The 47,580-nt window shown below is 59.0% G+C and carries 86 protein-coding genes (2 of these 86 cut by a window edge); 1 reads left to right on the top strand and 85 read right to left on the bottom strand.

Annotation, left to right across the window (positions count from 1 at the left end; translation table 11 throughout):
- The 12 genes from AC4FS3_RS19080 to AC4FS3_RS19025 all read right to left on the bottom strand — a co-directional run.
- A protein-coding gene (locus AC4FS3_RS19080) for a hypothetical protein (RefSeq protein ID WP_491021864.1) crosses the window boundary here: on the bottom strand, nucleotides 1–56 show its 5' portion. Its footprint begins 787 nt before the window's first position; the window shows 56 of its 843 coding nt (coding positions 1–56); its start codon is at nucleotides 54–56; its stop codon lies off the left edge, out of view.
- A 1,532-nt stretch (nucleotides 57–1,588) separates the two neighbouring features.
- On the bottom strand, nucleotides 1,589–1,891 hold the full coding sequence (locus AC4FS3_RS19075; protein WP_491021863.1) for a hypothetical protein: 303 nt from the start codon (nucleotides 1,889–1,891) through the stop codon (nucleotides 1,589–1,591).
- Nucleotides 1,892–2,189: 298 nt separating this feature from the next.
- Entirely contained in the window at nucleotides 2,190–2,567 is a 378-nt protein-coding gene (locus AC4FS3_RS19070; protein ID WP_491021862.1) for a hypothetical protein, read from the bottom strand.
- A gap of 1 nt (nucleotide 2,568) precedes the next feature.
- On the bottom strand, nucleotides 2,569–2,817 hold the full coding sequence (locus AC4FS3_RS19065) for a hypothetical protein (RefSeq protein WP_491021861.1): 249 nt from the start codon (nucleotides 2,815–2,817) through the stop codon (nucleotides 2,569–2,571).
- A gap of 4 nt (nucleotides 2,818–2,821) precedes the next feature.
- Nucleotides 2,822–3,193 (bottom strand): phosphoglycerate kinase, encoded by a 372-nt coding sequence (locus AC4FS3_RS19060; RefSeq protein ID WP_491021860.1) that lies wholly within the window; start codon nucleotides 3,191–3,193, stop codon nucleotides 2,822–2,824.
- Nucleotide 3,194: 1 nt separating this feature from the next.
- On the bottom strand, nucleotides 3,195–3,386 hold the full coding sequence (locus AC4FS3_RS19055) for a hypothetical protein (RefSeq protein ID WP_491021859.1): 192 nt from the start codon (nucleotides 3,384–3,386) through the stop codon (nucleotides 3,195–3,197).
- Nucleotides 3,387–3,388: 2 nt separating this feature from the next.
- Entirely contained in the window at nucleotides 3,389–3,571 is a 183-nt protein-coding gene (locus tag AC4FS3_RS19050; RefSeq protein ID WP_491021858.1) for a hypothetical protein, read from the bottom strand.
- A 152-nt stretch (nucleotides 3,572–3,723) separates the two neighbouring features.
- Nucleotides 3,724–3,909 carry a hypothetical protein gene (locus tag AC4FS3_RS19045; RefSeq protein WP_491021857.1) on the bottom strand — a complete coding sequence of 62 codons (186 nt, stop codon included), beginning with the start codon at nucleotides 3,907–3,909 and terminating at the stop codon, nucleotides 3,724–3,726.
- Entirely contained in the window at nucleotides 3,906–4,274 is a 369-nt protein-coding gene (locus tag AC4FS3_RS19040) for a hypothetical protein (protein WP_491021856.1), read from the bottom strand. Before AC4FS3_RS19040 ends, AC4FS3_RS19045 begins: the two co-directional genes overlap by 4 nt.
- A gap of 58 nt (nucleotides 4,275–4,332) precedes the next feature.
- On the bottom strand, nucleotides 4,333–4,635 hold the full coding sequence (locus AC4FS3_RS19035) for a hypothetical protein (RefSeq protein ID WP_491021855.1): 303 nt from the start codon (nucleotides 4,633–4,635) through the stop codon (nucleotides 4,333–4,335).
- Nucleotides 4,636–4,871: 236 nt separating this feature from the next.
- Complete coding sequence (locus AC4FS3_RS19030) at nucleotides 4,872–5,864, bottom strand: hypothetical protein (protein WP_491021854.1); 993 nt, start codon at nucleotides 5,862–5,864, stop codon at nucleotides 4,872–4,874.
- Nucleotides 5,865–6,054: 190 nt separating this feature from the next.
- On the bottom strand, nucleotides 6,055–6,411 hold the full coding sequence (locus AC4FS3_RS19025; RefSeq protein ID WP_491021853.1) for a hypothetical protein: 357 nt from the start codon (nucleotides 6,409–6,411) through the stop codon (nucleotides 6,055–6,057).
- 269 nt (nucleotides 6,412–6,680) lie between these two features.
- On the opposite strand from AC4FS3_RS19025, the gene AC4FS3_RS19020 reads away from it, so the two are divergent.
- Complete coding sequence (locus tag AC4FS3_RS19020) at nucleotides 6,681–7,391, top strand: hypothetical protein (protein WP_491021852.1); 711 nt, start codon at nucleotides 6,681–6,683, stop codon at nucleotides 7,389–7,391.
- A gap of 37 nt (nucleotides 7,392–7,428) precedes the next feature.
- Here the strand turns inward: AC4FS3_RS19020 and AC4FS3_RS19015 are convergent, their stop codons facing one another.
- The 73 genes from AC4FS3_RS19015 to dnaE form a co-directional block, all read right to left on the bottom strand.
- Entirely contained in the window at nucleotides 7,429–8,343 is a 915-nt protein-coding gene (locus AC4FS3_RS19015) for an SPFH domain-containing protein (protein WP_491021851.1), read from the bottom strand.
- Nucleotides 8,336–8,458, bottom strand: a complete 123-nt coding sequence (locus AC4FS3_RS19010) for a hypothetical protein (RefSeq protein WP_491021850.1) — start codon at nucleotides 8,456–8,458, stop codon at nucleotides 8,336–8,338. The genes AC4FS3_RS19015 and AC4FS3_RS19010 overlap by 8 nt, the downstream gene beginning before the upstream one ends.
- Nucleotides 8,459–8,517: 59 nt before the next feature.
- Entirely contained in the window at nucleotides 8,518–8,994 is a 477-nt protein-coding gene (locus AC4FS3_RS19005; protein WP_491021849.1) for an NUDIX domain-containing protein, read from the bottom strand.
- Nucleotides 8,987–9,190, bottom strand: a complete 204-nt coding sequence (locus AC4FS3_RS19000) for a hypothetical protein (protein WP_491021848.1) — start codon at nucleotides 9,188–9,190, stop codon at nucleotides 8,987–8,989. The genes AC4FS3_RS19005 and AC4FS3_RS19000 overlap by 8 nt, the downstream gene beginning before the upstream one ends.
- 1 nt (nucleotide 9,191) lies before the next feature.
- Entirely contained in the window at nucleotides 9,192–9,575 is a 384-nt protein-coding gene (locus AC4FS3_RS18995) for a DUF3768 domain-containing protein (protein WP_491021847.1), read from the bottom strand.
- Nucleotides 9,576–9,641: 66 nt separating this feature from the next.
- Nucleotides 9,642–10,031 (bottom strand): hypothetical protein, encoded by a 390-nt coding sequence (locus AC4FS3_RS18990; RefSeq protein WP_491021846.1) that lies wholly within the window; start codon nucleotides 10,029–10,031, stop codon nucleotides 9,642–9,644.
- Nucleotides 10,031–10,459: a hypothetical protein gene (locus tag AC4FS3_RS18985; RefSeq protein WP_491021845.1), complete on the bottom strand. Its 429-nt coding sequence runs from the start codon at nucleotides 10,457–10,459 to the stop codon at nucleotides 10,031–10,033. Before AC4FS3_RS18985 ends, AC4FS3_RS18990 begins: the two co-directional genes overlap by 1 nt.
- A complete protein-coding gene (locus AC4FS3_RS18980) occupies nucleotides 10,459–11,070 on the bottom strand; it encodes a hypothetical protein (protein WP_491021844.1) in 612 nt (203 codons plus the stop codon). The genes AC4FS3_RS18985 and AC4FS3_RS18980 overlap by 1 nt, the downstream gene beginning before the upstream one ends.
- Nucleotides 11,067–11,531, bottom strand: coding sequence for a cell wall hydrolase (locus AC4FS3_RS18975; RefSeq protein ID WP_491021843.1), 465 nt, complete (start codon nucleotides 11,529–11,531; stop codon nucleotides 11,067–11,069). Before AC4FS3_RS18975 ends, AC4FS3_RS18980 begins: the two co-directional genes overlap by 4 nt.
- A gap of 63 nt (nucleotides 11,532–11,594) precedes the next feature.
- Nucleotides 11,595–11,957, bottom strand: a complete 363-nt coding sequence (locus AC4FS3_RS18970; protein ID WP_491021842.1) for a hypothetical protein — start codon at nucleotides 11,955–11,957, stop codon at nucleotides 11,595–11,597.
- Nucleotides 11,957–12,271: a hypothetical protein gene (locus AC4FS3_RS18965; protein WP_491021841.1), complete on the bottom strand. Its 315-nt coding sequence runs from the start codon at nucleotides 12,269–12,271 to the stop codon at nucleotides 11,957–11,959. The genes AC4FS3_RS18970 and AC4FS3_RS18965 overlap by 1 nt, the downstream gene beginning before the upstream one ends.
- 1 nt (nucleotide 12,272) lies before the next feature.
- Nucleotides 12,273–12,710, bottom strand: a complete 438-nt coding sequence (locus AC4FS3_RS18960; protein WP_491021840.1) for a hypothetical protein — start codon at nucleotides 12,708–12,710, stop codon at nucleotides 12,273–12,275.
- Between the two features lie 12 nt (nucleotides 12,711–12,722).
- A complete protein-coding gene (locus AC4FS3_RS18955; protein WP_491021839.1) occupies nucleotides 12,723–12,950 on the bottom strand; it encodes a hypothetical protein in 228 nt (75 codons plus the stop codon).
- Nucleotides 12,951–13,015: 65 nt separating this feature from the next.
- On the bottom strand, nucleotides 13,016–13,279 hold the full coding sequence (locus AC4FS3_RS18950; RefSeq protein ID WP_491021838.1) for a hypothetical protein: 264 nt from the start codon (nucleotides 13,277–13,279) through the stop codon (nucleotides 13,016–13,018).
- Between the two features lie 16 nt (nucleotides 13,280–13,295).
- Nucleotides 13,296–13,583, bottom strand: a complete 288-nt coding sequence (locus tag AC4FS3_RS18945; protein WP_491021837.1) for a hypothetical protein — start codon at nucleotides 13,581–13,583, stop codon at nucleotides 13,296–13,298.
- Nucleotides 13,584–13,657: 74 nt separating this feature from the next.
- Entirely contained in the window at nucleotides 13,658–14,170 is a 513-nt protein-coding gene (locus AC4FS3_RS18940; protein ID WP_491021836.1) for a phosphatase domain-containing protein, read from the bottom strand.
- Nucleotides 14,171–14,280: 110 nt separating this feature from the next.
- Entirely contained in the window at nucleotides 14,281–14,544 is a 264-nt protein-coding gene (locus AC4FS3_RS18935; protein ID WP_491021835.1) for a hypothetical protein, read from the bottom strand.
- Nucleotides 14,544–14,780, bottom strand: a complete 237-nt coding sequence (locus tag AC4FS3_RS18930) for a hypothetical protein (RefSeq protein ID WP_491021834.1) — start codon at nucleotides 14,778–14,780, stop codon at nucleotides 14,544–14,546. Before AC4FS3_RS18930 ends, AC4FS3_RS18935 begins: the two co-directional genes overlap by 1 nt.
- A gap of 63 nt (nucleotides 14,781–14,843) precedes the next feature.
- Nucleotides 14,844–15,629, bottom strand: coding sequence for a hypothetical protein (locus AC4FS3_RS18925; protein ID WP_491021833.1), 786 nt, complete (start codon nucleotides 15,627–15,629; stop codon nucleotides 14,844–14,846).
- Between the two features lie 91 nt (nucleotides 15,630–15,720).
- On the bottom strand, nucleotides 15,721–16,284 hold the full coding sequence (locus AC4FS3_RS18920; RefSeq protein WP_491021832.1) for a 3'-5' exonuclease: 564 nt from the start codon (nucleotides 16,282–16,284) through the stop codon (nucleotides 15,721–15,723).
- Nucleotides 16,259–16,444 (bottom strand): hypothetical protein, encoded by a 186-nt coding sequence (locus tag AC4FS3_RS18915; RefSeq protein ID WP_491021831.1) that lies wholly within the window; start codon nucleotides 16,442–16,444, stop codon nucleotides 16,259–16,261. The genes AC4FS3_RS18920 and AC4FS3_RS18915 overlap by 26 nt, the downstream gene beginning before the upstream one ends.
- Nucleotides 16,441–16,755, bottom strand: coding sequence for a hypothetical protein (locus tag AC4FS3_RS18910; protein WP_491021830.1), 315 nt, complete (start codon nucleotides 16,753–16,755; stop codon nucleotides 16,441–16,443). The genes AC4FS3_RS18915 and AC4FS3_RS18910 overlap by 4 nt, the downstream gene beginning before the upstream one ends.
- Nucleotides 16,752–17,099, bottom strand: coding sequence for a hypothetical protein (locus AC4FS3_RS18905; RefSeq protein WP_491021829.1), 348 nt, complete (start codon nucleotides 17,097–17,099; stop codon nucleotides 16,752–16,754). Before AC4FS3_RS18905 ends, AC4FS3_RS18910 begins: the two co-directional genes overlap by 4 nt.
- Before the next feature lie 5 nt (nucleotides 17,100–17,104).
- On the bottom strand, nucleotides 17,105–17,380 hold the full coding sequence (locus tag AC4FS3_RS18900; RefSeq protein ID WP_491021828.1) for a hypothetical protein: 276 nt from the start codon (nucleotides 17,378–17,380) through the stop codon (nucleotides 17,105–17,107).
- An 81-nt stretch (nucleotides 17,381–17,461) separates the two neighbouring features.
- Nucleotides 17,462–17,893: a hypothetical protein gene (locus AC4FS3_RS18895; RefSeq protein WP_491021827.1), complete on the bottom strand. Its 432-nt coding sequence runs from the start codon at nucleotides 17,891–17,893 to the stop codon at nucleotides 17,462–17,464.
- Between the two features lie 61 nt (nucleotides 17,894–17,954).
- The gene (locus AC4FS3_RS18890) at nucleotides 17,955–18,506 is read right to left on the bottom strand and encodes a hypothetical protein (RefSeq protein WP_491021826.1); all 552 of its coding nucleotides are present in this window, start codon (nucleotides 18,504–18,506) and stop codon (nucleotides 17,955–17,957) included.
- A gap of 65 nt (nucleotides 18,507–18,571) precedes the next feature.
- Nucleotides 18,572–19,072, bottom strand: coding sequence for a DUF1643 domain-containing protein (locus AC4FS3_RS18885; RefSeq protein ID WP_491021825.1), 501 nt, complete (start codon nucleotides 19,070–19,072; stop codon nucleotides 18,572–18,574).
- A 16-nt stretch (nucleotides 19,073–19,088) separates the two neighbouring features.
- Complete coding sequence (locus AC4FS3_RS18880; protein ID WP_491021824.1) at nucleotides 19,089–19,349, bottom strand: hypothetical protein; 261 nt, start codon at nucleotides 19,347–19,349, stop codon at nucleotides 19,089–19,091.
- A complete protein-coding gene (locus AC4FS3_RS18875) occupies nucleotides 19,342–19,596 on the bottom strand; it encodes a hypothetical protein (RefSeq protein ID WP_491021823.1) in 255 nt (84 codons plus the stop codon). The genes AC4FS3_RS18880 and AC4FS3_RS18875 overlap by 8 nt, the downstream gene beginning before the upstream one ends.
- A gap of 9 nt (nucleotides 19,597–19,605) precedes the next feature.
- On the bottom strand, nucleotides 19,606–20,286 hold the full coding sequence (locus tag AC4FS3_RS18870; RefSeq protein WP_491021822.1) for a hypothetical protein: 681 nt from the start codon (nucleotides 20,284–20,286) through the stop codon (nucleotides 19,606–19,608).
- Nucleotides 20,283–20,669 carry a hypothetical protein gene (locus tag AC4FS3_RS18865; protein WP_491021821.1) on the bottom strand — a complete coding sequence of 129 codons (387 nt, stop codon included), beginning with the start codon at nucleotides 20,667–20,669 and terminating at the stop codon, nucleotides 20,283–20,285. The genes AC4FS3_RS18870 and AC4FS3_RS18865 overlap by 4 nt, the downstream gene beginning before the upstream one ends.
- 1 nt (nucleotide 20,670) lies before the next feature.
- Nucleotides 20,671–21,090, bottom strand: coding sequence for a hypothetical protein (locus tag AC4FS3_RS18860; RefSeq protein WP_491021820.1), 420 nt, complete (start codon nucleotides 21,088–21,090; stop codon nucleotides 20,671–20,673).
- Entirely contained in the window at nucleotides 21,090–21,233 is a 144-nt protein-coding gene (locus AC4FS3_RS18855) for a hypothetical protein (protein ID WP_491021819.1), read from the bottom strand. The genes AC4FS3_RS18860 and AC4FS3_RS18855 overlap by 1 nt, the downstream gene beginning before the upstream one ends.
- Before the next feature lie 77 nt (nucleotides 21,234–21,310).
- Nucleotides 21,311–21,484: a hypothetical protein gene (locus tag AC4FS3_RS18850; protein ID WP_491021818.1), complete on the bottom strand. Its 174-nt coding sequence runs from the start codon at nucleotides 21,482–21,484 to the stop codon at nucleotides 21,311–21,313.
- 19 nt (nucleotides 21,485–21,503) lie between these two features.
- Nucleotides 21,504–22,040, bottom strand: coding sequence for an HNH endonuclease (locus tag AC4FS3_RS18845; RefSeq protein ID WP_491021817.1), 537 nt, complete (start codon nucleotides 22,038–22,040; stop codon nucleotides 21,504–21,506).
- Between the two features lie 206 nt (nucleotides 22,041–22,246).
- On the bottom strand, nucleotides 22,247–22,480 hold the full coding sequence (locus AC4FS3_RS18840) for a hypothetical protein (protein WP_491021816.1): 234 nt from the start codon (nucleotides 22,478–22,480) through the stop codon (nucleotides 22,247–22,249).
- On the bottom strand, nucleotides 22,477–22,644 hold the full coding sequence (locus AC4FS3_RS18835) for a hypothetical protein (protein ID WP_491021815.1): 168 nt from the start codon (nucleotides 22,642–22,644) through the stop codon (nucleotides 22,477–22,479). The genes AC4FS3_RS18840 and AC4FS3_RS18835 overlap by 4 nt, the downstream gene beginning before the upstream one ends.
- Complete coding sequence (locus tag AC4FS3_RS18830) at nucleotides 22,641–22,949, bottom strand: hypothetical protein (protein WP_491021814.1); 309 nt, start codon at nucleotides 22,947–22,949, stop codon at nucleotides 22,641–22,643. The genes AC4FS3_RS18835 and AC4FS3_RS18830 overlap by 4 nt, the downstream gene beginning before the upstream one ends.
- Complete coding sequence (locus tag AC4FS3_RS18825) at nucleotides 22,942–23,145, bottom strand: hypothetical protein (protein WP_491021813.1); 204 nt, start codon at nucleotides 23,143–23,145, stop codon at nucleotides 22,942–22,944. Before AC4FS3_RS18825 ends, AC4FS3_RS18830 begins: the two co-directional genes overlap by 8 nt.
- Complete coding sequence (locus tag AC4FS3_RS18820) at nucleotides 23,142–23,714, bottom strand: hypothetical protein (RefSeq protein ID WP_491021812.1); 573 nt, start codon at nucleotides 23,712–23,714, stop codon at nucleotides 23,142–23,144. Before AC4FS3_RS18820 ends, AC4FS3_RS18825 begins: the two co-directional genes overlap by 4 nt.
- A gap of 47 nt (nucleotides 23,715–23,761) precedes the next feature.
- Entirely contained in the window at nucleotides 23,762–24,370 is a 609-nt protein-coding gene (locus tag AC4FS3_RS18815) for a hypothetical protein (RefSeq protein ID WP_491021811.1), read from the bottom strand.
- 203 nt (nucleotides 24,371–24,573) lie between these two features.
- Complete coding sequence (locus tag AC4FS3_RS18810) at nucleotides 24,574–25,506, bottom strand: RNA ligase family protein (RefSeq protein ID WP_491021810.1); 933 nt, start codon at nucleotides 25,504–25,506, stop codon at nucleotides 24,574–24,576.
- Between the two features lie 20 nt (nucleotides 25,507–25,526).
- Nucleotides 25,527–25,757, bottom strand: coding sequence for a hypothetical protein (locus AC4FS3_RS18805; protein WP_491021809.1), 231 nt, complete (start codon nucleotides 25,755–25,757; stop codon nucleotides 25,527–25,529).
- On the bottom strand, nucleotides 25,750–26,124 hold the full coding sequence (locus AC4FS3_RS18800; protein WP_491021808.1) for a hypothetical protein: 375 nt from the start codon (nucleotides 26,122–26,124) through the stop codon (nucleotides 25,750–25,752). Before AC4FS3_RS18800 ends, AC4FS3_RS18805 begins: the two co-directional genes overlap by 8 nt.
- Nucleotides 26,125–26,356: 232 nt before the next feature.
- Nucleotides 26,357–26,974 carry an HD domain-containing protein gene (locus AC4FS3_RS18795; RefSeq protein ID WP_491021807.1) on the bottom strand — a complete coding sequence of 206 codons (618 nt, stop codon included), beginning with the start codon at nucleotides 26,972–26,974 and terminating at the stop codon, nucleotides 26,357–26,359.
- Between the two features lie 58 nt (nucleotides 26,975–27,032).
- Nucleotides 27,033–27,401, bottom strand: coding sequence for a hypothetical protein (locus AC4FS3_RS18790; RefSeq protein ID WP_491021806.1), 369 nt, complete (start codon nucleotides 27,399–27,401; stop codon nucleotides 27,033–27,035).
- Nucleotides 27,402–27,474: 73 nt separating this feature from the next.
- The gene (locus AC4FS3_RS18785) at nucleotides 27,475–28,095 is read right to left on the bottom strand and encodes an AAA family ATPase (RefSeq protein WP_491021805.1); all 621 of its coding nucleotides are present in this window, start codon (nucleotides 28,093–28,095) and stop codon (nucleotides 27,475–27,477) included.
- Complete coding sequence (locus tag AC4FS3_RS18780) at nucleotides 28,092–28,244, bottom strand: hypothetical protein (RefSeq protein ID WP_491021804.1); 153 nt, start codon at nucleotides 28,242–28,244, stop codon at nucleotides 28,092–28,094. The genes AC4FS3_RS18785 and AC4FS3_RS18780 overlap by 4 nt, the downstream gene beginning before the upstream one ends.
- Entirely contained in the window at nucleotides 28,244–28,687 is a 444-nt protein-coding gene (gene dut, locus AC4FS3_RS18775; RefSeq protein WP_491021803.1) for a dUTP diphosphatase, read from the bottom strand. The genes AC4FS3_RS18780 and dut overlap by 1 nt, the downstream gene beginning before the upstream one ends.
- On the bottom strand, nucleotides 28,684–28,881 hold the full coding sequence (locus AC4FS3_RS18770; RefSeq protein ID WP_491021802.1) for a hypothetical protein: 198 nt from the start codon (nucleotides 28,879–28,881) through the stop codon (nucleotides 28,684–28,686). The genes dut and AC4FS3_RS18770 overlap by 4 nt, the downstream gene beginning before the upstream one ends.
- Nucleotides 28,874–29,860, bottom strand: coding sequence for a hypothetical protein (locus AC4FS3_RS18765; protein WP_491021801.1), 987 nt, complete (start codon nucleotides 29,858–29,860; stop codon nucleotides 28,874–28,876). The genes AC4FS3_RS18770 and AC4FS3_RS18765 overlap by 8 nt, the downstream gene beginning before the upstream one ends.
- Nucleotides 29,857–30,261, bottom strand: coding sequence for a hypothetical protein (locus AC4FS3_RS18760; RefSeq protein WP_491021800.1), 405 nt, complete (start codon nucleotides 30,259–30,261; stop codon nucleotides 29,857–29,859). The genes AC4FS3_RS18765 and AC4FS3_RS18760 overlap by 4 nt, the downstream gene beginning before the upstream one ends.
- A 68-nt stretch (nucleotides 30,262–30,329) precedes the next feature.
- The gene (locus tag AC4FS3_RS18755) at nucleotides 30,330–30,557 is read right to left on the bottom strand and encodes a glutaredoxin domain-containing protein (protein ID WP_491021799.1); all 228 of its coding nucleotides are present in this window, start codon (nucleotides 30,555–30,557) and stop codon (nucleotides 30,330–30,332) included.
- The gene (locus AC4FS3_RS18750) at nucleotides 30,558–32,306 is read right to left on the bottom strand and encodes a ribonucleotide reductase barrel domain-containing protein (protein ID WP_491021798.1); all 1,749 of its coding nucleotides are present in this window, start codon (nucleotides 32,304–32,306) and stop codon (nucleotides 30,558–30,560) included.
- A gap of 25 nt (nucleotides 32,307–32,331) precedes the next feature.
- Nucleotides 32,332–33,303 carry a ribonucleotide-diphosphate reductase subunit beta gene (locus tag AC4FS3_RS18745; protein WP_491021797.1) on the bottom strand — a complete coding sequence of 324 codons (972 nt, stop codon included), beginning with the start codon at nucleotides 33,301–33,303 and terminating at the stop codon, nucleotides 32,332–32,334.
- A gap of 94 nt (nucleotides 33,304–33,397) precedes the next feature.
- Nucleotides 33,398–33,970 carry a RuvC family protein gene (locus tag AC4FS3_RS18740; RefSeq protein ID WP_491021796.1) on the bottom strand — a complete coding sequence of 191 codons (573 nt, stop codon included), beginning with the start codon at nucleotides 33,968–33,970 and terminating at the stop codon, nucleotides 33,398–33,400.
- Nucleotides 33,970–34,440 (bottom strand): hypothetical protein, encoded by a 471-nt coding sequence (locus AC4FS3_RS18735; RefSeq protein ID WP_491021795.1) that lies wholly within the window; start codon nucleotides 34,438–34,440, stop codon nucleotides 33,970–33,972. Before AC4FS3_RS18735 ends, AC4FS3_RS18740 begins: the two co-directional genes overlap by 1 nt.
- A 44-nt stretch (nucleotides 34,441–34,484) precedes the next feature.
- Entirely contained in the window at nucleotides 34,485–36,422 is a 1,938-nt protein-coding gene (locus AC4FS3_RS18730) for an AAA family ATPase (RefSeq protein ID WP_491021794.1), read from the bottom strand.
- Nucleotides 36,423–36,430: 8 nt separating this feature from the next.
- Nucleotides 36,431–36,973: a ClpXP protease specificity-enhancing factor SspB gene (locus AC4FS3_RS18725; protein WP_491021793.1), complete on the bottom strand. Its 543-nt coding sequence runs from the start codon at nucleotides 36,971–36,973 to the stop codon at nucleotides 36,431–36,433.
- Nucleotides 36,974–36,984: 11 nt separating this feature from the next.
- Nucleotides 36,985–37,362 (bottom strand): hypothetical protein, encoded by a 378-nt coding sequence (locus AC4FS3_RS18720; protein WP_491021792.1) that lies wholly within the window; start codon nucleotides 37,360–37,362, stop codon nucleotides 36,985–36,987.
- Between the two features lie 70 nt (nucleotides 37,363–37,432).
- The gene (locus tag AC4FS3_RS18715; RefSeq protein ID WP_491021791.1) at nucleotides 37,433–37,660 is read right to left on the bottom strand and encodes a hypothetical protein; all 228 of its coding nucleotides are present in this window, start codon (nucleotides 37,658–37,660) and stop codon (nucleotides 37,433–37,435) included.
- 7 nt (nucleotides 37,661–37,667) lie between these two features.
- On the bottom strand, nucleotides 37,668–38,753 hold the full coding sequence (locus AC4FS3_RS18710; protein ID WP_491021790.1) for a hypothetical protein: 1,086 nt from the start codon (nucleotides 38,751–38,753) through the stop codon (nucleotides 37,668–37,670).
- Between the two features lie 63 nt (nucleotides 38,754–38,816).
- On the bottom strand, nucleotides 38,817–39,815 hold the full coding sequence (locus tag AC4FS3_RS18705) for a hypothetical protein (RefSeq protein WP_491021789.1): 999 nt from the start codon (nucleotides 39,813–39,815) through the stop codon (nucleotides 38,817–38,819).
- Between the two features lie 75 nt (nucleotides 39,816–39,890).
- Nucleotides 39,891–40,874, bottom strand: coding sequence for a hypothetical protein (locus AC4FS3_RS18700; protein ID WP_491021788.1), 984 nt, complete (start codon nucleotides 40,872–40,874; stop codon nucleotides 39,891–39,893).
- 32 nt (nucleotides 40,875–40,906) lie between these two features.
- Complete coding sequence (locus AC4FS3_RS18695) at nucleotides 40,907–41,227, bottom strand: hypothetical protein (protein ID WP_491021787.1); 321 nt, start codon at nucleotides 41,225–41,227, stop codon at nucleotides 40,907–40,909.
- Nucleotides 41,228–41,261: 34 nt separating this feature from the next.
- The gene (locus AC4FS3_RS18690; RefSeq protein WP_491021786.1) at nucleotides 41,262–41,774 is read right to left on the bottom strand and encodes an ASCH domain-containing protein; all 513 of its coding nucleotides are present in this window, start codon (nucleotides 41,772–41,774) and stop codon (nucleotides 41,262–41,264) included.
- 61 nt (nucleotides 41,775–41,835) lie between these two features.
- On the bottom strand, nucleotides 41,836–42,939 hold the full coding sequence (locus tag AC4FS3_RS18685) for a RecA family protein (protein ID WP_491021785.1): 1,104 nt from the start codon (nucleotides 42,937–42,939) through the stop codon (nucleotides 41,836–41,838).
- Nucleotides 42,940–42,971: 32 nt separating this feature from the next.
- Entirely contained in the window at nucleotides 42,972–43,925 is a 954-nt protein-coding gene (locus tag AC4FS3_RS18680; protein WP_491021784.1) for a 5'-3' exonuclease H3TH domain-containing protein, read from the bottom strand.
- A gap of 75 nt (nucleotides 43,926–44,000) precedes the next feature.
- Nucleotides 44,001–45,038: a hypothetical protein gene (locus tag AC4FS3_RS18675; protein WP_491021783.1), complete on the bottom strand. Its 1,038-nt coding sequence runs from the start codon at nucleotides 45,036–45,038 to the stop codon at nucleotides 44,001–44,003.
- Between the two features lie 125 nt (nucleotides 45,039–45,163).
- Nucleotides 45,164–45,424: a hypothetical protein gene (locus tag AC4FS3_RS18670; protein ID WP_491021782.1), complete on the bottom strand. Its 261-nt coding sequence runs from the start codon at nucleotides 45,422–45,424 to the stop codon at nucleotides 45,164–45,166.
- A gap of 88 nt (nucleotides 45,425–45,512) precedes the next feature.
- Nucleotides 45,513–46,082 carry a hypothetical protein gene (locus AC4FS3_RS18665; protein ID WP_491021781.1) on the bottom strand — a complete coding sequence of 190 codons (570 nt, stop codon included), beginning with the start codon at nucleotides 46,080–46,082 and terminating at the stop codon, nucleotides 45,513–45,515.
- Nucleotides 46,079–46,483, bottom strand: coding sequence for a hypothetical protein (locus tag AC4FS3_RS18660; protein WP_491021780.1), 405 nt, complete (start codon nucleotides 46,481–46,483; stop codon nucleotides 46,079–46,081). The genes AC4FS3_RS18665 and AC4FS3_RS18660 overlap by 4 nt, the downstream gene beginning before the upstream one ends.
- Nucleotides 46,480–47,580 carry the end of a DNA polymerase III subunit alpha gene (gene dnaE, locus AC4FS3_RS18655; protein ID WP_491021779.1) on the bottom strand. It continues 2,268 nt past the right edge of the window, so only the last 1,101 of its 3,369 coding nucleotides appear in the window; its start codon lies beyond the right edge, outside the window — the gene reads right to left on this strand; the stop codon is at nucleotides 46,480–46,482. Before dnaE ends, AC4FS3_RS18660 begins: the two co-directional genes overlap by 4 nt.

The raw sequence follows: 47,580 nt of genomic DNA, 5'->3' as shown, positions 1-47,580 counted from the left end.
CGACCGATTTCGCCTTCGTTGGTTTCGTAGCCGTCGGGGATCAGTTGATTGGTCATGATGGTTCCTTTCTCTGTGTTGCGAACCGTTTCGTCACCGAGGCGCTTCTTGCTGTCTCTCGGTATGATCAGATTAGCTAAACAGCTATCACCTGTCGGCTGGCACGTTGCTGGATCGCACCGGAGGCATCACGGATCTCGATGGCTGCTTCCGCAGGCGCCTCCCACCTCCAGCCCACCATAAGGATCACCGCCGACGGATCTCCAGCGGATCGCCATTCCCAAGCTCTTCCCCTGAAGAAGTGCTTCCGTTCCCCGCTGCCCCGATCGGCTTGCACCTGAAATGAAAAAGGGGTGAGACTGCTCTCACCCCAAGGTGGCTGGAACCACCGAGCTTTCCAACAAGAGGACGCCTGGCCCGAAACGTCAGGGGAGAAAGCACCCACAAACAACCAGGACGCCAGCACTCGGCTGCATGGGTCGAGGATAGGGCAGGGGTGCCGGAGGTTCAAGGCTGGCGAGCGGGTGATGGACATGGACTGGCGCGCAGCCAACCATCCACCTACCCAGACCCATCGACACCCCAAGCGTCACTCTAGGGCAAGCTCACCTGTAGCTCATACCCGCTCACTGGCTCTCTATAGGCACCACACGCTCTCTGTGCTCTCCTACTGGCACCATACGCTCTCTACCGGCTCTGTGTCCTCTAAGCGCTCTCATACCCTCTACAGGGCTCTCTGTGCTTCCGTCTGCCTGTCTATGTGTTCTGTCCTCTGTTCGGTGTCTTCCGGTTCTCTGTGTCTCTACCGGGGTTCTGCTCTCTGCTGTTCCTCGCTCGAGGTCGTCCTCTGGTGTTTGGTCGTCTTTTTGGATCTGCGCTTTGGTGCTGTGTTTCCCTTGGTCGGTGTCTTGGGTCATCCGCTTCGTGGGAGACGTGCTACAGCGCTTCCTTGATGTTTTGCGTGGGTCTGTGTGGTTTTGCTTGAGGATGCGCTGTAGCGGGCTTCTAGGTCGCTCTACGGTGATCGTGGGCTCTGATCTGTGGTTCTCTTTGGGTTTGCTTGCCTGACCGGAAGCCTGAGCCTGACCGGAAGCCTGAGCCTGGTTGAGAGTCTGTGCCTGAGCGAAACTCAGGTTCTGACCGGAGATCTGTTTGGTGCTTCATCCTGATCCGTGTCTCGTAGTATAGTTTCATATCCATTTAGCTACTTGGCTATGTATTATATTATACCAGACACGGATCAGGACGGGTGCTGTTTGGTGATCGTCTCCGGGTGGGGCAGGGTGCTTCTTCGTGGTCAGAATTTCGATCCGGTTCGAGCTGATTTCGTTTCGTCCTGCGGTCCGTCTCTCAGAGGAGGTTCTGCGAAAAGCTGTTTTTGGGGTCGGAAATGTAAACTCAGCGTTAAGCTGGCGCTCGAAAAGCCAACGAAAACAGGACATTTCGCTTTACATGGCTTGACGTTTGTGGGTCGTTTTCGGGGCTGAACGTAAAGCTGGGATGCGCCGCGCTTGACGATCTGGGTATCGTCTGGGGTGGTCTGGTTTACGTTTTGGGGTCGCAGCTTTACGTTTTCGAGGCCCGTGTAAAGCTAGAAGGTGGGTTTCTCGACCACGATCCAGCCCTGTTCCTCCAGCTCTGGGGCACGAGGCTCACCCGAGAATTGACCATCTATGTCGCCATAGTGGGATGTGATCGCACCATCCGGCGCCACCTCGATGGTCACGAAGGAGCTGACAGGTTCTCTGTCTGAGCGACTAATGAAGGACCGAGAGCCGTCGGCGTTCTCCTTCACATAGGTATAGTCTGCGTTGAAGATCAGAGCCTCCATAGCCTTGCAGCCATAGTGAGTCAGCTCCTTGGAGCGAGCCTGGTAGAACTTGATCACTTCCATCGGAGTCTCCTTGATGTGTTCGGACTTTAAACCAGCGCTCTGTCAAAACAAAAGACCCGCCGCGAGGGGAACGCGACGGGCCTTTGAGAAGCGTCTGGATGCTCCGCTTCTATGTGTCCGAACCCTGGTTTGACCCATGATCGAACTGTGCCGCGGGTCAGGAAATCGAAACCCCGCACCTCTGATGGTTGATGGCCTATGACTGCCGGGCACTCATCAGTTATCCCAGTGCGTTCGAGGTCACTACTCCTCAGGCACACCAGCCTTATTCGGTATCAGACGGCGAGGTCTTCCTTTGTCAGCCCTGGTAGATCTCCAACTGGATCGCTGCCCAGTTGCGGGCGTTCTGAAGAGTGTCCGGGTTGGACGCTTCATCGAGGCTCAGCATGATGTCGCCGTCGTCGTTGGCGGCGAACTCAACCTCCTCGCCGTCCTTCGACATGAACACGCCGGGACCGTAGCCGTCGCCGCTGTTCCAGCGCCACAGGAAGGAGATCTTCCGCTCGGTCAGAACAGCCCGCACCGTGGTGTCCAGCTGGGCATAGTTGACCTCCTCGTAGCCGAACTGGCGGCCGTCGGACTCGCTGAACTCGCCCATCTGATCATTCATCAGCTCGAGGATGTCGGCCGGCGGCGGTTCCTTGAACCAGAGGGAGCAATATGTCCGGTCGCCCATGTCAGTATCCCTTCTTTTCCAGGTCGGTGGCGACCGCATATCCAAAGGACTGCAGATCGCCGTCTTTCTTCTTGAAACCCCATTCCTCGACGGGATCGACGTCAACGTCCGCTTGCAACATGCAGCGGATGAAGACGACCTGAGCCCTGGTCAGGTTGTGAATCTCGAGCCGGTGGGCGGTGAGATCCTTGCCTTTGGCGAGGTCAACACCGGGACACTCCACGACCTCGACGCGGAATTTCTTCGCCATATCCTCACCACCAGCTATCGTAGAAGAGGCGCTCGCCGCGGCCGAGCACGACACGAGCCTTCTGAATAAAGGCGAGATCGCCCTTGCGATCGGTGTCGTCGGAGGCGCCAAAGAAGAAGCCTTCGGTCGGCGGCAGGTTGCGCGCATTGACGTCAGCCTCGAGCTTGTCCATGTCTTCCGCAGTCAGCTCCACGGTGGCGCAGTTGAAGTCCTCCTTCTGGCCGCCCTTGGCACGATAGAGGTTCTCCATCCAGCCATGCAGGTTCGGATGTTTCCGCCAGTAGTGGACATCTTCCACGTCTTCCGCGTTCAGAACGACGTCGACGACGCCCGGTGCGGTCGAGCGGGTCGAGTAGGCATACATATCAAGGCCCATATCAGGCTCCTTTTCTGGCCGCAGCACGGCGCTGCTGGCGGGTCATGTGGTGAATTTCAGCGGGCTTCCTTGCCGCGGCGACCTGGGAGCGGTGTTCCTTACCCTCGCCGGGGTGGCTTTCGCGCTCGAACAGCGGGTCCGAGCTGATGCTGAACGTCACTGTGGGATCGCGGATCTCGTAGACGTGATCCATGGTCAGGCGCTCTGCGTGGTGCGCTTGATCGCGAGGATCTCAGCGACGATGGCGATCTTGCGGCGCACAAGGCGCTCGGGACCGTTGCGAACCGATCCGCCGGCCGCGATTTTCGCCTTGATGTTGGCGATCGCGCGATCCAGCGCAGATGCCTCATTCTCCAGGAAAGCGATGCGGTCGGTCATTTCTGCCTCTGTCTGTTTCTCTCTTGATGCTTATTTTTACCGCAGAGAGGTCAGACAGTCGGGTGGGATGAGCGCTGGAATTACAGGCTGGTTTAGCTAGATAGCTATCGAGGAGAGGTCTGCCGCGGGCTTAGGCTCAGCCCGCGGACAGCTTACTTAGGCACGCGCACTCTGGCGCCGGTCAGATCCTGCAGAGTGTAGCCGTGCTTCTTGGCTACGGCGTGCAGCTCTGTGATCGCCGCTCGTCGGTGGTTGGAGTCGTAAGCCTCAATGGTGTTCGTCAGGTCGCGTTGGAGAGATTTCAGCTCTTCAAGGCTCATTCTGTCCAGGTCGATCACGCTTCACCATCCAGGATCTTACGAGCCGCTTCAGCCATCCGAAGCGCGATAAACGTGGCACTGGCGTCGTTGATGGCTCTAAGACAATAGGTGCAGTTTGCGGGAGTGGGCTCGATCAAATTTTCTTCGTTAAGATCGAAGCTACCTTCATGAACGGATGCAAATGCAACTCGAGTGCCCTCAAAATGAGCCACACCGCTGGTAATGCAGTGATCCGCCATCTTGGCACGAAACCCCCAAACGATCTTATCCGAGCGCGTGGTGAGCCACTCATAGGCTCCGCTAGGGCCGGCAGTCTCGCCTCCGAGATCATCAGCGATGCCGCGACTTTTCATTTCGGTCGCAGTCGTCTGTAGAATATTCATGAGAAATCTCCTTTGCTGATGAATTTATTCGTCAGTGATTCAAAGGAGACAAGCGGATTCAGAACATGCCGTGAGTCGGCAGCGGGGCAGGGTGCTTGAATGGCTCGATCGGGCCGAGGATCGTGTTCTCTTCGAGCCAGCGCTCGGTGATACCGATGTTCGCATGAGAGCCCGACCAGGAAGATCCATCACGGATGATCGTGCTGTCGTGGTCAGCCTGATGCGCTACGGCGCCTTTGTCGATCCAGACCGGCCGCTCATAACCGTCTTTATCGCGCTGAACCCAATACCAACCCTTGTCAGGCAGCCGGGCGAACACGGCCAGTTGGCGATCCGAGTAGCAGGGCTTTGGGCGTTCCAACCCTCTCGAAGACTCCGGCCCGCAAACGTAACAAAACTTCCAGTCGTCGTCCGGTTCTGTTCCGCAGATAGCGCATCTGCCACCTGAGTTGAGCCAGACTTGGTTCATAATTCACCTCTATTCCGGCGTCAGGGACAGAATGGTGCCGGTGGCGCCAGGCTCGATAGGGCAGGGGTCGTCGCCCATCTGCAAGAGACGGATACGATCACCAACCTCGCAGATGGGCTGACCGTTCATCATGCCGCGATCTCGCCGGTCGCGGTGTTGGCGCGGGTCGAGCAGTCGATCTTGTTGACCTTGATCGGCACCGGCGACACCAGCTTCATGTCGAGCCCCGCCATATCGTTGGACTCGTTGTGCTTGGTGTGGCGCAGAATGATGAAGCGCGCGAACTGGCTGGGCCGGCAGACGATATCCAGGTTCACATCCCGGTTGTATTCGCCGGCTTTGATCCCAAAAACCTCATCGAGGAGCTTCACATAGGAGTTCTTCGCCATGTGACGCGGCGTGAGGGTGAAGTGAACCCGGTCGCCGGACATCTTGCCGGGACGGGACAGAGTTTCGACGTTGGACACGGTTTCTTCCTTTTCGATGGGGGTGAGGTATTCGTTGGTGGTATTCTTGATCGCCCGGAGCCGGTGGCTCTGAACCTCGAACCTGATGCCCTTATCATCCTCGACCAGAGCGGTGGTTTTTGACGCAACGATCAGACGGACAGGTGTCTCGTTGATCGGCCTGCCATACCAGGTGTCTTTGGCGTAGATATGCGTGGGCTCGAAAGCCGCCTGATCCTGCGGCGGCCTCTCATTGAGTGGCTGCAGCTCCGTCCAGCTGGTGTTCCAGCTGTTTCCTTTTTCATCGGTGACGCGCGGCCTGTGGGCCAAATGGCTGGAGTGAATCAGGTCAACGCGGACCAGTCTGGTGACCGTCCTGTCGAAGACATTGACCCAGACGTGGGTCGGCTTAAAGATAGACTCCTCTTCGATTTCTTTCAGCAGCAGCCAGCTTGTGTTCCACCCATAGCCGACTTCATCGGTAACATGAGGTCGATTGGGCTTGTGTCTGGGGTCTCCGATTTCGATACGAACCTTTTTAGTGATGCCTTCGTCAGACTCGTTGGTCCAGATATGCGTTGGCTCGAAGGTGGGTTTAACCGAGCCCGTGACCCGCTCATTCATCGCGTTCAGCGCTGCAGCCAGGTTGCCAGTTTTCGCGGCTTCGTTCAGCATTTCACTCCCTCCTCCCAGCACGGGCCGTAGCAGCCCTTGCACTCCAGTGTGTCAAAGTCGGCGCCAGCATCGGCCGCCTCATGAAGGTCTTCCCAGGTGGCGGGCTAACCCTTGAACTGCGCAGGCTTGGCATCGAGCAGATGCAGCGGCAGGGACTTGCCGCAGGATGCACAGTTGGCGTGCGTGACGGTCATGCCGCGAGCCTCGCATTGTCGATGAACTGGCGCTGATACCCCTCGCGCGCAATACCCAGCGTATCCGAGAACTCACCGCGCGCCGCCTCAAGGAAACTACCTTCTGCAATCCGCATGTCGCTCTCGAAGCCGAGACGAATCTTGAGCATAATCGCGACGAAATCACCGTCACCGGCCGCCGAGACCGCCTCGATGTTCGTCACATCGGAACTGCCGGCGATCAGGTAGTAGGAGAACTGCGAGGCCAGCTCGACCAGCTCAGGAACGTTGATCGAACGCTGCGCGAACAGCCGGATAGCGGCCTCGCTGCGCTTCTTGATCTCCACCAGCTCGTGTTTGCTTACGAAGTCCATCAGGTTGTCTCTTTGTGTTTTTGCTAAGCTCTTGCTTACTTTTACCGCTCAGACAGACCGAAGTCGGGTGGGATGACATGCGTCCGATAATGCAACATTATCGGACTAAACTTCGCAAGGTGACTAGCGGCGTTTATGATGTCCAGTTTTGACTTGATCCGCCGCAGATCGTATGCCGTTGAAAGGATCTTCAGCTCATGGCACTAATCTCAGTCATTGAAGGCGCATTGGAGTGAAGACGATGCGGTCAAGGATAGAGCGGATGATATATGATTGAAATTCCAGAGAAATCAGAGGCGTCCAGCAGCAGAAAGCTTCGCAACATCGGTATGTGGGCCACGTTTCTCTACGTTCTCGGACTGGTCGCCGGTGTTTTTGTCGGGGCGCAGCTGTGCTGGATCAAGCTCGAGCCTATCTCACTGAACGAACTTGGAGATCTTCTCGCAGGAATCTTCGGGCCTCTGGCGGTGTTCTGGTTGGTCCTTGGCTTCTTGCAGCAAGGCGGCGAACTTCGGCTGCAGGTCGCTGAACTCGCGAGATCCGTTGAGCAGCAGAAGGAGCTGGTTGCCGTCAGTCGGGAGACCTTGGATCACGAGCGCACGCAACTAAGCCAAAGAGAGCTATCTCGGCGACTTCAACTACAGCCTGATTTTAATCTGACTGTCTTGAGGAGAACTGAAAACGCGGGAGCTATTAGAAGAAGATTTGCAATAGTGAATGTAGGCCACTCGGTTAAAAATGTGATAATCGAGATGAACCCAGAGCCCTTCGAAGGGGGATTTTCGAAAGTGGCATATTGGAAGACTGGAGATCAGCACGAAGCGACCGTCAAGTTCCTGTATAAAGGCGATATAGATAGCGTTTTGCTTACGATATTCTATGAAGATGAGGACTACGTAAACGGCGCTGTTAGCTTTAGGCTGTCAGTGATAGACGGAAATATGGTAGTCGGTGAAGCCCAAAGAATGGGAAATGTATGAAGGCGTGATATCACGCCTTCATATTGCGCAGTCGAGCTTACTTTACGCCGAGGAAGGGCACGGCCGAACCGGGCACCATCGAGGTCGGCAGCACGCCATCCCAACGCTCAGCCTTGGTCAGCTCGACCAGCGAGGGATTGTCAGCCAGAGCCTTTGCCTTCGCACGGATCGCATCGGCCTCGGCTTCACCGCGGCGTTTGATAGCCTCGGCATCAGCAATCGACTGCTGAGTGGTCGAGTATGCTGCGGCATCAGCTGCGGCTTTGGCCGAGTCAGCGGTTGCGATGGCGTCACTGACCGTCTTTTTGTTGATCTCCACCTGCTTCAGGTTTTCCTGCTTCTGGATCTCGACATTGGTCTCAGCCGTCTTACGGGCTTCCATCGACTTCTCAAAGACAGCGGAGAAGCTGATATCCTCGATCTGCGCCGATTGGATGGTCACGAGGCTGGTCGGGATGATAGCCTGCAGCCCTTCGAGGATCGAGGCAGCCAACGCCATCTGGTTTTCGTTCGAAGACTGAGCCGTGAAGCTGGCAAACTTCGCCTTGACGACCTGAACCACCTTCGGATCCACCTCGCGGCGCAGATAGCCATCAAGCGAGCCGTAATTCACGATGATCGACTTGATCGCCTCGGGAGTCGCCGCCGGTGTCAGGTTGATCGAAACGACCAGATCGCCGATCTGCATATCCTTCGAGTAGGCCTGGATGGTCGCGCCATCGCCGCCGTAGCGCCGGACGAACGACTGCACCGAGACGGACTCGGTATCGGTGATGAACGGCGTCTTGAAGTGCAGGCCCGGGCCGGTCACATCGACCACCTCGCCGTAGCGCTTGACGACGGCGCGCTCGCCTTCATCGACGGTGTAGAAGGCGCCAAACACGCCACCAAGGACAAGAAGGACGGTCACAGCAGCAGCGGCGATCAGGCCGAAGAGTTTAAATTCACGCATCATTGCGCTCCTTTTGGTTGTTGTAGAGCCGCAGAATTTCCTTTGCGGTAACGGCTCCTCCGATAACGACGAGGGCGACGATCACCATCGCCCCGAGAATGGCGAGTCCACTCATTTCATTTGGTTCTCCTTATGGTGGGTAAGTGCTTACTTACCTTTTCGATCAAACGGAAGTCAGTCCTCGTGAAGAATGCTGTTTCCGGTGATTTGGTGATGAATCAGGTAGTTCAGGCCCGCATCAAAGTGGCGCGGGAAAGCCCAGTCACTCCGGTTCATGTTGTCGAGGCTGAGCCACACCAGCTCCAGCGCCTCACCATCAGCCGGGAAGCCTTTCTGGCGGGTCACTTCGAGGTAGCGGGCAATGACAAGGTTGTTGCCGTATTCGTCGGTCTCCATCGAAAGCAGGTGCAGATCCTCAGGGAGAAGCGCGATACCAGTCTCCTCCTCGACCTCGCGGACGCCGGCCTGCTGCCAGGTCTCGCGCATCTGGTAGCCGCCGGGCAGACCAAGCAGGCCCCGGCCGGGTTTGAACGCCCGCCGCACCGCGAGGATCTCGCCTTTATGGTTCTCCACGATCACACAGACCACGGTGGCTGTGTTGTCATAGATCGGCCGTCCTTCGGCCGTGTAGGCGATCGGTTGATCAGGCATCTTTCTTCTCCATTTTAAGATAGAAGTCGCGAGCATCCTTAGGATTCTCAAACCGACTTCTTGTGAGAGGCTGCTCGAGAGGACTGAAAAGACCCCAGAGATTGTTGCTCAGCCGGAGAATAAGAATGACAACCTCGCCGGTGTCCTCGGTTACGAGGCGCCAGACATCACGGTCGAATTTCTCCAGCTTCGCCATCTCAGTAATCCCTCGCATAGAAGAGGCTCATCACGCGGCGCGTGAGGCCAGGGTTCCACGGTTCCTCCGAGCCGAACCGGAGATCGGCGTCGAAGCATTCGACCTTGAACATGAAGCTCTCACCCATCACGGTGAAGGTGGCGCAGTCATGTTCGCCATGAGGATCATTGTCCTCGGTGAAGGCGTCGAAATCGCGCGCGGCGGCGCAGACCAGCATCTGTTTCAGCGGATCATCGGAGCTCAGGTCACCCGTGCAGATAACCATGTCCACCGGCCGCACAGCGCCCTTGCGGAGCGCGTCATTGAGCTTGCGGGTCAGGATGGTGCGCTCGATGTCGGCAGCGCTCATATTCCTCCAGCTCTCGCGTTCATGCGTCTCGCTCATTCTCGCCTCTCACTGTTAAGCTCTTGCTTACTTTTTACCGCAGACGAAAGAGAGTGTCGGGTGGGATCAGAACATTCCGAAGAACGGAACGTCTTTCATCCTCTCTTGCTCAGAAAACGCCTCGTAGAAAAGCTGGTCGTGCCAGAAGGCAAGGAAGCTATCGCGGAAATGGATCTGGGGAACGATTTCACCGCCACCGATCCGCTCGATCAAGTTGGCACCGACACCATCGGACCAACGGACAGCCGTCTGAAACACAGAGAGACCATCTTCCTTCGTCCTCGACGTATAGACATCGGAGATCTTCCGGTAGTTGCGACCTCCGTCCCGCAGAGCTGTGCCATAGCCGCGAATGTCAGAGGCGAACCACACGGAGATCTCGAACCTGTCGTGCCATTCTTCTCGGATCTCGACGCGGTGATCGTTGCGGATGTGGGACAAGAGCAAAACAGGCATCAGAACATTCCGTAGTGGGGAAGACCTTCGAGCAAAGCCTGCTCCTCTTTGGAGAGAGCCAGCTTCTCTGCCGCGATATTGTCGTAGGACTGCTTTTCGTAGGCGCGGAAGGAGTCCTTGATGGGCTGGTTGCTATACCAGACCTCGCCGGTCGCCTTCTTGATCACGTCACCGGCGTAAAACTGCAGCCATGTTCTCGACAGGTTGAAGTAGCTTGTCGCCAGCTCTTTGATCTGGTCGGAGTCAAGGCCGCGTGTGTCGTAATCCACGAGGTCGGCGCGGTTCTCCCACTTCCGGTAAGACTCACCGATCACCGGATCGACCCAATAGGGCACCTGAACGCCAACTTTCAACCGGCTGCCGTCGGTGACCACCGTGACCTTGGCGTCACCGTGGATGTAATCATACTGCAGGGCTCCATATGACATCAGAACATCCCGAAGTTGGGGAGATTTTTCATCTCCTCGTTCTCGACCGCCTCGGCCTTCTTGCGCTCATCCTCTTTCTCGCGCTCAACCGCTTCACACCTCCGGCGGTCGCGCTCAAGCTCGCGTCCTTGCAGCCTCATCTCCCGGTCCACCTTATCGAAGTCGACACCGATGGACTCTGCAGCTTCGCGCCACATCCGCGAGAGGTTCTCGGTCTCGGATGATTCCGTCATCCTGGAGATTTCCTTGCGCATCAGCTCCAGAAGCTCGCGTCTCTCCAACCCGAGGCCGTCATATTCATCCACAGTGATGTATTCTGCCTTTTTACCCGAGAACGTCGTGTTGGATGAGTATGCCGGCGATCTGGCTACCGGCTTGACGAATGTGAAGTCGAGCGGCTTCCCGGTATTGTCGTCGATAACCTTTGGCGGCGTCTTAAAGATAGATCCGCTGTTCGTGTTCTCGAAGCTGGCCTTGTAGACCGGAATGGCGGTTTCAGACCGCGGAATAACACCACCTGACTTGGAAGCGCCGCCGCAGAAGCTGTTGTAGCTACCCTGGCTCTCTTCCTTGAAAAAATGCCTCACCCAGGAGGCGTCGATGCCATTCATGATCTATCATCCCTTTTGAAGGTGTGGCCGCCAATCACGGCGGTGGTGGTGAAAGAGCGGGACCAGCCGGGCGTCACGCTGCTGTGGTCGTAGAAATAGGTCGCGCCGCGTGTGAGGTCCGGGCTCATACCGGACATGGTGCTGATCGCCACCATCAGCGCGTTCTCGTAAGCCGCCGGCTCCTTGATGCTCACGTCACCCTTCACGGTCCACGAGAACTGAGGCTGCCCCTTGCGGTTCTTCTGATAGACCACCTTGCAGACGCTATCGGGGAAGCCATCGGCCTCAACCCGGTTCAGCGTCACATGGGCGACCGCGCGCTGGCCTGCGAAGTCCTCGCCGCGCGCCTCGTGGTAGATGTTGTTCGCCAGACAGGTGACTTCCTTGGCGTCAAGGTGCGTCACTTCTGCATCGCCCATCAAACCGAGCGCCATGATCATTTCGAGAAGCTGGAGCTTCATGTCGTTTCCTTTTCGTTAGGTAAGCGCTTACTTACCCGCCGGTGACAGGAAAGTCACCCGCTGTTAGAACATGCCGTAATTAGGCAACTTCTCCGAGGCCTCGCGCTCAAGGCGCTGCTGCAGCTTCACACGCGACAGCCAGCGCCGGCGCTTCATATTCTCCCGCTGGTGGCGGGTGACCTCGTGAATAAACGGCAGGTGTCCCTGGCCGCGCTGCAAGTCGCGCCGCAGCTTGTCGAGCAGGATCTCAGCCGCCTTCTGCCCGATCTGACCGCCGATCTTCCAGCGCGTCATTCGGTCCGTCGCGAAGGCGATCCGATACAGACCGTGAGGTCGTTTGCTCTGGATCAGGTAGACGTGAATGCCGCCACCGCTGTTCCCCTGATGCAGGACATAGTGATCGCTCAGGATTTCAAGTCTCAGCATCAGAACATCCCATAGAAAGGTGAGGTCATAGCCATCTTGTCGGTCTCCTCCTGCTCAAAGCGACGAACGGCCCGGCGCGCAGCAACCCGGAAGAGAGCGGTCTGCCAGAACCGAGACTCAGGGAACGCGGTAGCCATCTCCTCGGTCAGCGTTTCATCCGAGGTGGGTAGACCGTCCTTGTAGCGCTGAAAGGCCACTGCGAGGTCGTCACGCAACGACCAGCGCCGCTTCGTCTCCTCGTTATCCTTCTGAGGCGCGTTCTCAGCCAGGAACTCCTCGAGCAAAGCCCTCAGCTCCGGTGTCAGCAGCGCCATGTCAGAACATCCCGAAGTTGGGCATGGACTCCAGCTCAGCAACCTCTGCGGCGCGCTCAGCTTGTCTGGCGGCCGCTCTCTCAGCCCGGATGCGCTCGAAGTGCTCGCTGGCGCTGCGATGAGCCCGCTTGCTCTCGGCGCGCACGATGGCCGGGATCCAGGCCGGATCAGTGCCGGTCATTTCCGCGATCATGTCGGAGGAGTGCCAGAAATCCTCGTCGTTTCGCATCTCCTCGCGGATCACCGAGATAGCGTCACGATTTGCGTTCGTCTCTGTGAGCTTCTGGATATAGATCAGGTAGATTCCCTGAGCCTTACCGGCTCGCTCCTCATGCAGAGCGCGGTGCTCCCGCAGAAAGTCCTCATACGAGGCATAATCCTCGCAGTGGTTCTGCCGGTATTCTTTTTCGGACGGCGCTCGGTAGCTGATTGGTTGCATGGCGAGAGTTCCTTATGCCACGATGGCGCCGATTTCTCGGGCAGCTTTGCGAAGGTCGGATCGGAAATTCATCATCGCTCGGCGATCCGACGATGAGTTGGACGCGATCACGAGCCGCTTACCTTCCGGGCCAGAGACAAGCACACGAATATGCTTACCTCCTTGCTCGATCAGGTAGTTGGCGATGCCTAGACTGCTCAGCATCCCCTCAAGAACACGCTTTGTTTTTGGATAGCTCATGGTGAAACCTCAGTAAGTGATTACTTATTCATACATCAGAGCGCACCGAATGTCGGGTGGGACCGCTAACTCCCAGCTGTGGCGGCTTCGAGCTTCATCTTGAGGAACTGACGGTATGCCTCATCCATCGGAGGCATAACGGAGCTCATTGCCATACCGACCGCTTTCATCAGAGCCTGCTGCTCGCGCTTGGGATAGTCGCAGAGTGCCTTCATCGGCAGATTCTCCGGCTTCGTGCCAGGGTGGAGGCGCATATACTGGCGCAGGCACTCCCGAACAAAGATGGTGGTAGCGAACTCGAGCCGGTGCTCAGACAGATTTTCGCTCATGCGAACCTTCCGTGAATTACAATTTTGCAGTCTTGTGCATCCGGGCTTTCTGCGAGAGCGCGGCGTGGTGGTCGAAATGGGGCTGACGCTCCCAGTATTTCATCTTGCGTTCGCAGATCTCCAGCTCGAGCTTCGCCTGACGCTTCTCGGCGATCGTGCCGTTGTTCGACATGAAGGTGAGGAACAAGGAGTTCTGGTAGTGGTCCATGAAGCACTTCACGGCATCGCACTTGCTCGGATCGAAACCGGAGCCTGGTCCGGCGCCGGTATCAACAGAAACGCGGGTGGTCTGGTAGCAGAACATGGCAAACCTCTCTCTGTTCGTCTGTTCTTACCATAGCTGTCTAGCTAAGACCTGTCGGCTGGCAGGTCAGCGGATCAGTAGTCACCCTCGGCCACATGACAACACAGAAGACCCTCATCGCGCCACATGCGAGCCTCAGCGCGCCGGTCCTCGAAGACCAGCTTGGGATCGAAGCCAAACCCGCGGGCAGTATGAAGAAGCTCACGCTTAACGACATGAGAGTCACGGCGATCGCCATCAGCGCGCATGAAGAGACCGAACCCGCTGGCTTTGAGGATGCGAGCAGCCTTTTCGCGAACCGGACATTCCATATCGAGAAGCCACTTGCGCGTCATGTTGCGGCCAGCGGCTTTACGGCCGGTGATGAAGAGGATCTTGTGGTCGCCGGTTGCAAGCAGGGAGTGAAGAACAGCCCAGGTTGCCGGCATCGGCAAATCCTTGGCGACCTGTTCATCCGACAGGAAGCTGTTCCAGTCGGGCTTCGGCGGCCCCGCGGGCGGCGTCACGAAAAAGCTGGTGTCCTGAATGAAGTGAAGTCGGTGGGAAGCGTCAGCCAGCGTGCCGTCGATGTCGAAAACGATGTCCATGTGAACTCCTTGAGGAAAAAGGCCTGGCGCGAACGCCAGGCAGTTTGGCGTGAGGAGCAGAGAAAGGCAGAGAACTCACTCACGCGGCGGTGCAGGGACGCGCACCGAACCTATGCAGCGAGGGTGAGCCCGCTGGCTTTGGGCTTCAGCTCCACATGAAGCTGACCGACCACGATATCCTTGGCATGAGTGCCACCGAACTCGATCCAGCTCGCCCGGGTGTTGCTGACACTCTTGTTCGCCGTCAGGGAGTGGTAGCGATCCGCGCCGGTCTTGGCGTAAACCCGGCCATCGCGCTCAGCGACAGGGTAGGAGGTGTAGCTCCCACGGGTGAACACCAGCACGCGGGTCTCTGGGATCTCCTTGAAGAACATCAGGAGGCTTCCTCTTCGGTCGAAGGCTCAACCTCGACGGGATCAGCCGCAGGACCAGCCTCGACGATCGGCGAGCAGTCATGCGAGAGCGCCGACAGGCCGGTGACGGTCCAGGTGAGGTTTTCGTCCTCGAGACCGGGCAGGTTCTCAAGCGGCGTCTCACCATCCGGGACGGACACGACGATCTTGGTCTCCTGGGTGACCAGACGCCGCATGGTGACATTGAAAGAGGGCATTTCTTCCTCGGCAGGTTGGTGGTTGGTAAGGGCTCACCGAAGTAAGCCCTTACTTATTCTCGCTCAGAGACCGAGGATGGTCGAGAGCTTCTTGGCGATCGAGCTGTCGGTGCGCAGGGCGAGCGACTGGCCGGTGCGCGCAGCGATGCCGACCGCATCAAACAAGGCGAAGATCTGACCCTTCTGCGACTGCGCGGTGCCGTCACCCAGGCCAGCAGCCTTGTAACCGGCGACCAGATCGGCCGAGGTCATGGTGTTGTTCGCCTTCAGCAGACGGAACGCGATCACCACATAGTTCGAGGGCTCTTTGCCGGCGTGGATAGCCTGGAACAGGTTGTCAAACTTCTCGGCCACCTTGACCTGCACCGGACGCTTGGCGATCACGGCCGCTTTGTCGACCGGAGCACCTTCGATGATCTCAAACACGGCATCAGGCAGCGCGGAGACTTCGGTGCGCGGGGTGCGCGTCACCGGCGCGGCGTTCGGGTCGCGCGGCTTGCGGGTCTTCTTCGGCTCGGTCGAGGAGGCAGCGGTCGGTTCGGTCGAGACAGCAGCGCCGGCAGGCTGGTTCGCGTAGGCTTCGGCGCGCGCTGCGGCGTTCTCAAGCTCGGCCAGCGCACCTTCATCAAGCTCGGTCGTTGCGGGAGCCGTCGGCGCGGTGATGTTGGACAGATCAGCGAGGAGCGAGGCCTCGTCAAATTCTTCGATGGCAGCGGCTTCGGTCACGATCGGCTTCTTCGCCTCTTCAAAACCCGGATCCTTCTCAGCGCTCTCGGCGTTGGTCAGGCTTGCCAGCAGACCGGCGAGGTCGTCAGTCATTGCGTTCGAGGATTGCACTTCGGTGGTCACTTTCTCATCCTTTCAGGTTCTGCGCTTTTTGCGCTCTTCGTATGTTCTTTTTACCTCTCGCAGCACCGATAGTCGGCTGGGACGTTGCGTTTTATGCTGCAGCCAGCAGCGGCACGTTCTCGGGCAGGTGGAAGAAGCCCCAATCGAGTCCTTTGAAGAAGCACTCGTTCATCTTCTCCACATCATAGGCAGCGGCGTGCGCGAGCGCGGGGTCGTAATCGACCTCACAGGCGAAGCACAGCTCCTGAAGGTTCGGCTTCTTGCCATTGGAGGCAGCCCAGATGCCGTTCTCCATCGTGCAGACATAGGGCTGCGTCAGAAGCGGCAGACCGATACGGCCGAACTCCATGTTCAGGAAGTTGAAGTCGAACTCCGCGTTGTGGATCACGAAGAACTGGGCCTTGTTCAGGATCTTGTGGACCACCGGCCCGACGACTTCCCAGGTCGGCTCATTCAGCAGCTCGGCGCCGCTGATGCCGTGGACCCGCTGCGCTTCGGCGGGCATGTTGCGCAGCGGGTTGATCCGCTGCTCGTAGTTCCAGAACGCCTTGCGCTCGGCGATGTTCATAAGGTCAATCCGAACCTCGACGATCCGGTGCTCGGGCTCACAGAAGCCCGTGGTTTCGGTATCAAGACCGGCAGCGATCAAGCTCATAGCGAAGCTCCTGGATTGTGGCCTCGGCATCGTCGAGCGCCTTGCTTGCGGTTTCGAGCGCAACGGCAATCTCTCGGAGTGTCGCCGCGGACTTGGTGAACTGGTGCTTGCCCGGGTTGCGGGCAAGCTGGTAGCGGATCTGCTGCGCGAGCTTCCTCAAAACGCCACCTCATCCTCGACAGGCTCTGGTTTCGGGCGGTCCACCTTCTCGGTGATATAGACGAGGTGACGCGAGCCCGTCTGGTGAACGAAAAGCTCAAGCGCACCCTCATCCAGCTCGATCAAGGTTCCGCGCCAGGCGCCATTGAGGCAATCAAAGACGCGGGATTTGCCGTCTGGGCTCAGCTCGCCGAACTCGGCCATGCAATGATGCGGGTGCGTTCTGTCCGAGGACAGCCAGAATATGTCGCCGGTTTCGATGTCCGAGAAGAACCAGGAGCGCTCAGCTTTGACGTCAGACGGAATGCTCATTTCTGATCCTCTTCGTCTTCCCCGGTAGCGATTTCCGAGGAATAAACCCACTTCCAGACCATGACGTAGGCGCCCGGGTCGTCGCCCATGCTCACCTCGGCGTCATGGTCGATCTCCAGCTCGCCACCATCAGTCTCGACTGCGGCGCGGTAAGCCTCGACCGTCTCGCGGAAGACCGGATTGCTCTCCTCGGCGATCGCAGACTGGATTCGCTGACGCAGATCCTTGGCCTGCTGGATCGTCATGGTGCCCAGGGCAGCCTGCATCAGGTCCAGCTCGGCGATCGTGAACGGTAGCCGGCGGCCGCGCAGCATAAGCTCCTCGTTCAGACCATCAGCGGGCATCAGATTCACTCCACAGAAATGCCAGGAAATTCAGCTTCGAGCCTTTCGACGATTTCGCTCGCCGCTTCAGCGCTCGGAAGGTCGTTATGCTCCTCGAAAGGATCGGTCGAGCCATCAACCAGCTCGTCGGTGAGGCGCAGCTCGACGCACCAGAACTCGGGATCCTTCACCAGCTCGCTCGCCAGACCCGCGTCACCGTTCGCGTAATAAGCCATCGCATAGACGCCGACCTCGATCTGGCCCTCGTCAACCATCGCCTGTGTAATATCGGATCTTTTCACCACGCTCTCCTTTGTGTTGGTAAGTGCTTACTTACAATATAGCTCAGAGAAAGCGCGGTGTCGGGTGGGACACGAGAATCGTCAGTGCTTTTTAGTGAAAACCCTTTCCCGATCCTCCGGGAAGATCTTATCCACAGTGTTGCGTTCCATGAGGTTCGGCTTCCTCTCCCGCGTAACTTGTCTTTTAATGAGCGCGAAAAAGCGTGCTTCCCCTTGCGCGTTCGCGCCACGGTCGTTTGGAATCAGGGCAATAGTGGATTTCTGGCTGCTATCCATCACCTTAATCCCGCTGAGATAGAGGTGATCGGAGTTAAAGCGCGCGATTATCGCCTCTATGGAAACCGGGACCGACCGGATATCCTCATGCAACAGAATTACAAGCTCGCCACTCTCGAAGTTAAAGTGGGCTTGGTTGATGAACTCGGATGTGTTCAATACCCAGCCCAGTGCATCACGCGCCTGTTCCAGGTATTCTTGCGCAGCTTCATTCGTGACGGGACCGCTGTAGATCATATGGCACCATATCATTGGGGTAACCAACTGATACAGGGCCAGAGTGTCAAAGAGAAGCCTCTCAGCGACCGATTGTCACGTTGCCGAAGACATCTTTGCGAACGGACGAAGTGGCCTTCCTAGCAGCGCTTGCAGCGGCCAAGCTCGGCTCCGAGGGGTTCTTCATCTTGATATTTTTCAGGGCATCGTAGCGTGCGCGGCCATTTATGTTTTCTTCGGCAATGTTTCTCATCGAAAAGCGCACAACGGCATATTCGTCAATGACAATAGTCCGCTTCAGATGAAGCTTGTCACGATTGAAGCGATCCATAAGGTCGCGCATGGGCAACTCAAGGCGTTTACCGCCACGTTTAAGCTCCAGGACGAGCTCGCCCGTGCTAGGGGTATAGGAAGCTGTTGAGAGCTCAGGCTGGCTCTCAACGACCCAAGAAAGCGCCGCGTCGCTCTGTTCCAGATACAGCATTGCGGCGGCTGTGGTGACAGGCCCTGTATATTCGGTCCAGCAGCCGAATGCGGTCTTTTGACAGGTGTAATGCTCGCTCATAGGCACGGAGGTCGACTGACAACCTGCCAGAGCAAGAGCGATTGCGGTGGTAGCGATAAATCTCAGCATTTTCTGTCCTATAATAAGTGCTTACTTACAGTATGCTGCTGTGAAAACAACCTGTCGGGTGGGCGTTAGAGAGGAACCAGTGGCTCGTTTGCCGCGCGGTAAAGCGGATGATATGGCGCCCCGCCGTCAGTGTGCCCCAGGCACATAACTTCGCGATTACCCACCAGCCCTCTCACATGCGCGATTCTTGGCGTTGCCCACTTGAAGCTGCCCCAGGCCGCGATCAGAGGTCCATTCGCATTCGCCAACTCCCGGGTGATTATCGCGTCATTATTTGGACCGACAATATCCTCTCCGGCTCTCAGTGCCGCACGAACTACTGCAGGTTTCGGCGTCCGAATGGCATAGGCGTTCAAGACAAGAAGCCCACCGCATTCCTCGCGCTGCGCGAACCCAACGCAGCGCTTGATCGTGTTATCCAACTGAAAGGCATCAGCTGTGCTTGGATTGAACATCAAGAAAGTGCAAACGGGCAGGTCTGCGTCCCAGATGCGTTTCAGCGTGTAGCGGTATCTCTCGCAATGCGAGATTTCGGCAGTGCTGTCGATGAAATCTGGCAGCGGCATGTTTCTTCCTCTTCACTCACACGGCGCGTTTAAGATCGTAATTTGTCCAGCCATCCGTCAAGCCGGAGGCGTGCCGGCGAACCACGCCGGACATGGTTTTCTCGAAGTCGCAGAGTTCCATCGTGGTGTATTCCACCTCGGTGAACCGATCGTTGTAGGAGATTCCGACAACGATCATCTTCACGCCGCGCCATTCGTGGTAATGCTCGTAGAGAGCCGAGACCTCCACATGGTCGCCGATTGCATAGGTCGGCACCGGGAGGCGCGGATCAACCACCTTCGATCACCATCTGGATCTCGGTGCCGAACGGCAGCGGCAGACCCATCCCAACCTTGTCTCCCAGTTCACTCATCAGACAGTGAAGCTGCCAGACGGACCAGCCTTCAGAATCCTCTGTCGGAGGCACGAACGGGCGCTTGCCCAAGAAGAGATTCTCATGGCTCCGACGCAAGACCTCGCGGCCATGATCGGTCAGCTGGACGCGGACTTTCTCATTGATATTGAAGGGTAGAATATGGCTCATTGCTCAGCCTCACGCAGCGATGGCGGCAGGCTCGAGGGCGTCGAGAACAGCCCGCAGCTCGTTGGCGTATTTGTTTTTGCCGTCATAATCCTGGCCGAGCTGACCCTTGTCGAGCCGGTGGCGCAGGGATGCAATGTCAGTCCGATCAGGCGACCATTGCTCTTCCAGGCCATAGCAGGAGCAGTGCGAGCCGTTCACCTCCCAGAGCTCACCCTCGTAGCGGAACAGCACGAAGGCCTCGCCCGAATAGTCCTCGTAGGAATAGTAGGCGAGCAGGATCTCAACGCCTTCCATCGCCTTTGCCGCCGGCTCGCGGTTCTCCAACTTGTATCCCGTCTGGAAGAAGTCGTTCATCAGCCCCTTCTTGTCAGACCACTGGCCGAGATAGACGCCGTGGTCGAGCGCGCCTTGCAGCTCCAGCAGACGATCCAGCTCAGCCGCGATCAGCGCGCCGGCGATGGTCAGGTTCTTGATCGTGTCGCCTTTCGGGTTCGGCTGCGCGTGGTTCTTCCACGGCCAGAGCTTCTCGATAATCTGGGCGGCCGCCCAGTGCTTCACACCGCTGATGGCGTAGCAGGCGCCGGCACCAGCCAGCTGGCCGTCGATGTAGCCGCGATCACGCGCGGCATCATAGCCCTTTTCATTCAGCTGGCGCTTGCGCTCAGCGGCGATCAGTTCGGTTCCGTTCATTCTGGATCTCCCGCGCGGCGCACGAGAATAAAGCCATCGCGCAAATCGGTTTCCAGCTCATACGGGGTCACAGCCCAGCCGGTGCGGTCGGGCGCCTCCACACGGGCAACAATATCGCCTTCCTTCGCGTAAAGTTCCGCGAGGGTGCCGGTGTGCGGCAGGTATTTCTGAACGAAGGCCACCAGCAACTGAGCCGAGGATGCGTCCAAAACCGCCATGACAGTATTGTCGAAGGTCATATGAACCTGCGGGGTGGAAAACTCCCCGGTCTCCAGGTTGCGCACCCGATAGGCTGCGATCTTCATAGGGCCAGCGCGCATCATTCCTTCCTGACGCACAATGTCATTCTTGTCGTAGCGGTTGGGTTCGGGTTCGTAATTCATCTCAGCTCTCCGTGTTTTCGCTCATGGACATTGCGTTGTCGCGGACGTTGAAGGACGACGCCTTGCGGGCGATCTCGACCAGAACATCCGGGTCCAGGTGTGGGTTGAAAATTGAGGCGTTGCGGTAGCGGAACCACTCGCGGACCTCGTGCATCTCGGCATCGGTGATCAGCCCCATGACAGCGCCGACGATCTCCTGACGGCACATATGATAGGACAGGTAGCGCTTGGCCGACTTCCAGGGCGTGCGCTCGGTTGTCTTGCCGGTAGGGTCGAGCGTGGCATCGCTGCGCTCGTCAACCGCCAGCTGGATGAACGGCCGGCCGCCATGTCGCGTCACACCCTCGACCAGCAGACTGATGGTCCAGCCCGGCTTATAGGTGATCGCGTCAACGATCTCCTTGATCTCCTTCAGGCGCATTACCGGCTCCAGCTCTTGAAGTAATGGAGAGCTTCACCGAGGCCGACATTGATATTCCAGGTCAGCCACAGCAGCGCCATAGTGAGCGCGATAGCGAAGATGGCTGCGATAAAATCCGATGTGGTCTCGGTGAAGTTTCTCACTGGGTTCTCTCTGTGCTCTCTCGTAGGTATCTACTTACTTACTTTTTACCGCAGGTAAGCAGAGAAGTCGGGTGGGATTAGAACCAGCCCGCGATAGCCCCGATGATCGCAACCGGCACGCCGACGATGCGGATGATCAGCTCGGTCGTCACCGGGTCATTCCAGAGGCCGAAAATCTTGACGAGGTTCATGATCCAGCCGATCAGAGCCGCAACCACGACCACGATCCAGATGATAACTGCAGTTTTCATTCAGGTGTCCTTTCCGAGATCACACATGCTGCCAGGTCTTGCCATTGAGGATATTGGTCACGGTGGACCGACCGACGCCAAGCTGCCTGGCAAGCTCAGCGGCGGTTTTCTGGGACGCGCGGATCATCAGAACGTCAGCCGCTGTCAGCTTCGCGTTCGAGTTTGCCGAGCCCCGGCCGGACTTCAGGCCAGTGCGGTGCGCGTGTTTTTCATTGTCTGAGCCGGTGGACCACTCGAGGTTGTCCTTCGAGTTATTCTCCTTGTTGCCGTCCAGGTGGTTCACCTGCGGCAGGTTCAGCGGGTTGGGGTAGAAGCGGATCGCGACGATCCGGTTGATCAGCACGGACTTGGTGATGCTGCGCCAGGTGAAGTTGGCGTAGACCCGGCCGTTCTGCTTGTGAACGCGGACCTTGACGGGCTTGTAGACCGTGGACAGCAGGTTGCCGTGCTCGTCGGCCTTGGTGCAGCGCAGGATCGTGCCGTCTTCCTTGACCACGACATAGCGCTTGAGGATCATATCCTTGATCCAGGCGTTCTTGTTGAAGGCAACGGTCACATCAGCCTCCTCTCGCCGCACCGCTTGCAGCAATAGAAGGAGTAGCCCCAGGCACCGATGTCAGCGAAGGCCCATTTGTGGAAGTTCAGGCGACACAGAAGCGGCGTTTTAGCCATTCTCTGCCTCCTTCATTCGCTCCTCAGCGAGGCGCTTGCTCTCCTCGATCTTGCGAAGCCATTGCTCGTCAGTGGTTCCAGGAAGTCGCTTCAACGGGAAAATCCTCTGCTCTGCTGCTGGTATTCATCCACGAGGAGTTCGAGGACGGTGAGCGCCCGCTCCTTCATGACGAAGGGGTTTCCGATCGAGCTGCCATGCGTCTCGTAGGAGACTTGGCAGCCACTCGGGGTGTGATGAAGGGTGACCTTGGTGTCATAACCGCCGACACCCATGCCTTGCCGGAGATCCTCAACCAGCATCTCAACGTCGTTCCGGTCGATCACCGCTTTCCCTCCATGAAGAGGCGCGTGGTCACGATGTCCCGGACCTGCTGACGTTCGCGATTGCGTCGGTCGATCCTCTTGTTCGAGTGGCGGATCATCAACCAGAATGCTGAGCCGTATAACACGCAGACGATCACGATGGTGAGGATGAGAGAAAGGGTCACTTCGACACCTTGCGGCGCTCAAATTCCTCACGCTCAGCATTTCTCAGCTTTTCCAGCTCGGCATACATTGCGACCTGCGACGAGAGCGCGGAGCGAGCAGCCTCGAGCTCCTCGGTCAGCTGGCGCACCTTCTTGTGCATTCGCTGTTGCGACACCCGGGTAGCGTTGCGCTCATCCGCCAGGCGCGCGGTCAGAGCGCCAATATCCTCGATGGTCTCGGCTGTCTCGATCATGATGCGGGCTGTCTCTTTCGAGCCAATCAGCGCGTCGATGATCTGACTGTGATGGAGGTGCTTCTTACTCATTGTCGCGTCCTTTCACGACAGCGTTGGCGACCAGATTGATCATCCAGCAGATAGCGAGAAATCCGAGCAACTGACGGACATGGGTGCCGTCAGGTTCGCCGAACAGCCAGCCAATAGCGTCGGTGGCGAAGACGTAGATCAGGATGATAATCCCGATCACGACGAACACGCCGGCCTTCTTCCAAAAACGGTTCATTTGCGCGCTCCCTGGCTCGGCGCCTTCGGCTTGTTGTGCGCCAGCACCGTGTTGGTTTCGGTGATCCGCACCAGCAGGCGCCGGGTCGGCTCGACAGCCCGCACACCGCGGTGGAAGTCGGCACTGGTGAAGGTGGTGATGAAGCCCTCGCGGACGGTGCTCACCCTGACGCTCTGCGGGATCTGCTTGAGAAGATCCGGCATCGAGACCGGGCTGGCGACGCCGAGGTCGATCGGCTCGTCGATAAACTCCGTCTGCGGCCCATTCAGGACGCAAAGGTGATGGTGATCCATCATCTTCCCGAGTTCCGGGAACGCACCATCGAGGTGCCAGCCAGGAATACAGGAGTAGATGTCGGGCGTCAGATCCTGCACCTTCACGTCGATCAGCGTTCTGCGGAACCCGCCGACGAGCGGTGTCTGGTCGATGATGCTGCGGACCAGATTGTTGGTGCGCGGATAGACAAATTCGAGATCCGCATACTTCCAGTCATCCACCGGCCATTCGGTGATCTGATCAGGCAGTCCGCGCAAGGGTGTTTCAGCTGGCTTGATGTAGTTGAACCACATGCGTTCTCTCCTCTGTCTATCCGCTGTTCAGGTCAGGAAGGTGCGGCTCAGTAGCCGCACTCGTAGTCGCCGGTGATCACCTCGAACTTGCCGTCCTTCAGGACGTAGACGACGAAGTAATCGGTGCCGTTGTCTTCCTCAGCGGTGTCATAGATCAGCGAGGAGATGGCCTTGATCACCTCCTCCGACGGCTGGTCATAAACGTGGCCGACTTCAGCGGCGATCTTGCGGTTGTGTTCCAGCGCACCCGGCACATCTTCCACTTCGCGCGTCGTGGAATTGTAGCTGCGTGTGCGCTCCAGCAGGGCGTAGAGATCCTCGGCGTCGAGCTCTTCCTCGTCGCCGTTTTCATCGACGCGCTTGAAGGTCGGGAAGCTGCCGTTGAAGCCATAGCCGCCGACTTCATCGCTCTCGTGGCCGGCGATGTTGACGTAGAAGTCGGCCGAGTGCTCACAAGGCTCGCCGTCATTGAAGCCAGGCGTGTAACCCTTGACGGTGATAAGCGAGACTTCGCCCGAGGCGGCCAGTGCTTCGAGGAAGGGGCCGAGAGCCTCCTGGCGGCGCTGCTTGGCAGCTTCCTGCAGGGCGGTGATCTCAGCGCCGATGCGGCCGACTTCGGCGATCGAGGCAGCGGCGATAGCGTTGATATTGGTCATTCTGGTTCTCTCTTGTGTTTGGCCTTCCGGCCGGTGCGGCGCCGCTGATCTGCGACGGTTCGGGTGCGGAAACGCGGCGTGCGCAATGCGCGGGCAACCGGGTCTCGGGTTTTCATCTCTTCGGTGACACGCATCGTCTGCTCCTATAGTTGATAAGTGCTTACTTACTTTCTAACGCAGCAGACGACGAATGTCTTGCGGGATCACGCAGCGAGCGCGACGGGAGGTGCGAGATACCACTCGCGGGCTTTGGTCACGACGAACTTGGCGACCTGGCCCCACTCATAGCCCATCGCCTCAAGCTCGACCTTGCTCTCCTTGTGGATGTCGGTCGAGATCCACTTGATGAAGGCGCCGGTCAGCTTGGGATCGCGGGAGCCTTCGCAGGCTTCGGTCAGCGCTTGCTGCAGCCGGGCCTCGGTTACGAAGGTCAGCGCGAAGTCCACCGCGTCAGCCGGCACGTCGATCTTGGACGACACAGCCTTTGCCGACTTCTTGACGCGGTGCGCCTCGGTCTTCGCCTTGAAGGTGTTGCGGGTGAATTGCTCAAGGGTGCCGCTGGCTTCGGGCATGAACACCAGCCCCTCGCCCGGGCCTTCAACGTCGAAGGTCGCCTTGATGTAGGGGTCAACCTCGCCGATCGCCTCGACGGTCGCGTTGATCCGATCCGTCACGGTGCCGGCATTGGTGAAGTCGATCTTCACCGCATCATCAGCCCAGGGCAGGACATGAACGTCCTGCAGCAGGTGGTGCAGACGCATACGGATCCGATCCGGTTCGGTCAGCATCAGATTCGCCTCGATGTAATAGATGGCGAACACGAAGAAGGCGCGCTTACCGATCTTGGTCACAGCATCGTTCTGCTGGATACCCGACCCGGCCCACTCGCCAAACACCACGGCGCCGTCGATGTCGGACGAAACCCAGAGGTTCTTCTGGGAGGCCACCCAGGCCGCGAAGCCAGCGTTGTCGGTGCCGATCAGGTCATTATTGCGGCTCTGCGCGATCACGCTGTCACCTTCGACGCGGATGCCGCCATTGGTGCCGTGCAGTTTGATCTTCGGACGAACCGTCAGGCCGCGCGCGGCGTCACGATAGACGTGCGCGAAACTCTCGATACTGGGAAACTTTTGCATGTCGCTCCTTCTGTAAGCGCTTACTTACTTTGCGCGGCAGCCTGCCGCATGAGGTCTCGGTGAAGGTCTGCAAGGAGCGTGGAGACATCCCGCTCGATCAGACCGGAGGTGGTGTCATAGAGGACCGACACGATGGAGAGCATGGTCGAAATTCCGACGACGCCGTTCTCATATCGGTTCACCCACACCTGGAGCTGCTCGGTGGTCTTTCGGGTCAGCTCAGCGTTGAGGGAGGGCCAGTCGTCAGCCATTGTCGGCCTTCGGCAGGACTTTCACGTTGGTCAGATCGACCGAGCGGATGCGGTGCGCCGGGATGTGACAGCCGTTAACGGTCACGCCTTCGGTGCAGAACTTCGCCGCGATCTTCCTGAAGTCGGAGCGCAGCTCCTTCTCAGCATGAATGATGATGTAATCCGCGTAGCTCCACTTGCGGCCATAACCATCACGTCTGATCGTCCGCGTGTGCGGACCTCTGTCGAAGAATGTCACGATAATCTCGGCGGTCGCCATCTTGGACTCAGCCTCGATCGCCTCCTGACGCCGTGTCTGCTCCTTCAGCTGCAATGCAGCCTCGAACTTCTTGTGTTCCTGATACTTCCGCTTAAACCATCCGATCATTTCTTTTCTCGCTGATTAAGGTTGAGGCTCGCTCAAAAATTTCTCGACCCAAAGTGAAACCCAAAGAGGTGTTCACAAAGATCGTCACGACGATTGTTGGGGCGCAAATCACGCAGCCAAACCTCAGCCAAAAATTCTTCCTCTTGTGATCCGTCCGATTTTTCATCTGCTCGCTCGTTATTGCTTATCAACACGGTAGCAATAACGAGCGAGCAGATCGGCTGGGATCTTATCAGGCTGCACTCAACTCCAGCTCAGCGCGCAAACGCGAGTAGCGATCCATGAACAGGTCATACGCCTCATAAGGCGAGAGCATCGCGATCCCGATATTGGCAGCCTGGACCGGCCGGCCGTCCTTCGTGATCACGGCATGGCCCCACTGTTCGCCGGGGTCGCGCGGAACGATCTGTTCCCATTCAGCGGCGCAGACAGCATCGTCGGCCACCTTCACCTCGGGAGGCATGGGGAAGCTGAGCTGGTATTTCTGGGCGATCACCGCCTCGACCTTCTCCTCGAGGGCCTTGAACACGTCATGGAAGGCGGGGCTGTATTTCAGCGGCCGGATCATGTCGCCGATATAGGCCTCGGCCGCATCGTGCATCAGCGCGTCGAACTCCAGATCCGGCCGGCCCAGCTCACGCTTGACGAAATCAGCCACATAGACGGAATGCTCGGCGACCGAATAGCTGATCCGGTTGCGCAGGAAGCGGTGTTGCGTGGCGCCAAGCCAGCGCGACTGGCAGGCGAGGTGGCGCGCGATGGTTTTGATGTCCACCTGGTCGACGGTCATAGCGAAGGGATAGACCTTCCGACCGGACGCGGTGTGCATGAAGATTTCTTCGGGCTTCATCATTCTCTCCTGTGTTGAGCCCGGTGACGACCACCGGGCTCTGTCTTGCGCGGGCTGATCAGCCCGCGGCGCAGTCGCACTCATTCACGACGCCGAGCGGCGCGACTTCGACGACCACGGCCTTGTCGAGTTCCACGAAGACGCCGGCGAAGGTCTGGTCGATGGCCTCGAAGGCATTCAGGAACTCGCCGGTGAGGACGTCCGAGACATCCACGTTGCTGGCGGCCAGGGCGGCGATCGAGGACAGAACGCCATCGACATTGGCGAGGACCGCGCGCAGCTGGATGCTGGTTTTGGCGAGGACGTTCGCTTTGTCGAGGATCAGCTCGAGCTCCTTACCGGCGCGCTCCTCACGCTCTGCCGTCTGCTGGGCGATCAGAGCTTTGCGGCGGGAGACGCGGTGTGCGATTTCATTGACGGTGGGCATGGTAAACCTTTCTGGTGTGGTAAGTGCTTACTTATGTTTTACGCGACAGACGAGAGTTTGTCGCATGGGATTGTCAGTGAAGATGCTTGGAGCTGCACTTCATCTGAGCAACTTCCTCGAGACGGTTCTTAAGGAAGTCGGTGACATAGGCGACCCGGGACTCCAGATCGGTCGTGATCATCCGCGTAAAGCGGATGTGACGCGGCGCGGTGACGGCGGCGCCGTGGATCAAAAGGTTGACGTTCGACTGGTAGGCGGGGTTCCAGCCGGGCCGGTTCTCCGCCTCGGTGTAGGTGGGCAGTGGCGGGATCAGGAAGGTATGGTCGAAGTAGCTCATGGTCGCTCCCTGACAATACCTGACATATTTTTCGATCCGAGCCATCTCCTCCGGGGCCAGCTCACTCGCTGAGTGCATGTGAACCTCTGCCATCATGTAGCCAACCATATCCAGAGGAGTGCGGTCGAGGATCACATTGTCCTTCATTTCTTTCAGCTGGGTGATGAACTTCGCCAGCATCTTCTCCTGAAGGACCAGACGCTCTTTCAGCGTCAGCTTGCCGATCGCCTCGTAACCGCAGGACCGCGCCAGCTCAGTGATCGAGGTGGGCTGGAAGCGGATTCCCAGGCGTTCAGCGACGGCCTTCCCGAGCGTGGTTTTGCCGGTGCCTGACGCACCGGCCAGACCATAAATCACAGGAGCGATCCTCCGTTGTAGAGGCGGAAGACGGAGATGGGACCGATGGCCCACACCTTGCCGATCACGATGTCATTCTCATTCAGGGCGTCACCGCCCCAGCTGAACGACCAGTTCAGCGGATTGAAGCTGAAGCCGAGCTCCCACATCACACGACCCCCGTCGAGCCGAAGCCACCAAAGCCGCGGGTGGTCTCGCGCACGAAACCGCCGCTCCAGCAGAAGTGACCCTGATGCACGGGGGCGACGACGATCTGCGCGATGCGGTCACCCACTCTGATCTTGAACGGCTCGTTGCCGTTGTTGATCAGCAGCACACCCAGCTCGCCCTGATAGTCGCTGTCGATGGTGCCCGGCGCGTTCAGCACGGTGATGCCGTTCTTGAACGCCAGACCGCTGCGCGGCCGGACCTGGATCTCCCAGCCCGACGGAATGTCGCAGCCAAGGCCGGTTGGCACCAGGGCGCGGTGGCCGGGATAAATGATCAGCTCCTCTACCGAGCGCACATCGGCGCCGGCGGCCTCGGTGGTCGAATAGTCGGGCAGCTTCGCGGCGTCATGCAGCTTTTTGAAGCCAACGATCGGATTGGTCATTTCTCTTCTCCAAAGAGGGATTGTTTCGCGAGACCGGCAAAGGCCTCGCCAAGGAAGTCGGATGCGGCATCGACTGCCGCGTCCTCGTTTTCAAAGTTGCCGACCTTGGTCTCGCCACCGTCGAGCGAGAAGTAGAACTTCCCGGTCTCGGGGTAGGTATCGACCGTGATCGTGGCGACCAGCTTGTCAGTCATGGATCGCCTCATTCGGCACGGTCTTGCGATGCTGAACGAAGCCGGTCAGGCTGCCATGCAGCTCGGGATGGCTGTAGAAGATGCCATCATCGTCCTCGTCGAAGACCTCATCCGGGCTGCACTGGTGCTCCAGCGGCGAAGCGTGAACCGCGGCGTTGCCGACCAGCAGATCGTAGCGCTCCAGCTCCTTCTCGTAGGTGCTGTTGCCGTCGAAGGGCTTGTAGCTGATCCGCGCGCAGCGGGCGGCCGAGACCTTCTTGCCGATGGAGTTCAGGTCGTCTTCCGGGTCGAGCACAGCCTCTGCGGCGCTGCTGAAACGCCAGACAGTCAGATCGTTCGCCAGCTCGGCGCCGGTGACGTAAGGAAGGTGCCACTGGCCCGGGTAGAGAACCTGCGCGGTCTCAGAGCCAGCCTGCAGAGCCTTGCCAACCAGCACCGCGAGGTCACGGATATGCGGTTCGGCATCCGGGTGGTCGCGCAGGTGCAGGAAGTTCGCCCAGTGCGTCGAGGTCACCAGCAGGTCCATCCACATCCAGGGCTCGACCAGACGGTTCGCAACCTGCTTGTGATAGTCAGCATCCGCGAAGCTCTCGGCGAGGTCGCACATCATATCGCGACCCCAGAGCCATGCGGCTTCAGCGTCCACCGGCATGTCATTGTCGCTGTGCAGCGCGGCTGCACCCTTGATCAGAATCTTCTCCTGCCAGTCCGGCACACCCTGCATACCCGGCTTGGCGCCAGTCCAGTGCCAGGGAACGAAGGCGCTGGAGCGGATCTCACCGAGCAGCGTCTTGATCGGGACGGCGCGCGAGGAGCGGGCGTTGCGGTTGAAGACCCGGTGGGTCATCAGCTCGCCGTGAATGATGCGCGGATAGCGCAGGTGCAGCGTGTAGACGGTGCGGCCGGTCAGGGCGTGGCGCGAGGCCAGAACGACCTCCGCGAACATGTTCGGCTGACCGGGATGGGTGAAGCGGATCATTCCACGCGCTCCTTAGCCAGAGCTGCGACCGTTTCGCGCGCGACCTTTGCCATGCTGCGCACGGTGCCATTGGCGTGGTCGGTCTCCTTGTCTGCGATCTTCCGCAGAGCATCCAAGGCGGTAACCAGCATCGCGTCATAGAGCCGGAAGCGGCGCTCGCGGGTGAGGCGACCCTCTTCGGTCGTGCTGCGCATTGCCCGGATGGTGTCATTCGCGGCTTGCAGCTCAGCCTTGAGCTGAGCGACCTTTTCGGCGCTGGCGAAGGACTCCTTGTAAGCGCCCTGCGCCTCGCGCGCGGTCATGTCCTGGATCTTCACCAGTTCATCGAGCTTGGCCTTGTAGCCCTCAAGCTCGATATGCAGCCAGCGACGCGCCAGCTTGTCTTTCAGTGCAGCGAACATTTTCGCCCTCTTATGTAAGTGGTTACTTATCTGCCAGGGCGAGCGGAAACCCGCCCTGGCTGCGAAATTCAGAACGCCAGTTCTTCGAGGTAGCGCTCCAGGTCGTCACACCCGCCGACCAGCTGGCCGTCGTGGAAGACCTGCGGGAAGGTCTTCCACCCCTGAGCCTTGAAGTCGGCGATCTCGGTCGCGGTCTGGTAGATATGCTCCACGACGATCTCGCCGGTGCCGGCCAGAAGCTCCTTGGCCTTCACGCAATGCGGGCAGCCAGGTTTGGTCTTGATAACGTAGGTCATTTACGCCTCGCAGCTGGCACAGTGGCTCTGGAGAAGGATCGCGCGCTGTGCTTCGCTGAGAACCTCCATGTAGTAGAGCGACTTCGAGCCACCCTTCCACGCATCCGTGATGTAGCGGACGTGATCAGCCAGCTTGTCACCCGGGTCGTTCTTGAGGTTCAGGGAGATACCCTGGTCCACGAACGGCGTCCGGTCGTTGTTCTGACGGATGATCTCGTCGTTGCCGATCTCGAGGAAGCTCTCGAAGACGGCCTTCTCGTGGTCGTCGAGGATCTCGGCCGGCAGGTTCTGCACCGACCCGCCATTGGCGAGGATCATCGGCCAGACCTTCTCAACGTCGATCCCTTTGACCTTCATCAGAGCCTCGAACGCCTTGTTCTTGACCACGAAGGTCGTCTTGGCGTTGTCATCCTCGAAGATGGTCGCTTCCCAGGGCTCGATGCCTTTGGAGACCTGACCCAGGATCAGCGAGGAGCTGCGGGTCGGTGCAATCGCGCAGAGCGTCAGGTGACGCTGCCCGGTGCCGACCATGCCGCTCGGTTCACCGTATTCAGCTGCCATCTTGCGGGATGCGGCGAGGGCGCGCTCACCGATCAGCTTATGGGCTGCGATGTTGAAGTCGCGGGCCTCTTGCGACCGGAACGGGATCAGGTTCTGCTGGAGGTAGCTGTGGTAGCCCAGCGTGCCGATGCCGATCGCGCGCCAGCGTTCTGCGAAGCGCAGAGCATCAGCGAGCAGGCGCCGGCCCGGCAAGCGGCACTTCTCGATGTATTCGGACATGACCGCATCGAGGAAGTAGACCAGCTCCTCGACCAGATCGGTGTCTTTCCATTCATCGAAGTGGAGCAGGTTCAGCGACGACAGGTTGCAGACGAAGGACTCATCCGGCCCGGACGGCAGCATGATTTCGGTGCAGAGGTTCGACGCCAGGATCTCGAGCGCCAGCTCCTTCAGCCGATCATGCCGGACGTTGTTCGCGTTGTCCTTGAACACGATGTAGGGGTAGCCGGTGGCGAGGCGCTTGTTGATGATCTTCACCAGCAGCTTGCGCTTCGGGCCGCCCTTCGCCTCATTCAGCATCGCGTTCATCCAGGCGTCGGTGATCACCACGCCGAAGGACAGATGCTGGATCTCGTGCTTCACGCCATCGACGATTGAGCGCATCTTCAGCCCCTCTTCGATGTCGCCATGATCAATGTCGAGATAGATGGCAGCGTTGCCGCGGCGCACGTTCGACTGGCTGATCACCGAGACCTGTTCCTGCACGAGGCGCGCGAAGTGAACCGGCCCCAAGGCCTTGCCACCGCCGCTGATCGGGCTGCCAGATGCGCGGATCGGACCCATATAGACCGAGGTGCCAGCGCCCTCTTTGGTCATCATGCCGACCTCGGCGACCTTGTAGACGATCGAGTCCACGTTATCGTCCATATAGCTGCCATTGCAGCTGATCGGCAGACCGCGCGCCGTGCCGAAGTTGGACCAGACCGGCGAGGAGGGCGAGATCCAGGCGCGACGAACGCCTTTACGCATGGTCGGCAGCTTGATGCCAAGGATCTCCTCGGCGCGGTCAATCAGGAAGTTGACGCGGGCAATCGCGGCATCCTTCACCGGCCCGGTGTTCTTCGGGTCGATATAGCCCTTCTCCAGGATCTTCTGGCTCTCGGTGTTGATGTAGTCGTAATCCTCGCGGTCTGCGAGGGAAGGCAGCTGACGCACTGCCTTCGATGTGACGAGCGGCTTGGGAGCCATCGGATAACCTCTTTCTTCGGGTGGTTTAGAAGTCGTCGTCTTCCGACGACACCTGGATGTAGCCGGTCGGCTCACCGTGGAAGAAATCCACCTTCGGCGGCGCATAGACCCCGACATCCATCCAGAACGTGTGTTTCAGCAGCTCCGAGTCGACCTCGAACTGGGGCGCGTAGCCGACCATCATCAGGAACTCGTTGAAGCGGCTCTTGATGTAGTTTTTCAGGATCGTCGGGTTGAAATCCGGCCGCGAGTAGCGCTCCAGCATCCAGTCGATCAGGCGAGCCTCGGCCTCATAAGCGACCTGGACCTCCTCGTAGATCCTGGCTTCCAGCTCGGCGTCGAACAGCTCCGGGCTCTCGCGGCGCATCTCGTTGATGATGCCGGCGCCGAACATGGCGTGCAGCGTCTCTTCGTTGCGGGTGTATTTCACCTGCTGCGCCGTGTCCTTCAGGAACTTCTGCGAGCGCTCGATATCCAGGATCGTGGCGAAGGCACCGAACAACGAGACATATTCCACGAAGCCGGTAAACAGCATCAGCGAATAGGCGAGCTGCTTGCCCGGGTTCGTGCCGTAGATCGGCGTCAGGTGCTTGGTCAGGTAACCGACCCGGTTGGCGATCTCCGGGACTTCCATTACCGCCGCGATCACCGAAGCCACGCCCAGCTTGTGCAAGAGCTTCTTGTAAGCCGCGTGGTGGATCTCCTCGACGCCGGCCATCGTGATCCCGCCGCCGATGATCGTCTCATCCTTCAGGTGCAGAGCCAGCATGGCCCAGTATTTCTTCACCTTGATTTCGATTTGCGCGATGGTGGCGAGGACGCGCAGCGTGGTCTCGCGCAGGTCTTCCGACATGTCCTGATGGAAGTTGACCATATCGGAGTCAAAACTGAACTTATCGGAGGTCCAGAAGCCGGTCCACATAGCCTCCTGAATGGGAGCGACCCAGGGATAACCCGGATGACCGGGTGGCGGATTTGCATGAAGGAGGAGGGACATGGCTCTCTATCTTGTTGGAGGTGACTGAAAGGCCACTATATGCGGCCTCTCAATATAGGTAAGTGCTTACTTACTCACAAGCACAAATAAAGGATCAGGCCGCCAGCTGCGTAGCCTTCAGCATGGAGATCATCTGCTTGAACACCGGGGTCTGGAGGCCGGCGTGGCCGATCGCCACCGCGTCCGCAAGGTGCTCATTGTCGAGGGTCGGCACCAGCTCGCCCTTGGACTTCTTGGTGCGCCAGGGTGCATCCGGGAACTTCTCGAAAGCCCAGGCGATCATCTCCTGTTTCGAGGCAGTCTTGGTGCCCACCGCGATCAGCTTGGTCTCGTAAGGCGAGACCTCGATCATAGGCGCGGTGATCGAGGCATAGATCCCGATCACGATGCCGAATCCGAGCACCGCGTTGTAATCCTGACCGCCAGACGGCACCTCAGCAAACACCATCGCGCAGCCGTCAAGGGATGCGGCGACGGACTGTGCAATCGTTTGCGCGCGCGCCAGGTTGTCAGACGACGACCGAACAGCCTTAACCTTCGACTTCTCCGTCTTGGTCAGGATCAGATCGAGGACAGAAAGCTCGCCGGTGTCGGTGTCATACTGCAGCTTGGCAATGCCGAAGTTGCGCAGCGAGCCGTCGAGCGCTGCAAATGTGATCTTGGACATCAGAACATCCCGAAGTTGGGCAGAGAGGTCATTTCGGAGGTATCGACATTGAGCGCCGCCTTCTCCTCTTCCTCTGCGTAGGTGAGAACCAGCTGGGTGAGCTCCTTGACGGAGGTCGAGCGCTCGATGTGGCCGATCCGGTCGTCACCACCATGGAAGCGCATCTGTGCCCAGGCCTTGTAGTCGTCGAGGAAGAGGGGAAACACATCGTCCATTGCCGACGACGGCACTTCGATGCTGTTCCATTCCTCTTGCGGATCCTCAGGCGTGAAACAGAAGATCACTCCCTTCGTGGCGACATAGATCAGGCTCGGCAAGAAGGTCATGTCAACGACCGGCTTCTTGCGGAACGTGCCGTCACTCCGCTTGACGACCAGCGAATGCGTGCCGTCAACATCGTAGGTTGCGTCCAGGAGCACCAGCCTTGCGGTGAACTCGGACAGCAAATCGTCTTGTTCTTCCTTATTCATCTTCTCGCCTAAGTAAGTGGATACTTCACGACCCTAGCAGATCATCAGGCCGCCGTCTCGGTGATAGTGGTGTCGCCCGAGGCTGTGCGCTCCACGGTCAGAACCTGCTTGATCTCATCCTTGAGGCTGTTGTGCGAGATCACCATGACGGTGCCGCGCTCTTTCGCCTTCTCGTCGAGGATAATCATCAGGCGCTCGAGACCGGACGCATCGAGCGCGTGGTCAATCTCGTCGCCAATGAACAGGTCGATCGGCTTGGTTGCCCGTGTCGAGACCAGATCCTGCAGCGCCAGGGCTGTCGCCACGCGCACCTTGCGCTTCTCGCCACCGGACAGACCCTTGAAGGTCTTGGAGCTGATCGCCGACTCCACGTCGATTGCGAAGCGCTCCTTCATCTCGCCCGACTTGTTCACGGTCAGCGTGGACCATTCGGCCGTGATGTTGCCGTCCGACAGGATGGACAGATACTTCGAGGTCTGGCTGTTCAGATACGGCGTGACCTCATCCAGCACCCGCGCGCGGACACCGGCCGGCGAGAACACCCGGACGACCTCGTTCTCCAGATCGAGACGACCCTGGCGCACTTTCAGCTCGCCGCGCTTATCCGCGATACCGAGACGGATCTTGTCGATCTGAGCCTGGGAGCCACTGATGGACGTGACGAACGGCGAGGTCTGCGCCTTGAGCGTCTGGATATTCGCCATGTCGTTCTTCGCGTCAGCGATGAGACCTTGCCGCTCGCGGTCTTTGTCGATCAGAACATCGCGCTGGAGGCTCAGAGAGGCCCGCTGAGCGACTTCCTTGCTCAGATCGGTCATGCCCAGCTTGAAGCTGTCATGGGCCTTCTCAGCGGCGCGTGCTGCGTTCTCAGCCTCCTCAGCCTCGATCGTCGCCTTGACGAAGCTCGCCTTTGCATCATCCAGCGACTTCTGGGCTGCCGCACGCGCAGCCGTCAGCTCGCTTGTGGTCAGTGGACGACCACATTCGTTGCACGGGCAGCCGACCTTATGGTCCACGTCCGCAAGCCTCTGGGTCAGCGTCTGCACAACCGTCCGGTTATTCAGCTCCGCCTGGCCGCAGCTGTAGGACAGGTTCTGCGCCCGGATCATTGCCTGTGCGAGCGACTGGAGCTGCGTCTGCTCCTGGCCGACCAGCGCGATCCGCGTGTCGATAGCCTTAAGCTCGGCGGTCAGGCGGTCGATCTCCTCTTGCGGCGCCTGCGCAGCAAAGGTCTTCGCCGCGTTGATCTTGTCGGTCGCCCGCTCGGTCAGCGCCTTGACCTTCACCTGGCGCTCGATATCCCATTCCTTCTCGCGCTGGACATTCTCGTCGCGCTGCCGCTCGAAGCTGGCAAGCCCGATCTCCAGATTGTTCAGCTCGCTCTCCGTCATGGAGACGTCAGTCTTGGCGGCCAGCGCGTTCTCGCGCGCCTTCTTGTAGGCGAGCTCCAGCGCGTTGATACCGGCAGCCTCCTCGATCAGCACCTTGAGGAGCTTGTCGGTCATAGCCGGCAGATCGGGCATCTTCTCCTGACCGGCGTAGATCGAGCCGGCGAACACGTCGAGGGAGGCGCCAATGATCTTGTCGACCACTTCCTGCGTCAGCTTGTCGGTGCCCTTGGTCAGGTCTTTCTCGCCGGCCAGCCCATCGCTGGCAAAGACATGCAGCGCGTTCTTGCCCGTCTTATGCTTCCGGTGGCGCACGATCCGATACTGCACGCCGTCGTCGATCAGAACCTCAACACGGGTGTTCTTCCCGGTCTTGTTATTCACCACGGCATCGCCGGTCTCACCGCGCGCCGTGGTGCCGTAGATCGCCCAGCACAGCGCATCGGCGATCGAGGACTTTCCGGCGCCATTGCTGTCAGCCGAGCTGTCGGCGTTGTTGATACCCTGGATCAGGATGAGGCCGCGATCCGCGAGCGAGATCGTCGCATCGGTCAGGACCAGGAAGTTTTCGATTTTCAGGCTCTGGATCTTCATGTCAGTCCTCAGGCGATTTGGGGTGCGGTCGGCGGCGTGGCTTCAGCTTCCTCGATGGCGCCAAAGCCGATACCGAAGGTGGCCGGCGTGTCATGGAAGGACTTCACCGCATCGAACGGCACGGTCATGCGCTCCTTCACATTCGAGAAGTTGAGGGTAACCTCGAAGCCCTCGGAGGTGACCACAAGGTCTTCCCACCAGGCGTCCAGCATGATCGTCAGGTCTTTCGGGAAGCGCTCGCGCAGAGCGTTCGAGAGAACGACGCCGGGGTGCGTGGTCGAGAAATTGACCATGATCACGCTGTCCTTCGGCAGACCGTTCACGCGGGCTTCGGCCAGCACCGCATACATCAGCGTCCAGAGCGACCGGCGCATCATGGTGCCATAATCGAAGCCCTCGAAGTTGCCGGTCTTCTTGACGATCGCCGAGGTCGCCACCGACGAGACAACGCCAGCCATGACGTTCTCAGAAGGCGCCTTCTCGATGATCGTCGGCGCCTGGAACTTGACCTTGCCGGCCTTGAAATCGCTCAGGGAAATGACTTCGCCCATGTTTCTCTCCTTCAGGCGTTGATCGCAGCGGCGAGGTTGCCGGATGCTGCAGCTTCGTTGATCTTGGACTTGCCGACACCGACGCCCGACTTGACCGAGGCGATCTCCTTGCCGGTCACGACACCTGCCGCGCGCTGGTGGCTGAATTTCTTCGTGCCGTTGCCGACCGAGGCGTCGCGACCGCTGCCTTTCGAGCCGCGACGATCTTCCATGACGTAGGGAACGATCGTGAAATTGTCGCAGTTCTGGTAGGACATCGCCGTGGTGTGCGGCAGCGCGCTGAGGGTCACCGGCTTATCCAGCTGCGCCTCGGCGATGATCTTGCCCTTACTGTCGTATTTCTTGACCAGCGACCGGGTGGTGAAGCTGACCGTGTAAAGCTGTGCCATCTGGTGACCCTTCTCTTATGTATTTGCTTACTTACTTTATACCGCAAACCAGAGCAGCGGTCGGGTGGGATCAGACCTTCTCGACGCGGAAGGTTTTGATCAGCGCTTCCAGCACGTCATAGAGCGCGAACCAGGGCAGCCCGAGCAGGAGGAAGCTAATGGCGACGATGATGAGCGGCGGCCAGCTGATGCCGAACACCAGCGCTGCCAGCATGATCAGGCAGCTCAGCCAGGCGCCAACGGCGTAGACTTTCAGGCTCATCTGGAAGCCTTCGATGAAATGCTTGCGGAACGTCATTTCTTCCTCACTCGGTAACAGCTTGGGTTTCATGCAGCACTTCGATGGAGCGCTTGATCACCGCAGCGGGATCGACGGAGGTCGTCGGCGGCGTGCTGGTGACAAAGGCCTCGATGGACTGCTCAATGGTGATCGCCTTGCCCGGCTGGGCAGAGCGGGCGACCTGCGCGGCGCGGGGCACCTCGATGGACGTGCCGAGCGCGCCCATGTTCGTCAGCTCCTCGCGCAGATCCTTGATCTGTTCGTTCGTCATGGCCGCACCGCGGAGCCGGACATAGTTGCCGGGTGCCGAGAACATGATGTCCTCTTCGGTCATACCGGAGATGTCCACGAACATCGGCGCGAGGCTCGGGTGGTGGGTATAGGTGGTGCTATTCTCATCCACCATCAGGAACCCGGCGCGGGTGCCGACATCGCCCCAGTTGTGGTGCGTCGTGGCGCCGATCGAAATGACGCCGTTACCGAAGTCCTTGAAGTTGTGGTAGTGGCCGGCGAAGACGCGCCGGAAGCCAAAGGCGCCGAGGTCGTTATGGGTCAGACCGTGCGCAGGCATACCAGACAGCACGCCGTCGATGCCGGCATGGATGAAGACATCGACGCCCGAGACGTTGCCGCCACACTGGTCCTTGATGTCCTGCAGGTCGATCAGCAGCTGATCCTTGGTGTTGCGCCAGGGCACGAAGGCGTGCGCGTAGGTGCCATAGCCGACCACGGACGGTTTGTTGAAGATGCGGAACTGGCCGCCGGAGATGCTGATCTGTTCGAGGTTCTGGATCGAGGATGAAATCTCGCTCGTCTCGGCCGACTTGAGGTCGTGGTTGCCGGGAATGGCGTCGATGTCGATTCCCATCATCAGGATCTTCTCGATGGTCTTGCGCAGCGGGTTCAGGACTTCCGGGTCGATCTGACCGCGGGTGTGAAGGATGTCACCGGCGATGATCATGCGGTCGCCACCCTGCTTCTGGAGCTGGTCGGCCGCGCGGGTCATTTCACCAAGGATTCGCTCGAGGCGCGAATTGACGCCGTGCTGGTTCGTCTTGGCGAAGAGGGTGAAGGAGTGAGCGTGAATGTCGCTCAGAACGGCATAGGTCATGCTTACCTCTGGTTTGTATCAGGTCGATTTTACAACCGACCTGACAATTCGTCGGGTGGGAGCTTACGCGGTCTTCGCGGCAGCGACGGTGTTCGAGGCCCAGGACAGTTTCAGCGCCTCGCGCAGACCAGCGATTTCGTCACGCTGGGCGTCGATCGTGGACTTGTCGTTCTCCGAGTCCTGCAGGATCTGCGACGCGGTGGTCAGCAGGCCATCTTCCGGCAGGAAGATCAGTGTTTCCTTGGTGACGATCGGCAGACCGGCTGGGTTGAACTCGATGGTCCGCTTGTGCGTGTTGGCGATGATCTGCGCCTGCGCATCGCGCGCCGAGCGATGAACCAGCGGATCGGCCAGAACCGGCAGCACCAGCTTCTCGAAGTCCTCGGGCGTGGCGCAGCGCGCATTGCCGTTCATGATCACCTTGTCGCCGAGGATCTTGACCGCCCGCTTCACCAGCTCATCCGAGTAGGGCTTCGACACCGGCCAGCGGGTTTCGATCTGCGACCGGATCGAGCGCTTCATCGGCACCACGTTGGTCGGCTCAGGCTGAACCACCACAGGAACCTGTGCCGGCGCGCGGGGCATAATGAATGGCTGCTGCGCAATCACCGGGGTCGGCTGAGCTCCCGCGGGCGTCTGCGGTGCAACCTGAGCGGGCTTCGGAATATTCCAGTTCGGATTGATCTTACGATAGCGATCCTCGAGGGCGTCGCGGATATCACGGGTGTTCTCGCACACGCGCAGCGCAAAGCTCAGGAGCAGCGGCGCAACATCGGCTGCAGCCGAGACCATGTAGGTCTGGTGCCCACGGCCGGCACCGCGGTCATTCGGAACAACCGGGCCGCGAGCGATACTGACCTTGGCGGCCTTGTTGGTCACCGATTTAGCCTCATTCGCGTATTCGCTCCAGAACATCGCGGCGGTCTCCGACACGGCGATGCCGAGGATATCCTGACGGATCACCGCGTCGCCCTCGATGGTCTGACGATCCTTGTAGATCGCGCCGACGAGCATACTGACAGCCATATCCAGCTGACGTTCACTCACTTCGATACGTTTCAATTCAGTCTCCTTTGTGCTTCGTAGGTATCTGATTACTTACTTTTTACCGCAGGTAAGCAGAGAAGTCGGGTGGGATCAGATCGTTTTTGCTACCTGCTCCGAAGAAACAACGAGCTTCTTCAACTCTTCCCGCGAGAAGGAATCCAGGCTGCGATGATCCTTCTTGATCATCATATCAGGCGCCGTAAGTGCCAGATGGATCAAGCGGCTCATCTTGGTGACCGCCGGAAGAATATCCGCACGGCTTGTGGGAAACCGACCAGAGCCGTTCATTCCGTCACGCCGAAACTCATTCATCAGCGAGATCGGATTGTGAAGCCCATTTTCAGACCGCGAACCGACATTCATGTTGTATCCATTCAGCACACGCAGAACGGAAACGGTCGGCGCTTTGTGCAGCAAGATGATACCAGCAGCCATCAATGAAACAGGCCAACGACTCTTTACCGGAGCGATCTGATCAAAAAGGTTCAACTCCTTCTCGAAGTGCTTCATAAGAACAGACACATCGGCCTGGCGCAGAGCGCCCGTGACGCCACAGAACTCCGCAGCAGAGCGCAGCGCCTCCACAAACTGGCCGGCACGCATCCAGGGGGTCTCAAACAAGAAGCCACCCACCTTCATAACACTCTGAACGGTATGTGCGGATGTCTTCACCGCCTTACGGCTGTCGTAGCTGGAATAGAGGCGATATTCCTCATCATCACCATTCACCGCAGGGTCGACGATCTGAAAGACTGTCATCCGCACCATCGCAGGTGCGATGGATGGATTGTTCAGCCAGAAAAGCCGGCGTGTGTGTCCATTCAGGAGAACCTTTTCGCCGTTCATCTTCACCAAACATGCCAACTCCAGATGCTCTGGTTGCACTGGCATCAGGTGTTTGGTGCTGCGAAGCTCCGTATCGCGCTGATGCGCGTTCTCGCGGAAGTCATTCTTGAGATCCTCGAACGACACATTTGCGTTGAAGATATTAAAGCCGCCAAACTTGACGGGAATGTCACCCGCGATCGGCGCGATGATCTTGGCGGAGACGACTTTAAGGGCTGCGATACTCATGCCTATTGCCTTGTTTTGATTGCTTTCTGCAATCAAATTACCGCACTAACAGCAGCATGTCGGGTGGCACTTTTAGTCTTTTTCACCGGCCGCACCGAGCCCAGCTGGATGATGAACTTGTCGAGCGACAGGTAGCGCTGGAGGGCGCCTCCGCGCGATGCGTAGTTGAGCATCGGCGCGGCGTAGAAGTCGGCGAGAGTGGCGATGTAGAGGTCGCCAGTCTCCTTGGTTTGGATCCCGACCAGATAGACGCCCTCGGTCCTGAGACGGATGAGGGTGTCGTAATCGAGAGCCCAGGAGGCGACCCCTTTCTGGATCGCATCAGCGAGAGACTTCTCGCCACCCCGGAACATCTCCGCTTGCTTGCGGAAGGCAATGTAAATCTCCTTACCGCTCGGGAGCTGGAAAACGCCCCCATACAACCTGCGACCGTTCTTGATCAGGCGTTTCGCTTGCTTCGGCTGGAACATGGTGCGGGTTCTCCCAGTCATAGAGACCTTGCGCGCCGCGCACCGGGATCGGTTCCTCGAACTCGTAGGGATCGGTCAGCCGCCAGGCGTAGAAGCCCTCCTGCCACCAGCCGTAGCTCTGCTCCTCGTTGCTGACCTCCTCGATGAACTCCTGGGTCATCAGCTCAACGCTGTCGATCCGGGCCGTTCCGACCATGTAGCCATGCGGCAGGTCGAGAAGGTTCTCAGGCAGCCCCAGGCGCTCGTAGTAGCTCTGGAACTCCTCATCCGCAAAGTGGGCGCGCTGCTCAGGCTTGATGGTCTTAGTTGACGCGATGCCGATCCGCTGTCCGATCACCGACCGTGGCGCGGGCCAGGTCCGTGTCTCAAAGACCTTGCAGCCCTTCACGATAAGCGTCGCAAAGGGTTGCCAGATTGATAATGCCTTCATGTGCTCTCCAGGTTCGCTCTGGTTTATTATACCCCAAGCGAACCTGAATTTCGGGTGGGGTTTATGAGGTCACGTCGCTTTCGGACTCGGGCGCGACCTCAGTTCCCTCAATATAAGCCACGATCTCAGGCTCGTAGTTGGCCGGCAGCAGCTTGGTCAACTCCTGGAAGGCGCCAGTATCCCGGATCGCTTTTGCAAGCGTGTCCTTCGGATACTGCTTGCCACCCCACTCGACGCTGCCAGCCTTGCTACCAGCGGTCAGGATCTTCTGCTCGCTCAGGAACTCGATCATGGACTTCTCACGGTCGAACCGGCCGGTGCCGTCAGGCTCGAACATGAAGAACCACGTTGCCTCTTTGAACGGCCGCGCCACCTTGTTCTTGATGAACTTGCCGGTGACCTGCATTCCGACGACCTCAGTGCCCTTCTTCACCTGACTGGCCGAGAGCCACAGGCGCTGCGAGAAGTAATAGGCAGCAGCTTCGCCGCCGGTGGTCTTGCGCGGATCACCGAACATGACGCCGATCTTCGTCCGCAGCTGGTTCAGGAAAATAACGCAGACGTTGTATTGCTCCGCGATCATCGAGACGGCGGGGAAGTGGGCCGAGGTTGCCCGCGCCAGCGCGGTGTTGTCGTTCATGTTGCGATCTTCGGCCGTGCGCTCCTTACCCTTGCTGTCGGTCAGCACGGATTGCGGGACCATCGCGGCCAGGCTGTCAAAGACCCAGCAGATCGGCGCTTCGGGCGGGATCAGCTTCTTGTCACGGATGGTCTTTACGGCGAGGTGGAAGATGTTGATCGACTCCTCGAAGGTCTTCGGCTTCTTGTAGACGAAGCGACCCGGCGTGATGTCGAGTCCGAGGCGAGGCGCCAGGGCGATCGAGAAGGAGCGCTCGTGGTCCATGAAGCCTGCAACGCCACCGGCAGCCTGAGCCGCAGCCATTGCAGCTGTTGCGATTGCGGTCTTGCCAGAGCTGGGCGGCCCCGCGATTTCGATCATCCGACCGACCGGCAGGCCTGCTTCCCAGCGAGAACCGGAAGCGTCATTGAGGACCGGGAAGCCCGTATCCAGGTAATGCGAGACCGTAGCCTCTTCATCATTCTCGCCAATGACGCTCATAAGGGCGTTCATCACGTCCTGTGCGCTTTTTGCGGATTTGCTCATATGTAAGCCCTTACTTAGCTTGGTGCTCGTGGTTATGCCGCTTGAAGCGCAGCGGCGCGCGTCGCCACGGGGAACACCGAGATCCAGACCTCGAAGTTATCCGTGAAGCTCTTGAACAGGAGGAGCTCACACATCTTGCGGAAGTTCTCCGCAGAGGGCTCGCCGGCGAAGACACTGAGGTTCTTCGGTGCGGGACGCGCCGTGGTGTTGAGGTCAACCAGTTTGATGTTGAAGTCGAAGGCGATGGCTTTCGCCTCATCCTCGACCAGATCGCGCTGCCATTTGGGCAGCTTCTTGAAATCGACGGTCTTCTCCAGAACCACCTGATTAAGGAAGTCGTTGAAGCTGCCGTAGGTTTCGAGGAACTCCAGCGCGCGCTTATCGCCGATACCACCGACGCCGCTGATATTGTCGCCCTTGTCGCCCATCAGAGCCTTCATCTGGACGAATTTTGCGGTCGTGCTACAGCCGGTGAACTCCTCGAAGTCCGACACGGCGATGCGCTTCTTTGTCACCGGAAACTCAACAGCCACGTTTGGTTTCACGAGCTGGAGCCAGTCACGGTCCTCAGTCAGCAGCGTCACCCGGGCGCCCTGGCTGGTGTAAAGGTTGGTCAGGATCGCCGCGAGGTCGTCAGCTTCCATGTTCTCGGCCTTCACCTGTGCGATGCCGAGGAAACTCAGAGCCTTCTCAATATGCGGCCGCTGCGCGTTGTAAGCGCGCTTGCTTTCCTTGCGGGCAAGGTCGTGCTTCGTCTCCTCCTTCTCGCGGTTCTCCTTGTATTCAGGGAACATCGCCTTGCGCCAGGAGAGACCATCCCAAAGGACGATCGGGGTCGCGAAGCTGTATTTGGAGATGTAGCCGCGGATCGACCGCAGAAAGCCGTAGATCGCCTGCACCTGCATGGTTCCGAGCGTCAGGGGTTTGATGTTCTGCATCTGGTGGCCGATGCTGTTGCCGTCGATGATCAGATATTGGCGCTGCAAGCGTTCTCTCCTATGAAGAAGGGGTGGGCGTGTGAGGCCCACCCCTGACCTGTGCTGGTCCTGTGGTCGGCGCTGTTAGGCGCCGATCGCGTTCAGCTCAGCGAGCAGGCGCTCTTGCTCATCCTGCGGCAGGTCACCGACCGAGGTCGAGGCGCTGACAGTTTCCACGGTCGCAGCGGGAGCCGGGGCCGGCGTGGCCGGGACAGCAGCTGCCTGCTGTTGTGCCATCTGCTCCAGCACGCGACGACGGATTTCAGCTTCGACCGGATCGACAGCCGGAGCTGCGGTGACCGGAGCTGCAGGTGCAACCGGCGCAGGGGCGGCCGGCGCAACCGGAGCATCAGCAACGGTGGCAGCGGTCGAGGTCAGAGCAGCAACCGGGGTCACGGGCGCGCCGATCTTCGGGATCTGGATACCAGCGATCTGCGCCACAGCGGTCAGAGCTTTCTGCTCGTCGCCGCGGAAGTAGTTCGACTGGATGAACTCGTCCAGCTTCTCCGAGCTGTCGATCTGCTGCTGCGTCACCGATTTGAACGGCTTGCCTGGGATCTGCGGCATCACCTGGACGTCATAGGTGGTGTTCAGACCCTTGCCGGTCTTGGTGATGGCGATGTCAACGCCGGCGTTGTGGTCGAGGATGTTGATGCCCGAGTCGTCATACAGGTTCACCAGATCCATCACCTTGCCGAAGGTCGTCGGCGTCAGCTCGAGGGTCTGCACTTCGTCATTGTTGTCACGGCTGACGATGTTCAGGATGATCGACTTGCGCGCTTTCCACTCCTCGAACAGCTTCTTGCTGTCCTCGTCGTAGGCATTGGCAATCGCCATGTCGATTGCAGCTGCCAGAGCCGACGGACGCTGGAAGCAGATCTCTTCCGAGCCGACGACGGCCAGCGGCTTGGCATTCGCATCGGCCTTGATCCAGTGAACGCCGAGTTCACGGAAGAAGTTCGGGTTCTCGCCAGCGACTTCCGGCAGACCCTGCCAGACGCCCGGTGCGATGATGCGGATGACGTTGCGGCCCTCTTTCAGCTTCGAGAGCTTGGAGTTGCCACCTTTGTATTTCGCAGCCGATTGCGAAACGAGCTTCTTGAGAAGCGGGTTCAAAGCCATTGCTTTTCCTTTCAGAGCATTGTGCTTGGTAGTGCGGACGTGCTTAGCTATCTAGCTAAATACTTTATACCGCGGTCGGGTGAGGTTGTCTCATGGGATTTGATACAACCTCTTTGCTCCCACGATCAGGCTGCGAGGGGCAGCTCGGGCGTGAGGGGCAAATAGCGCGAGGCCAGCGCGGCAGCATCAGCGGCTGCGGCTTCTTCGGCCTTCGATTTGTTCAGGAGTTCCGCGGCGCGCTGCTTGTCGTCTTCGGCGGCTTTCGCCTGTGCGGCAGCGTAGTCGTTCAACTTCGCACGGATCGTTGCCATCGGCGCGGTGATGGTGGCGATCGAGGGCTCGGACTTCAGACCCAGTGCGATGAGGATTTTGTTGATCAGGTTCATGTGCTTCTCTTTGGGTTGGGTGCGGTGTTTGGTTCGCTAGGTAAGTGCTTACTTATTATTTCGTCAGCACTTACAAAGCAAGTGGGATTTACGCTGCTTCTGCGCTTTCGGAGTTCTCACCAGCGCGCAGACGGGCACGGGCGAGGGCGGCCGCTTGAGCGGATCCGCGAGCCTCTTCGGCAGCGGTGACAGCCTTGATCGTGATATCGCCCTTCATCTCCTCGCGGGAAATCAGACCCATCTGGACCAGCATGTCGCGCCGGTGACGGAAAGCCTCGGTCGCGATCTTGGCGGTGGACTCGACGCGCTTCGCTTCGTTGAGGGACTTCTTCATGGCGATCACGCGCTCGTGGCGCGCCACCAGCTTCTCAAGGAGCGCCTCGGTCACCTTCTCGCCATCAGCTGCAGCCTTGTCGCGCAGCATCTTGTAGACGGCCGCCTCGGTGTTCTCCAGCAGGAGCTTCACCACGTCGACCTGGCGCGAGGACTGCGACGCCAGCACGCCATAGTGGCTGAAGAGGGATGCTTGCTGCATCATCGCGGTCGAGAGGTCGTTCGTGGAGAACGCCAGATCGCGTTTCAGCTCTGCGGCGTCGATGAAGTCGCGGACGGTATAGCCCTGGGGCTTCATCACGGGATCAGCCGTGGTCTCGGTCATTTGGAACGCTCCGTTGTTTGCATGTATTTGGCGAGCTGCCGGCGCTTGCTCTCGCGGCCGGCAATCATATCCTCACCAGGCAGAAGCCCGATGCTTTGAAGGCGCGCGGAGACCTCCATAACATCGCCGAACTCGCGCGCCAGGCGCTGCGCGTTGGTCAGCTCCTGACCCGGCTGGATCTCTTCGACGCCGAAGCGCAGCATCTTGGTGGCGCGCTGTTGAACCTCGGCACACTCCTCGATGAGGATCTCCAGCAGCTCGCGCTGGTGGGGTGTCGGTGGCGGGAAGGGTGAGACGAAGCGGTCCTTCGGCAGGATCACAGGCACGTCGAGGTCGAAATCAATCGCCGTCTGTGTCCGAGGACCGCGCAGCGCCCATAACAGGAAATTCTGCAACTTCACGAAATCAGCTCCTTTGCTACGGCGAACACCTTGTTCATGCCGTCTTGTTTCTCCGGGGCGTGGTAAATCTCGCCAGCGTTGAAGCCGATCACCACGTTGGCATCGAGGTCTTTGAAATAGACCACATCACCAGCCACATCAGACGCCTTGCCGCGGAAGGCGGGCATGAAGGCGCGAACAGCCTGGGATCCGAGGAGCACGATCACGGTTGGCTTGATCATCTCCACCTCGCGGTCGAAATACGGCTTGTAGGTGCCGATCTCTTCGGCGTTCACCTGCTTGCCAGACTTCGGACGCTTGATCAGCGAGGTCCAGTAAACGTCAGCCATCGTCATGTCGGCTTCGTTCATCGCCTCGAGGACCGCGTTGTAGGAGCGCGAGATACCCATCGTGCCGTTTGCCTCTTCTTCGGCGTTCGGCGCATCGGTCACGACCATGATCTGCGCGGAGCGACCGAAATGCGGCTTAGCCGGGATACCATCGCCGCCGGCGCCAGGGCCGTGCGTGGTGCGGTATTCATCAACCAGCTGGAGAAGCTCGTCGCGCGTGGTCTTGTCGCGGTGCATCTCCCGGTAGATCGGGACGTAATCGCTCACCAGACCAGGCAGGAGCTCGATCTGATCACGGATGCGCTGCGGGTCGTTGGCAGACAGCTGCGTGGGCTCGATGTCAGCAAATGCACCGACACGATCCAGAGCATCCTGCGCCTTCGAGTTACAGGCCCGCTTCTCGACCCGGTTGATGAAGTCCATCTTGTCGGTAAAACGGCCGGCCTCACGCGCCTTCAGGATCGCTTCGGCCGTCTTTACCGAGATACCCTTGATGCGCTGGAACGGGATGACGACCTCGTTGGAGATCCGCGACAGCTCGAAGCGCGCCGACGACTTGTTGATGTCGGGGAAGGAGATCGTGACCCCCTGGCCTTTTGCATCGCGCATCAGACCGAGCAGCTTATCCTCGCCCAGCATCGTCATAGCGGCCGCATAGAACTCCAGCGGGTGGTTCACCTTGAGGAACATCGCCTGGTAGGAGATCAGCGAGTAGGCAGCGGCGTGCGACTTGTTGAAACCGTAGCCGGCCCAGCCTTCGATTTGGGT

Source organism: Pseudogemmobacter sp. TB195, from assembly GCF_058313095.1.
Note: the sequence above shows the minus strand (reverse complement) of the source record. Positions and strands in the feature narration are given on the sequence as shown.

What these genes read in the sequence shown, in the direction of transcription:
- AC4FS3_RS18945 (WP_491021837.1), bottom strand. Translation starts at nt 13,583, where the DNA reads ATGTTCTGCTACCAGACCACCCGCGTTTCTGTTGATACCGGCGCCGGA.
- AC4FS3_RS18725 (WP_491021793.1), bottom strand. Translation starts at nt 36,973, where the DNA reads ATGGGCGAAGTCATTTCCCTGAGCGATTTCAAGGCCGGCAAGGTCAAG.
- AC4FS3_RS18745 (WP_491021797.1), bottom strand. Translation starts at nt 33,303, where the DNA reads ATGTCCCTCCTCCTTCATGCAAATCCGCCACCCGGTCATCCGGGTTAT.
- AC4FS3_RS19025 (WP_491021853.1), bottom strand. Translation starts at nt 6,411, where the DNA reads ATGGACTTCGTAAGCAAACACGAGCTGGTGGAGATCAAGAAGCGCAGC.
- AC4FS3_RS18805 (WP_491021809.1), bottom strand. Translation starts at nt 25,757, where the DNA reads ATGGCTGACGACTGGCCCTCCCTCAACGCTGAGCTGACCCGAAAGACC.
- AC4FS3_RS18940 (WP_491021836.1), bottom strand. Translation starts at nt 14,170, where the DNA reads ATGGACATCGTTTTCGACATCGACGGCACGCTGGCTGACGCTTCCCAC.
- AC4FS3_RS18970 (WP_491021842.1), bottom strand. Translation starts at nt 11,957, where the DNA reads ATGCTGAGACTTGAAATCCTGAGCGATCACTATGTCCTGCATCAGGGG.
- AC4FS3_RS18875 (WP_491021823.1), bottom strand. Translation starts at nt 19,596, where the DNA reads ATGAGCCATATTCTACCCTTCAATATCAATGAGAAAGTCCGCGTCCAG.
- dut (WP_491021803.1), bottom strand. Translation starts at nt 28,687, where the DNA reads ATGACCAATCCGATCGTTGGCTTCAAAAAGCTGCATGACGCCGCGAAG.
- AC4FS3_RS19015 (WP_491021851.1), bottom strand. Translation starts at nt 8,343, where the DNA reads ATGCGTGAATTTAAACTCTTCGGCCTGATCGCCGCTGCTGCTGTGACC.
- AC4FS3_RS18885 (WP_491021825.1), bottom strand. Translation starts at nt 19,072, where the DNA reads ATGCCGCTGCCAGATTTCATCGACAGCACTGCCGAAATCTCGCATTGC.
- AC4FS3_RS18910 (WP_491021830.1), bottom strand. Translation starts at nt 16,755, where the DNA reads ATGAGCATTCCGTCTGACGTCAAAGCTGAGCGCTCCTGGTTCTTCTCG.
- AC4FS3_RS18890 (WP_491021826.1), bottom strand. Translation starts at nt 18,506, where the DNA reads ATGCTGAGATTTATCGCTACCACCGCAATCGCTCTTGCTCTGGCAGGT.
- AC4FS3_RS18720 (WP_491021792.1), bottom strand. Translation starts at nt 37,362, where the DNA reads ATGGCACAGCTTTACACGGTCAGCTTCACCACCCGGTCGCTGGTCAAG.
- AC4FS3_RS18675 (WP_491021783.1), bottom strand. Translation starts at nt 45,038, where the DNA reads ATGGCTTTGAACCCGCTTCTCAAGAAGCTCGTTTCGCAATCGGCTGCG.
- AC4FS3_RS18820 (WP_491021812.1), bottom strand. Translation starts at nt 23,714, where the DNA reads ATGTGGTTCAACTACATCAAGCCAGCTGAAACACCCTTGCGCGGACTG.
- AC4FS3_RS18975 (WP_491021843.1), bottom strand. Translation starts at nt 11,531, where the DNA reads ATGAAGCTCCAGCTTCTCGAAATGATCATGGCGCTCGGTTTGATGGGC.
- AC4FS3_RS18830 (WP_491021814.1), bottom strand. Translation starts at nt 22,949, where the DNA reads ATGAGTAAGAAGCACCTCCATCACAGTCAGATCATCGACGCGCTGATT.
- AC4FS3_RS19020 (WP_491021852.1), top strand. Translation starts at nt 6,681, where the DNA reads ATGATTGAAATTCCAGAGAAATCAGAGGCGTCCAGCAGCAGAAAGCTT.
- AC4FS3_RS18715 (WP_491021791.1), bottom strand. Translation starts at nt 37,660, where the DNA reads ATGACGTTCCGCAAGCATTTCATCGAAGGCTTCCAGATGAGCCTGAAA.
- AC4FS3_RS18950 (WP_491021838.1), bottom strand. Translation starts at nt 13,279, where the DNA reads ATGAGCGAAAATCTGTCTGAGCACCGGCTCGAGTTCGCTACCACCATC.
- AC4FS3_RS19075 (WP_491021863.1), bottom strand. Translation starts at nt 1,891, where the DNA reads ATGGAAGTGATCAAGTTCTACCAGGCTCGCTCCAAGGAGCTGACTCAC.
- AC4FS3_RS18935 (WP_491021835.1), bottom strand. Translation starts at nt 14,544, where the DNA reads ATGTTCTTCAAGGAGATCCCAGAGACCCGCGTGCTGGTGTTCACCCGT.
- AC4FS3_RS19065 (WP_491021861.1), bottom strand. Translation starts at nt 2,817, where the DNA reads ATGGCGAAGAAATTCCGCGTCGAGGTCGTGGAGTGTCCCGGTGTTGAC.
- AC4FS3_RS19050 (WP_491021858.1), bottom strand. Translation starts at nt 3,571, where the DNA reads ATGACCGACCGCATCGCTTTCCTGGAGAATGAGGCATCTGCGCTGGAT.
- AC4FS3_RS19070 (WP_491021862.1), bottom strand. Translation starts at nt 2,567, where the DNA reads ATGGGCGACCGGACATATTGCTCCCTCTGGTTCAAGGAACCGCCGCCG.
- AC4FS3_RS18665 (WP_491021781.1), bottom strand. Translation starts at nt 46,082, where the DNA reads ATGACCGAGACCACGGCTGATCCCGTGATGAAGCCCCAGGGCTATACC.
- AC4FS3_RS18710 (WP_491021790.1), bottom strand. Translation starts at nt 38,753, where the DNA reads ATGACCTATGCCGTTCTGAGCGACATTCACGCTCACTCCTTCACCCTC.
- AC4FS3_RS19055 (WP_491021859.1), bottom strand. Translation starts at nt 3,386, where the DNA reads ATGGATCACGTCTACGAGATCCGCGATCCCACAGTGACGTTCAGCATC.
- AC4FS3_RS18980 (WP_491021844.1), bottom strand. Translation starts at nt 11,070, where the DNA reads ATGAATGGCATCGACGCCTCCTGGGTGAGGCATTTTTTCAAGGAAGAG.
- AC4FS3_RS19060 (WP_491021860.1), bottom strand. Translation starts at nt 3,193, where the DNA reads ATGGGCCTTGATATGTATGCCTACTCGACCCGCTCGACCGCACCGGGC.
- AC4FS3_RS18920 (WP_491021832.1), bottom strand. Translation starts at nt 16,284, where the DNA reads ATGAGCTTGATCGCTGCCGGTCTTGATACCGAAACCACGGGCTTCTGT.
- AC4FS3_RS18995 (WP_491021847.1), bottom strand. Translation starts at nt 9,575, where the DNA reads ATGAGCGAGACGCATGAACGCGAGAGCTGGAGGAATATGAGCGCTGCC.
- AC4FS3_RS18850 (WP_491021818.1), bottom strand. Translation starts at nt 21,484, where the DNA reads ATGAAAACTGCAGTTATCATCTGGATCGTGGTCGTGGTTGCGGCTCTG.
- AC4FS3_RS18740 (WP_491021796.1), bottom strand. Translation starts at nt 33,970, where the DNA reads ATGTCCAAGATCACATTTGCAGCGCTCGACGGCTCGCTGCGCAACTTC.
- AC4FS3_RS19030 (WP_491021854.1), bottom strand. Translation starts at nt 5,864, where the DNA reads ATGCTGAACGAAGCCGCGAAAACTGGCAACCTGGCTGCAGCGCTGAAC.
- AC4FS3_RS18825 (WP_491021813.1), bottom strand. Translation starts at nt 23,145, where the DNA reads ATGAACCGTTTTTGGAAGAAGGCCGGCGTGTTCGTCGTGATCGGGATT.
- AC4FS3_RS18755 (WP_491021799.1), bottom strand. Translation starts at nt 30,557, where the DNA reads ATGACCTACGTTATCAAGACCAAACCTGGCTGCCCGCATTGCGTGAAG.
- AC4FS3_RS18790 (WP_491021806.1), bottom strand. Translation starts at nt 27,401, where the DNA reads ATGCCCACCGTCAATGAAATCGCACACCGCGTCTCCCGCCGCAAAGCT.
- AC4FS3_RS18815 (WP_491021811.1), bottom strand. Translation starts at nt 24,370, where the DNA reads ATGACCAATATCAACGCTATCGCCGCTGCCTCGATCGCCGAAGTCGGC.
- AC4FS3_RS19010 (WP_491021850.1), bottom strand. Translation starts at nt 8,458, where the DNA reads ATGAGTGGACTCGCCATTCTCGGGGCGATGGTGATCGTCGCCCTCGTC.
- AC4FS3_RS18870 (WP_491021822.1), bottom strand. Translation starts at nt 20,286, where the DNA reads ATGAACGGAACCGAACTGATCGCCGCTGAGCGCAAGCGCCAGCTGAAT.
- AC4FS3_RS18760 (WP_491021800.1), bottom strand. Translation starts at nt 30,261, where the DNA reads ATGTTCGCTGCACTGAAAGACAAGCTGGCGCGTCGCTGGCTGCATATC.
- AC4FS3_RS18810 (WP_491021810.1), bottom strand. Translation starts at nt 25,506, where the DNA reads ATGCAAAAGTTTCCCAGTATCGAGAGTTTCGCGCACGTCTATCGTGAC.
- AC4FS3_RS18895 (WP_491021827.1), bottom strand. Translation starts at nt 17,893, where the DNA reads ATGATCTACAGCGGTCCCGTCACGAATGAAGCTGCGCAAGAATACCTG.
- AC4FS3_RS19000 (WP_491021848.1), bottom strand. Translation starts at nt 9,190, where the DNA reads ATGGCGAAGCTGGAGAAATTCGACCGTGATGTCTGGCGCCTCGTAACC.
- AC4FS3_RS18735 (WP_491021795.1), bottom strand. Translation starts at nt 34,440, where the DNA reads ATGAATAAGGAAGAACAAGACGATTTGCTGTCCGAGTTCACCGCAAGG.
- AC4FS3_RS18860 (WP_491021820.1), bottom strand. Translation starts at nt 21,090, where the DNA reads ATGCGCCTGAAGGAGATCAAGGAGATCGTTGACGCGATCACCTATAAG.
- AC4FS3_RS18800 (WP_491021808.1), bottom strand. Translation starts at nt 26,124, where the DNA reads ATGATCGGATGGTTTAAGCGGAAGTATCAGGAACACAAGAAGTTCGAG.
- AC4FS3_RS18795 (WP_491021807.1), bottom strand. Translation starts at nt 26,974, where the DNA reads ATGAAGCCCGAAGAAATCTTCATGCACACCGCGTCCGGTCGGAAGGTC.
- AC4FS3_RS18670 (WP_491021782.1), bottom strand. Translation starts at nt 45,424, where the DNA reads ATGAACCTGATCAACAAAATCCTCATCGCACTGGGTCTGAAGTCCGAG.
- AC4FS3_RS18930 (WP_491021834.1), bottom strand. Translation starts at nt 14,780, where the DNA reads ATGCCCTCTTTCAATGTCACCATGCGGCGTCTGGTCACCCAGGAGACC.
- AC4FS3_RS18865 (WP_491021821.1), bottom strand. Translation starts at nt 20,669, where the DNA reads ATGAATTACGAACCCGAACCCAACCGCTACGACAAGAATGACATTGTG.
- AC4FS3_RS18985 (WP_491021845.1), bottom strand. Translation starts at nt 10,459, where the DNA reads ATGTCATATGGAGCCCTGCAGTATGATTACATCCACGGTGACGCCAAG.
- AC4FS3_RS18780 (WP_491021804.1), bottom strand. Translation starts at nt 28,244, where the DNA reads ATGTGGGAGCTCGGCTTCAGCTTCAATCCGCTGAACTGGTCGTTCAGC.
- AC4FS3_RS18960 (WP_491021840.1), bottom strand. Translation starts at nt 12,710, where the DNA reads ATGCAACCAATCAGCTACCGAGCGCCGTCCGAAAAAGAATACCGGCAG.
- AC4FS3_RS19005 (WP_491021849.1), bottom strand. Translation starts at nt 8,994, where the DNA reads ATGCCTGATCAACCGATCGCCTACACGGCCGAAGGACGGCCGATCTAT.
- AC4FS3_RS18905 (WP_491021829.1), bottom strand. Translation starts at nt 17,099, where the DNA reads ATGCCCGCTGATGGTCTGAACGAGGAGCTTATGCTGCGCGGCCGCCGG.
- AC4FS3_RS18965 (WP_491021841.1), bottom strand. Translation starts at nt 12,271, where the DNA reads ATGGCGCTGCTGACACCGGAGCTGAGGGCTTTGCTCGAGGAGTTCCTG.
- AC4FS3_RS18770 (WP_491021802.1), bottom strand. Translation starts at nt 28,881, where the DNA reads ATGACTGACAAGCTGGTCGCCACGATCACGGTCGATACCTACCCCGAG.
- AC4FS3_RS18750 (WP_491021798.1), bottom strand. Translation starts at nt 32,306, where the DNA reads ATGGCTCCCAAGCCGCTCGTCACATCGAAGGCAGTGCGTCAGCTGCCT.
- AC4FS3_RS18730 (WP_491021794.1), bottom strand. Translation starts at nt 36,422, where the DNA reads ATGAAGATCCAGAGCCTGAAAATCGAAAACTTCCTGGTCCTGACCGAT.
- AC4FS3_RS19040 (WP_491021856.1), bottom strand. Translation starts at nt 4,274, where the DNA reads ATGAATATTCTACAGACGACTGCGACCGAAATGAAAAGTCGCGGCATC.
- AC4FS3_RS18690 (WP_491021786.1), bottom strand. Translation starts at nt 41,774, where the DNA reads ATGAAGGCATTATCAATCTGGCAACCCTTTGCGACGCTTATCGTGAAG.
- AC4FS3_RS18955 (WP_491021839.1), bottom strand. Translation starts at nt 12,950, where the DNA reads ATGAGCTATCCAAAAACAAAGCGTGTTCTTGAGGGGATGCTGAGCAGT.
- AC4FS3_RS18695 (WP_491021787.1), bottom strand. Translation starts at nt 41,227, where the DNA reads ATGTTCCGGGGTGGCGAGAAGTCTCTCGCTGATGCGATCCAGAAAGGG.
- AC4FS3_RS18765 (WP_491021801.1), bottom strand. Translation starts at nt 29,860, where the DNA reads ATGATCCGCTTCACCCATCCCGGTCAGCCGAACATGTTCGCGGAGGTC.
- AC4FS3_RS18685 (WP_491021785.1), bottom strand. Translation starts at nt 42,939, where the DNA reads ATGAGCAAATCCGCAAAAAGCGCACAGGACGTGATGAACGCCCTTATG.
- AC4FS3_RS18700 (WP_491021788.1), bottom strand. Translation starts at nt 40,874, where the DNA reads ATGAGTATCGCAGCCCTTAAAGTCGTCTCCGCCAAGATCATCGCGCCG.
- AC4FS3_RS18990 (WP_491021846.1), bottom strand. Translation starts at nt 10,031, where the DNA reads ATGCCTGTTTTGCTCTTGTCCCACATCCGCAACGATCACCGCGTCGAG.